Source organism: Bacillus sp. Leaf49, assembly GCF_001426125.1.
GTDB classification, from domain to species: domain Bacteria; phylum Bacillota; class Bacilli; order Bacillales; family Bacillaceae; genus Bacillus; species Bacillus altitudinis.
Genome location: NZ_LMRK01000009.1, coordinates 1 through 57,671, shown reverse-complemented (window position 1 = coordinate 57,671; position 57,671 = coordinate 1). Strand labels below are relative to the sequence as shown.

58 protein-coding genes (1 of these 58 running past the window's edge) are annotated in these 57,671 nt (G+C 42.3%); 23 read left to right on the top strand and 35 right to left on the bottom strand.

Annotated elements, in window-relative coordinates:
- The 8 genes from ASG46_RS06365 to ASG46_RS06330 all read right to left on the bottom strand — a co-directional run.
- Positions 1–978, bottom strand: partial view of a glycosyltransferase family 2 protein gene (locus tag ASG46_RS06365; protein ID WP_202394383.1) — the 5' portion only. Its footprint begins 246 nt before the window's first position; only the first 978 of its 1,224 coding nucleotides appear in the window; the start codon lies at positions 976–978; the stop codon falls past the left edge of the window.
- A gap of 37 nt (positions 979–1,015) precedes the next feature.
- A complete protein-coding gene (locus tag ASG46_RS06360) occupies positions 1,016–2,731 on the bottom strand; it encodes a DUF2334 domain-containing protein (protein WP_045035036.1) in 1,716 nt (571 codons plus the stop codon).
- Complete coding sequence (locus ASG46_RS06355) at positions 2,721–3,572, bottom strand: GGDEF domain-containing protein (protein WP_024720232.1); 852 nt, start codon at positions 3,570–3,572, stop codon at positions 2,721–2,723. The genes ASG46_RS06360 and ASG46_RS06355 overlap by 11 nt, the downstream gene beginning before the upstream one ends.
- On the bottom strand, positions 3,553–4,635 hold the full coding sequence (locus tag ASG46_RS06350; RefSeq protein ID WP_041508288.1) for a glycosyl hydrolase family 8: 1,083 nt from the start codon (positions 4,633–4,635) through the stop codon (positions 3,553–3,555). The genes ASG46_RS06355 and ASG46_RS06350 overlap by 20 nt, the downstream gene beginning before the upstream one ends.
- A 197-nt stretch (positions 4,636–4,832) precedes the next feature.
- Positions 4,833–7,019 carry a DNA topoisomerase III gene (locus ASG46_RS06345; RefSeq protein WP_056703736.1) on the bottom strand — a complete coding sequence of 729 codons (2,187 nt, stop codon included), beginning with the start codon at positions 7,017–7,019 and terminating at the stop codon, positions 4,833–4,835.
- Positions 7,020–7,091: 72 nt separating this feature from the next.
- On the bottom strand, positions 7,092–8,147 hold the full coding sequence (locus ASG46_RS06340; protein WP_056703733.1) for a tartrate dehydrogenase: 1,056 nt from the start codon (positions 8,145–8,147) through the stop codon (positions 7,092–7,094).
- 99 nt (positions 8,148–8,246) lie between these two features.
- On the bottom strand, positions 8,247–9,179 hold the full coding sequence (locus ASG46_RS06335; RefSeq protein ID WP_045035032.1) for a DMT family transporter: 933 nt from the start codon (positions 9,177–9,179) through the stop codon (positions 8,247–8,249).
- The gene (locus ASG46_RS06330) at positions 9,169–9,996 is read right to left on the bottom strand and encodes an AraC family ligand binding domain-containing protein (protein ID WP_045035044.1); all 828 of its coding nucleotides are present in this window, start codon (positions 9,994–9,996) and stop codon (positions 9,169–9,171) included. Before ASG46_RS06330 ends, ASG46_RS06335 begins: the two co-directional genes overlap by 11 nt.
- Before the next feature lie 153 nt (positions 9,997–10,149).
- Here ASG46_RS06330 and ASG46_RS06325 point away from each other — a divergent pair, with 153 nt between their 5' ends.
- The gene (locus ASG46_RS06325) at positions 10,150–10,824 is read left to right on the top strand and encodes a GntR family transcriptional regulator (protein WP_045035043.1); all 675 of its coding nucleotides are present in this window, start codon (positions 10,150–10,152) and stop codon (positions 10,822–10,824) included.
- A gap of 129 nt (positions 10,825–10,953) precedes the next feature.
- A complete protein-coding gene (locus tag ASG46_RS06320) occupies positions 10,954–11,250 on the top strand; it encodes a DUF3817 domain-containing protein (RefSeq protein WP_008347156.1) in 297 nt (98 codons plus the stop codon).
- Between the two features lie 57 nt (positions 11,251–11,307).
- Here ASG46_RS06320 and ASG46_RS06315 read toward each other — a convergent pair whose 3' ends face one another.
- On the bottom strand, positions 11,308–13,557 hold the full coding sequence (locus tag ASG46_RS06315; protein WP_235562218.1) for a hypothetical protein: 2,250 nt from the start codon (positions 13,555–13,557) through the stop codon (positions 11,308–11,310).
- A gap of 160 nt (positions 13,558–13,717) precedes the next feature.
- Here ASG46_RS06315 and ASG46_RS06310 point away from each other — a divergent pair, with 160 nt between their 5' ends.
- Both ASG46_RS06310 and ASG46_RS06305 read left to right on the top strand, forming a co-directional pair.
- Entirely contained in the window at positions 13,718–13,936 is a 219-nt protein-coding gene (locus ASG46_RS06310) for a hypothetical protein (protein ID WP_024720228.1), read from the top strand.
- Between the two features lie 13 nt (positions 13,937–13,949).
- Positions 13,950–14,132: a hypothetical protein gene (locus ASG46_RS06305; protein ID WP_008347162.1), complete on the top strand. Its 183-nt coding sequence runs from the start codon at positions 13,950–13,952 to the stop codon at positions 14,130–14,132.
- Between the two features lie 594 nt (positions 14,133–14,726).
- On the opposite strand, the gene ASG46_RS06300 is transcribed toward ASG46_RS06305, so the two are convergent.
- Complete coding sequence (locus ASG46_RS06300; protein ID WP_008347166.1) at positions 14,727–15,149, bottom strand: pyridoxamine 5'-phosphate oxidase family protein; 423 nt, start codon at positions 15,147–15,149, stop codon at positions 14,727–14,729.
- A 293-nt stretch (positions 15,150–15,442) separates the two neighbouring features.
- The gene (locus tag ASG46_RS06295) at positions 15,443–16,312 is read right to left on the bottom strand and encodes an SDR family oxidoreductase (protein WP_024720227.1); all 870 of its coding nucleotides are present in this window, start codon (positions 16,310–16,312) and stop codon (positions 15,443–15,445) included.
- A gap of 155 nt (positions 16,313–16,467) precedes the next feature.
- On the opposite strand from ASG46_RS06295, the gene ASG46_RS06290 reads away from it, so the two are divergent.
- Positions 16,468–17,079, top strand: coding sequence for a class I SAM-dependent methyltransferase (locus tag ASG46_RS06290; protein WP_056703728.1), 612 nt, complete (start codon positions 16,468–16,470; stop codon positions 17,077–17,079).
- A gap of 16 nt (positions 17,080–17,095) precedes the next feature.
- Here ASG46_RS06290 and ASG46_RS06285 read toward each other — a convergent pair whose 3' ends face one another.
- From ASG46_RS06285 to ASG46_RS06275, 3 genes are all read right to left on the bottom strand, one after another.
- Positions 17,096–19,183 carry a BglG family transcription antiterminator gene (locus ASG46_RS06285; protein WP_039166154.1) on the bottom strand — a complete coding sequence of 696 codons (2,088 nt, stop codon included), beginning with the start codon at positions 19,181–19,183 and terminating at the stop codon, positions 17,096–17,098.
- Positions 19,184–19,304: 121 nt separating this feature from the next.
- Positions 19,305–20,387, bottom strand: coding sequence for a C45 family autoproteolytic acyltransferase/hydolase (locus tag ASG46_RS06280; RefSeq protein ID WP_045035028.1), 1,083 nt, complete (start codon positions 20,385–20,387; stop codon positions 19,305–19,307).
- A 93-nt stretch (positions 20,388–20,480) separates the two neighbouring features.
- Positions 20,481–21,107, bottom strand: a complete 627-nt coding sequence (locus tag ASG46_RS06275) for a GDSL-type esterase/lipase family protein (RefSeq protein WP_045035027.1) — start codon at positions 21,105–21,107, stop codon at positions 20,481–20,483.
- Positions 21,108–21,521: 414 nt separating this feature from the next.
- On the opposite strand from ASG46_RS06275, the gene ASG46_RS06270 reads away from it, so the two are divergent.
- Positions 21,522–22,157, top strand: a complete 636-nt coding sequence (locus tag ASG46_RS06270) for an FMN-dependent NADH-azoreductase (protein WP_024720223.1) — start codon at positions 21,522–21,524, stop codon at positions 22,155–22,157.
- Between the two features lie 34 nt (positions 22,158–22,191).
- Here ASG46_RS06270 and ASG46_RS06265 read toward each other — a convergent pair whose 3' ends face one another.
- The 9 genes from ASG46_RS06265 to ASG46_RS06230 all read right to left on the bottom strand — a co-directional run bounded on the left by ASG46_RS06265 (position 22,192) and on the right by ASG46_RS06230 (position 29,996).
- Positions 22,192–22,965: an IclR family transcriptional regulator gene (locus tag ASG46_RS06265; RefSeq protein ID WP_041508280.1), complete on the bottom strand. Its 774-nt coding sequence runs from the start codon at positions 22,963–22,965 to the stop codon at positions 22,192–22,194.
- Between the two features lie 14 nt (positions 22,966–22,979).
- On the bottom strand, positions 22,980–23,984 hold the full coding sequence (locus ASG46_RS06260) for a biotin-dependent carboxyltransferase family protein (protein ID WP_045035026.1): 1,005 nt from the start codon (positions 23,982–23,984) through the stop codon (positions 22,980–22,982).
- Complete coding sequence (gene pxpB, locus ASG46_RS06255) at positions 23,981–24,727, bottom strand: 5-oxoprolinase subunit PxpB (protein WP_045035025.1); 747 nt, start codon at positions 24,725–24,727, stop codon at positions 23,981–23,983. The genes ASG46_RS06260 and pxpB overlap by 4 nt, the downstream gene beginning before the upstream one ends.
- Before the next feature lie 19 nt (positions 24,728–24,746).
- Positions 24,747–25,538, bottom strand: a complete 792-nt coding sequence (locus ASG46_RS06250; protein ID WP_056703725.1) for a putative hydro-lyase — start codon at positions 25,536–25,538, stop codon at positions 24,747–24,749.
- Positions 25,539–25,542: 4 nt separating this feature from the next.
- Positions 25,543–26,760, bottom strand: a complete 1,218-nt coding sequence (locus ASG46_RS06245) for an NRAMP family divalent metal transporter (RefSeq protein ID WP_056703722.1) — start codon at positions 26,758–26,760, stop codon at positions 25,543–25,545.
- A 24-nt stretch (positions 26,761–26,784) separates the two neighbouring features.
- Complete coding sequence (locus tag ASG46_RS06240) at positions 26,785–27,543, bottom strand: LamB/YcsF family protein (RefSeq protein ID WP_056703719.1); 759 nt, start codon at positions 27,541–27,543, stop codon at positions 26,785–26,787.
- Positions 27,544–28,189: 646 nt separating this feature from the next.
- Positions 28,190–28,321, bottom strand: coding sequence for a hypothetical protein (locus tag ASG46_RS21425; RefSeq protein ID WP_255816864.1), 132 nt, complete (start codon positions 28,319–28,321; stop codon positions 28,190–28,192).
- Entirely contained in the window at positions 28,311–29,444 is a 1,134-nt protein-coding gene (locus tag ASG46_RS06235) for a response regulator aspartate phosphatase (RefSeq protein ID WP_041508275.1), read from the bottom strand. The genes ASG46_RS21425 and ASG46_RS06235 overlap by 11 nt, the downstream gene beginning before the upstream one ends.
- 246 nt (positions 29,445–29,690) lie before the next feature.
- The gene (locus tag ASG46_RS06230) at positions 29,691–29,996 is read right to left on the bottom strand and encodes a hypothetical protein (RefSeq protein ID WP_024720216.1); all 306 of its coding nucleotides are present in this window, start codon (positions 29,994–29,996) and stop codon (positions 29,691–29,693) included.
- Positions 29,997–30,065: 69 nt separating this feature from the next.
- Between ASG46_RS06230 and ASG46_RS06225 the strand changes: the two genes are divergently transcribed.
- On the top strand, positions 30,066–30,560 hold the full coding sequence (locus tag ASG46_RS06225; protein ID WP_041508274.1) for a hypothetical protein: 495 nt from the start codon (positions 30,066–30,068) through the stop codon (positions 30,558–30,560).
- An 86-nt stretch (positions 30,561–30,646) separates the two neighbouring features.
- Here ASG46_RS06225 and ASG46_RS06220 read toward each other — a convergent pair whose 3' ends face one another.
- Entirely contained in the window at positions 30,647–31,426 is a 780-nt protein-coding gene (locus ASG46_RS06220) for a Cof-type HAD-IIB family hydrolase (protein WP_375831194.1), read from the bottom strand.
- 103 nt (positions 31,427–31,529) lie between these two features.
- Positions 31,530–31,781: an excalibur calcium-binding domain-containing protein gene (locus tag ASG46_RS06215; protein WP_370539175.1), complete on the bottom strand. Its 252-nt coding sequence runs from the start codon at positions 31,779–31,781 to the stop codon at positions 31,530–31,532.
- 199 nt (positions 31,782–31,980) lie between these two features.
- Here ASG46_RS06215 and ASG46_RS06210 point away from each other — a divergent pair, with 199 nt between their 5' ends.
- Genes ASG46_RS06210 through ASG46_RS06200 form a run of 3 tightly spaced genes read left to right on the top strand, consistent with a single transcriptional unit; the run spans position 31,981 to position 32,951 of the window.
- A complete protein-coding gene (locus tag ASG46_RS06210; RefSeq protein ID WP_041508272.1) occupies positions 31,981–32,358 on the top strand; it encodes a VOC family protein in 378 nt (125 codons plus the stop codon).
- A 25-nt stretch (positions 32,359–32,383) separates the two neighbouring features.
- Positions 32,384–32,677: a DUF5316 family protein gene (locus tag ASG46_RS06205; protein ID WP_041508271.1), complete on the top strand. Its 294-nt coding sequence runs from the start codon at positions 32,384–32,386 to the stop codon at positions 32,675–32,677.
- 31 nt (positions 32,678–32,708) lie between these two features.
- Positions 32,709–32,951: a DUF2651 family protein gene (locus ASG46_RS06200; RefSeq protein WP_017358500.1), complete on the top strand. Its 243-nt coding sequence runs from the start codon at positions 32,709–32,711 to the stop codon at positions 32,949–32,951.
- 44 nt (positions 32,952–32,995) lie between these two features.
- Here the strand turns inward: ASG46_RS06200 and ASG46_RS06195 are convergent, their stop codons facing one another.
- Positions 32,996–33,388, bottom strand: a complete 393-nt coding sequence (locus ASG46_RS06195; RefSeq protein WP_039166189.1) for a RidA family protein — start codon at positions 33,386–33,388, stop codon at positions 32,996–32,998.
- A 343-nt stretch (positions 33,389–33,731) separates the two neighbouring features.
- Between ASG46_RS06195 and ASG46_RS06190 the strand changes: the two genes are divergently transcribed.
- Genes ASG46_RS06190 through ASG46_RS06180 form a run of 3 tightly spaced genes read left to right on the top strand, consistent with a single transcriptional unit; the run spans position 33,732 to position 36,013 of the window.
- The gene (locus ASG46_RS06190) at positions 33,732–34,196 is read left to right on the top strand and encodes an FMN-binding protein (protein ID WP_041508268.1); all 465 of its coding nucleotides are present in this window, start codon (positions 33,732–33,734) and stop codon (positions 34,194–34,196) included.
- 15 nt (positions 34,197–34,211) lie between these two features.
- A complete protein-coding gene (locus ASG46_RS06185) occupies positions 34,212–35,189 on the top strand; it encodes an FAD:protein FMN transferase (RefSeq protein ID WP_041508267.1) in 978 nt (325 codons plus the stop codon).
- Entirely contained in the window at positions 35,147–36,013 is an 867-nt protein-coding gene (locus tag ASG46_RS06180) for an RnfABCDGE type electron transport complex subunit D (RefSeq protein ID WP_056703715.1), read from the top strand. The genes ASG46_RS06185 and ASG46_RS06180 overlap by 43 nt, the downstream gene beginning before the upstream one ends.
- A 45-nt stretch (positions 36,014–36,058) precedes the next feature.
- Here ASG46_RS06180 and ASG46_RS06175 read toward each other — a convergent pair whose 3' ends face one another.
- From ASG46_RS06175 to ASG46_RS06160, 4 genes are all read right to left on the bottom strand, one after another.
- Positions 36,059–37,807, bottom strand: a complete 1,749-nt coding sequence (locus tag ASG46_RS06175) for a methyl-accepting chemotaxis protein (RefSeq protein WP_041508265.1) — start codon at positions 37,805–37,807, stop codon at positions 36,059–36,061.
- 97 nt (positions 37,808–37,904) lie between these two features.
- Positions 37,905–39,026, bottom strand: coding sequence for a mannitol-1-phosphate 5-dehydrogenase (locus tag ASG46_RS06170; RefSeq protein ID WP_056703712.1), 1,122 nt, complete (start codon positions 39,024–39,026; stop codon positions 37,905–37,907).
- A 1-nt stretch (position 39,027) separates the two neighbouring features.
- On the bottom strand, positions 39,028–39,462 hold the full coding sequence (locus ASG46_RS06165) for a PTS sugar transporter subunit IIA (RefSeq protein ID WP_019743148.1): 435 nt from the start codon (positions 39,460–39,462) through the stop codon (positions 39,028–39,030).
- A 95-nt stretch (positions 39,463–39,557) separates the two neighbouring features.
- Positions 39,558–41,000: a PTS mannitol transporter subunit IICB gene (locus tag ASG46_RS06160; RefSeq protein ID WP_056703710.1), complete on the bottom strand. Its 1,443-nt coding sequence runs from the start codon at positions 40,998–41,000 to the stop codon at positions 39,558–39,560.
- 504 nt (positions 41,001–41,504) lie between these two features.
- Here ASG46_RS06160 and ASG46_RS06155 point away from each other — a divergent pair.
- The 3 genes from ASG46_RS06155 to ASG46_RS06145 all read left to right on the top strand — a co-directional run bounded on the left by ASG46_RS06155 (position 41,505) and on the right by ASG46_RS06145 (position 44,497).
- Positions 41,505–43,139, top strand: coding sequence for a copper resistance CopC/CopD family protein (locus tag ASG46_RS06155; RefSeq protein ID WP_045035020.1), 1,635 nt, complete (start codon positions 41,505–41,507; stop codon positions 43,137–43,139).
- 16 nt (positions 43,140–43,155) lie between these two features.
- Entirely contained in the window at positions 43,156–43,770 is a 615-nt protein-coding gene (locus ASG46_RS06150) for a YcnI family copper-binding membrane protein (protein WP_056703706.1), read from the top strand.
- Between the two features lie 130 nt (positions 43,771–43,900).
- Positions 43,901–44,497, top strand: coding sequence for an NAD(P)H-dependent oxidoreductase (locus ASG46_RS06145; RefSeq protein ID WP_056703704.1), 597 nt, complete (start codon positions 43,901–43,903; stop codon positions 44,495–44,497).
- Positions 44,498–44,542: 45 nt separating this feature from the next.
- On the opposite strand, the gene ASG46_RS06140 is transcribed toward ASG46_RS06145, so the two are convergent.
- From ASG46_RS06140 to gabT, 3 genes are read right to left on the bottom strand one after another with little or no spacing between them, the layout of a single operon-like run.
- Positions 44,543–45,937, bottom strand: a complete 1,395-nt coding sequence (locus ASG46_RS06140; protein WP_056703700.1) for an NAD-dependent succinate-semialdehyde dehydrogenase — start codon at positions 45,935–45,937, stop codon at positions 44,543–44,545.
- The gene (locus ASG46_RS06135) at positions 45,912–47,300 is read right to left on the bottom strand and encodes an APC family permease (RefSeq protein ID WP_039166214.1); all 1,389 of its coding nucleotides are present in this window, start codon (positions 47,298–47,300) and stop codon (positions 45,912–45,914) included. The genes ASG46_RS06140 and ASG46_RS06135 overlap by 26 nt, the downstream gene beginning before the upstream one ends.
- A gap of 21 nt (positions 47,301–47,321) precedes the next feature.
- Positions 47,322–48,638 (bottom strand): 4-aminobutyrate--2-oxoglutarate transaminase, encoded by a 1,317-nt coding sequence (gabT, locus tag ASG46_RS06130; protein WP_056703697.1) that lies wholly within the window; start codon positions 48,636–48,638, stop codon positions 47,322–47,324.
- 108 nt (positions 48,639–48,746) lie between these two features.
- Between gabT and gabR the strand changes: the two genes are divergently transcribed.
- A complete protein-coding gene (gene gabR, locus ASG46_RS06125; RefSeq protein WP_056703694.1) occupies positions 48,747–50,171 on the top strand; it encodes a MocR-like transcriptional regulator GabR in 1,425 nt (474 codons plus the stop codon).
- A gap of 174 nt (positions 50,172–50,345) precedes the next feature.
- Here gabR and ASG46_RS06120 read toward each other — a convergent pair whose 3' ends face one another.
- Positions 50,346–50,972 (bottom strand): LysR family transcriptional regulator, encoded by a 627-nt coding sequence (locus ASG46_RS06120; RefSeq protein ID WP_235562217.1) that lies wholly within the window; start codon positions 50,970–50,972, stop codon positions 50,346–50,348.
- A 96-nt stretch (positions 50,973–51,068) separates the two neighbouring features.
- Here ASG46_RS06120 and ASG46_RS06115 point away from each other — a divergent pair, with 96 nt between their 5' ends.
- Complete coding sequence (locus ASG46_RS06115; protein WP_024720198.1) at positions 51,069–51,620, top strand: DUF4865 family protein; 552 nt, start codon at positions 51,069–51,071, stop codon at positions 51,618–51,620.
- An 81-nt stretch (positions 51,621–51,701) separates the two neighbouring features.
- Here ASG46_RS06115 and ASG46_RS06110 read toward each other — a convergent pair whose 3' ends face one another.
- Positions 51,702–52,013, bottom strand: coding sequence for an ArsR/SmtB family transcription factor (locus tag ASG46_RS06110; protein ID WP_007498144.1), 312 nt, complete (start codon positions 52,011–52,013; stop codon positions 51,702–51,704).
- A gap of 123 nt (positions 52,014–52,136) precedes the next feature.
- Here ASG46_RS06110 and ASG46_RS06105 point away from each other — a divergent pair, with 123 nt between their 5' ends.
- The 5 genes from ASG46_RS06105 (at position 52,137) to ASG46_RS06085 (ending at position 57,515) form a co-directional block, all read left to right on the top strand.
- A complete protein-coding gene (locus ASG46_RS06105) occupies positions 52,137–52,511 on the top strand; it encodes a hypothetical protein (protein ID WP_056703693.1) in 375 nt (124 codons plus the stop codon).
- A 138-nt stretch (positions 52,512–52,649) separates the two neighbouring features.
- Positions 52,650–53,516 (top strand): TetR/AcrR family transcriptional regulator, encoded by an 867-nt coding sequence (locus tag ASG46_RS06100; protein ID WP_224559208.1) that lies wholly within the window; start codon positions 52,650–52,652, stop codon positions 53,514–53,516.
- Positions 53,517–53,532: 16 nt separating this feature from the next.
- Positions 53,533–54,966 (top strand): MDR family MFS transporter, encoded by a 1,434-nt coding sequence (locus tag ASG46_RS06095; protein ID WP_007498149.1) that lies wholly within the window; start codon positions 53,533–53,535, stop codon positions 54,964–54,966.
- Between the two features lie 174 nt (positions 54,967–55,140).
- Positions 55,141–56,517 (top strand): aspartate kinase, encoded by a 1,377-nt coding sequence (locus ASG46_RS06090; RefSeq protein WP_019743158.1) that lies wholly within the window; start codon positions 55,141–55,143, stop codon positions 56,515–56,517.
- A 152-nt stretch (positions 56,518–56,669) separates the two neighbouring features.
- Positions 56,670–57,515, top strand: a complete 846-nt coding sequence (locus ASG46_RS06085; protein ID WP_008347249.1) for a GAF domain-containing protein — start codon at positions 56,670–56,672, stop codon at positions 57,513–57,515.
- Positions 57,516–57,671: the final 156 nt, after the last annotated feature.

The window sequence follows — 57,671 nt, the reverse complement described above, 5'->3', positions numbered from 1 at the left end:
GAGTGCGACAGCTCCCACAGATAAGTGAAGATCAACGAATAAGTTTACGATAAAAATGCCGTTGGAGAGCAGTACACCAAAGAAAAATAAGAAATACGTAAAGAAAAAATAAAATAAATCGAAAATCATTCGTTTTCTTTTTAATTTCATAAACTGCCTTAAAAATTTGAGCACAACATATTGGTTGCCTCTAGCCCAGCGTGTTCGTTGCCGCCACCAGACTTTCCATGTTTCAGGCTCTTGTTCCCATGTAATCGCAGCAGGAAAGAACCGAATCACATAGCCCAGATTATACACACGAATTGTTAATTCAGTGTCTTCAGCTAGTGCATGGACATCCCAGCCGCCAAGCTCTTCTAAAATGTGCCGACGGATCGCAAAGTTGGTGCCTGGTATTGTCGCAATGCCAAACCATTTCCATCTCCCGCCTTGCGCCATCCACTGGAAGCAGATCGTTTCTATGTTAATGAATTTTGTCAGGAGGTTTTTGGCTGCATTGATGACCCTGAATTTCCCGACAACAGCACCTGCTTTAGGATCATTCAATAATCCAAGAACCAAATGGTAGACGGCTTTCTTTTCAGGCATATTATCTGCATCGTATACACAAATAACGTCTCCTGTCGAAGCCTTCAAGCCTTCATTCAGTGCAGTAGATTTCCCCTTCCCTGCAAATGGCGGCTTTGTTTCAATCATATGGACATGATCGTATTGCTCACTAAATGATTGCACAATCTCCCCTGTACGATCAGAGGAATTGTCATTAATCACAATGATTTCAAGAAGGTGTTTGGGATAGGATAACTGGACCATGGCTTTTAGCGTCTGCCGAATGACCACTTCTTCATTATGTGCTGGAATGAGAATGCTGACGGTCGGCAGATCTTTCCCTTGTTTCGTCCATTTAGGCAGCACTTTTTCGTAAGTTAAATAGTGCTGAAAGCCTCCCTGCATCAGAAACATATGATATAGGAGCATGATCCAAATCAGTATTAATGATAGGTAAAATAAGATATCAGCCACCTGATTTTCTCTCCTTAAAGATCCGTTTTTTCATCGTCAGCCTTAAATACAATGTGTAAAAAGCAAATGCCACAATAAAGAGCAGCACCACCATTGTGAGTATTCGAAGCATATTTTCCATCCCGCTTCGTTTGTTTGTTTTTGGTTCAGCTATATTGGATTGCTCTATTTGAATATGTCCATTTCCTGCTGTTTTGATCTGGACATTCTGAGTTTGAACAGTCTGTTTTGTTTTCTTTAAATCTAGCCATTCACTAGAAGGGATCGCATCCATTTGTGTGATTACATCTTGCAGCCCATCTATCTCCGCTTCCACATCATAGGACAGCCCAATGGCGGCGGATTGGATATGCTGCATGGATTGAATTGTTTGCTCAGTCAGTATGTTTGCACCTTCTTGGTCAGACGCTGTATCTATAGACTGTTCAGGATATAAAGTCATGCCATGAAGCATGGCGGGTGTCGACAAAAATGGTGATTCACTACTTGATTTCCATGTACGGTCTGAGAGCTGCACCTGCCCAAATAGACTGGACATATGGCGGGAAATCACTTCATAGCCTTGCAGGGAAATGGCATCATTCGGCACTTCAAATGCAAGCGGATATAACCCCTGCTGCGCGAGCAGTTCAATGCCTTTTGTCAGCTTTTCTTCTGTATAGATGGCTTCTTGATGTTGATTGGATGTGATATACGCATTAAAATCTTTTTCATTCGGAAAAAAGCTTTTGTTCAGCTGCTGATCAGCTTTCTCTGGTTCATTTGACGTAACGGGCTGATCGTACTTTACATCCCAGAATTCAAAGCCTTTACCCGACTCCTCCGTTCGATACGTACGGCTAAACCCATGAAGAACGACACTAGCTCCATTGCTTTGCAATTGTGTTAACACGTGGACAAGTTTAGGCCGGTCACTGAGCGTCACTTCATCCCCTGTTGCTGGATCAATCCATATAGGGGTCACCGCCAGCAGAAAAGGGATATGGCGAGCTGTTACGTATCGTCCAAGTTCAAGTAACTTCTTCTCATCCGTGACGGGGTTAATCTTCCCAATCTGTAAGTACTTTGTCGTCGTTTGATTAGAAGACGGCAGGAGACTTTCCAGCACCTCTGCAAGCAGCTTGTCGTGCTGAAGGATATTTAGCATTCCGACATATGCCGCACCTTCTTTTGTTTGAATCACAAATGGCTGTTCAGCTTGATTTTTCTTCAATAAGAATTTACGTTGCAGATCTGTCCCTTGAACCGTCTGAGCTGTGATTCCTCTCTCTAGCTGACGGTATTCTTGATCATCAGTATCTTTGATTTGACTGATGTGATCTTGTTTGTGAAAAGTAAGCTTGGAGAATGGACGAAGCTGTTCCGCATTGTATCCTATTGCGATTAAGCGTTTTGATTCGTTTATGAGACGAATGGTTTGTGATTTCAACGTTCTCTTTTCTTCACCTATATAGATAACTAGCTGAGAGTCATTGAGGTTCTTTTCAGTGATTTGTTCATCAGATAAAATGGTCGTTCGTGTGGAAAAATGCCCCACAAGTACATCAAGCATATGAACAGTTGGCGTTGTCTCACCTGATTGTGTGGAATAGACGATGAGGGTCCTGGACTCTTTCTCAAGTGCACTGGCTGATGTACTGTCATTGATCGAAAGCATAGAGAAAAGAACGATTAACAAACAACATTTCGTCAAAACATTAAAGTTCATTCATCATCATCTCGTTTTCTAGTTCTTCTAAAAATTGCTCTGGTGTCCGATAATCCGAGCTGCTTGTTAAATGACAGACATGAAAGGTTAAGGTCACTTCACGGCCATTTAGCAGGACATGCGTTTGCAGTTTGTCCTTTAGCTTATCAAGAACGATCGAGACATTTTCTTCAGGTGTGTGAGTGAGCAAGAGACCCATTCGTTCTTCGGATAATCGAAATTTCTTATCGGTTTCTCTCACACTTTCGCGAATCTTCATACTAAGTTGCTGGAAAAGATGTTGCATTTCTTTTTCTCCATATAATGTTTTGAATTCCGCTGAGTAGTGCATATGAAGAAGGATAAAGACGAATGGCTGTTTGTATCGTTCTGCTCGTTTCATTTCCTCAGACAACTCGAGTCTCATCCGCTCTGCATTGTCAAATCCTGTGGTTGAGTCAATCGCTACAAATTGTTTGATGGCCCTCTTTTGTTGGTCAATGGTGTAACGCATCGTTTTTATTCGCTCATGCACGTTTCCAGCAGAAATAGCAAAAAAGAGAAGCGCCACGCCCCATATCACGACATCTTGCAACGTTTGATGAGAAAAGAGTGAATTTGTGTGACCAAGCTCTGTAAAGAACATCCCGCTTCCTATAAAGAACAAAATCAACAAAGTAAAAACCAATGCTGGCAAAATACCAAATAAAATGCCGCATCCTATCACGACAAATGTGAGTGTGATGATCATGACACTCTCCGCATCACGTCCATTCAAGTAGCCCATAAATAAAATGAGTCCCGCAAACGTGAGGAGCACCGTATAATACGTGCGATAGGTGTTACTGAATAACCTTTTCATTTAGAAGCTCCCTTTCTGCAATTAGAGGCAATAAATTATCAAATGAGTGTGTATCTTTTTCGTTCATATAGCCTCCGTAATAAGGCTTGAGAGGATCTTGGATTTGCAGCTCTTTCATTCGGTGATAGACGTCTGTTGCAAAATCATCTTCTCCTTGTTTGAGTGCATATAAAATCACCAATGCATAGACTGAAGGCGATTCATACGTCACTGCTGGCTGTAATGTGCTCAGTTTATATCGTCCATACAGTTTTCCTTCCTTTTGGAAGTTGGTTTTCAGCCATTTCATGATGACTGTTGTATCAACCTGTGCACGTTCAGCATAAAGAGCCGTATAAAGTTGGTCGATCAAGTTGATTTCCTGATCAAATGAGTAGACCTTTTTCGCTATGTCATAGGATTTTGGAAAAAATCCTTTTTGTCTCGGTGCATTTTTTAGAATGGCCAATTGGTTGTTCATCATTTGTTCTGTGAATAGGTGGAGGGATACTAGTTCTTTGATTGCTTTTGGGTCAAGATATGAAAGTGTGATTGTATGTGAAGTTTGCTTTGTCGATGCATCATAATAGTCGGTCAACATACCCTTGAACATGTTTTTGTCTTTTAACGCTTTGGCGATTTTTTTGGCTGTGGTTTGATACACTGACTTCTGCCACAATTGATCTGCTTTTTGAAGCGCTGTTACTACACGTAAGTCATCAACTAAAGCATTGACTTTGCTTTTTTGATGAGATTCGATTTGCCAGCTAAGAAGATCATGTTCCAGTAAGAATTGAGTGCGCAGGAGGTCTACCTGTTGATCAAAAGATGTTTGATCTTTTTTTCTAACAAGATAATCCATCCAAAGTCCGAGCGATTCCGATAAGTAGGTAGGCTGCTCCGCAAGCGAGGTCCGGATCATGCCTTGATCTGTCATTAAGTGGTGAGTCATAAAGTACTCTCCTGACAATACTGGCTTTGCAGGTTCTGGTTGAGCTGAATGTTGCTGCTGTTTCCAGGTACATCCGCCTAGTAAAATGACAATAAGTATAGCGATAGCTGTACGATGTATGGGTGTATCCATTCGTGTCCCCTTTCAATCCTTGTTCTCTCTAAGCATCTAACGATTTATTATAGAGCGTTTCTGTTTAAATGAAAATAAATATTTTATACCAAATTACGAGTCTTTTCGCTTACATATTCCCATTTACAGAAAAACAACATGTCAAAATACTCTAACAAACAAAAAACCCATGCGAATTCACATGGGTTTTTACACAACTATTGATCTAATTTTAATTTCTTCAATTGTTCTGCAAGTGCGTTATTGATTGGTTCTTCCACTTTCTTTTGTTTCTTCATATATTTAGACACATCGTGCTTACTGGCTCGTTTTTGATTGGATTGTGATTTGCGTTTTTCGAAAACAGACAGTTTCTCTCTATGACCACAAACACAGGCAAATATTTTGCCATCGCCTTCCCCGCGCAGCTCAAGCTTTTTATGACAGTTCGGGCAGCGTGCATTTGTTTTCTTTGCCACATTTTTTCGATGTCCGCATTCTCTATCCTGACAAACAAGCATGGTGCCGTTTTTCCCGTTCACTTTTAACATGAGTTTTCCGCAGTCAGGGCAATGTGTGCCTGTCATGTTGTCATGCTTAAAGGTTTGGTTCGTTTGTTTGATTTCAGATACGGCTTGTTTTGCATATGACTTCATTTCACTCATGAATTGAGAAGCTTTCAATTGACCTTTCGCAATTTTAGAAAGCTTTTGTTCCCATTCCGCTGTTAACGCAGGTGACTTTAAATCTTCAGGTACTAAAGAAAGAAGCTGCTTCCCTTTCGATGTGATGAAGATGTCTTTGCCTTTTTTCTCAATTAAGAAGCTGTTAAACAGTTTCTCAATGATATCAGCTCTAGTTGCCACTGTCCCCAATCCACCCGTTTCACCAAGGGTTTTCACTAAGTCTTTTTCCTTGTTCTCCATAAATGCAGACGGGTTCTCCATGGCAGATAAAAGGGTCGCTTCGTTAAAACGAGCAGGAGGTTTCGTTTCGCCTTTTGTCTCTTTTAATTGGCGTACGTCAAGTGACTGCCCCTCTGTTAATGCCGGCAAGTGCTGATCTGCTTCGGCTGATTCCTCGTCTTCATAGGAATCATCGTACACGGCTTTCCAGCCGGCTGATTGCACAATTTTTCCTTTCGCTGTGAATGTCTCACTGCCGATCTTGGCGATCACTGTTGTTTCCTCATATTCAAAAGGGGTCATCAGTACAGCGAGGAATCGCTTGGCAATCAGGTCATATAATTTACGCTCTTTATCGCTTAATGCACCTGGATACAGCTCTTCCTCGGTTGGAATGATCGCATGGTGATCTGACACTTTGGCATCGTTGACAAAACCTTTATGTGCTTTAATGCCTGATTGTAGAATGCGATTCACATGCTGCGCGTAAGGTCTAACGTTCATTCCTTTGAGTCGATCTTTTAATGTAGGCACGATATCTGCCGAAATGAAACGTGAATCCGTACGCGGGTATGTGACGAGCTTATGCTGTTCATACAGACGCTGAAGTGTAGACAGTGTTTCTTTTGCTGAAAAACCGTAGCGTTTATGGGCATCACGCTGCAATTCTGTCAGGTCATACAACCCTGGAGCAAAGGATTTTTTCGCTGTTTTTTTCAGTGCATCAATCACTGCAGGTTTTCCTTTACAGGCTGCCAAACGCTCCTTCACTACATCCTCTTGGAATGTACGGTTTTGTTTTGTCTTTGCATCCTGCCAAGTCAGCGTCAGTCCGTCTACTTGTGCAGTCAGCCCAAAGAACAGCTTCGGCTGGAATTGCTGAATGTCTTCCTCTCGCTTGGCGATCATAGCAATCGTTGGCGTTTGCACACGTCCACAGGATAACTGCGCATTGAACTTCGTTGTCAGCGCTCTTGTTGCGTTGATCCCTACAATCCAGTCTGCCTCTGCACGCGCTACCGCAGAGCGGTACAAGTTGTCATACTCTCTGCCATCTTTTAATCGTTTGAACCCTTCTTGAATGGCTTTGTCTGTAACAGACGAAATCCATAAACGTTTTAGAGGCTTTTTCACATGTGCTTTTTCAAGAATCCACCTTGCCACAAGCTCCCCTTCACGTCCAGCATCTGTTGCGATGACAATGTCTTTTACATCTTTTCTCGCCAGCTGCGCTTTGACCGCTTGGAACTGCTTCCCTGTCTTTTTCATCACGACAAGCTTGAGTGGTTCTGGAATAATGGGTAAATCCTCTAGGCGCCAGGATTGAAATTCTTTCCCGTAGCCTTCTGGATCAGCCAGTGTCACCAAGTGGCCAAGCGCCCACGTGACAATGTATTGATCTCCTTCTAAGAAACCATTTCCTTTTTTATGACACTTCAGTACGCGTGCAAGGTCACGTCCTACTGAAGGTTTCTCTGCTAATACAACTGTTTTTGACACGAAATTTCACATCTCTTTCTTCTATCCATCCTTTTATTATAGCAGACGTGGAGATGCGGTTCTAATGACGGATTATTTCTTCAATCGTTTAATGATTTCGTTTGTGACCTCTTGTGTTTGATAGGCTCCGCCGATATCTGCCGTTAAAAAGCCGTCTGCTGTGACAGATTCAATCGTATCGAGAAGGTGTGTGCCTAATTCTTCCTCTCCGAAATGATCAAGCATGAGTTTAGCGGTCCAGATTTGTCCAATAGGGTTCGCGATGCCTTTTCCAGCGATATCTGGTGCTGATCCATGTACTGGCTCAAACATAGATGGATATTTACCATTTACATTGATATTGGCTGCTGGTGCGACGCCAATACTACCCATTATGGCGGCACCAAGATCCGTCAAAATGTCACCAAATAAATTGCTGGCGACGATGACATCGAATTTCTCTGGTCTTGTGACAAAGAAGGCTGAGAGCGCATCAATGTGCTGAGAATCTGCCTCCACCTTAGGGTAGTCCTTTGAGACATCTTGAAACACTTCATCCCAAAATGGCATGGTATGCACGATGCCGTTTGACTTTGTTGCACTTGTTACATGCTTTCGTCTCTTTTCTGCTAATTGAAAAGCAAAATGCATCGCACGTTCTGTCCCTTTTCTAGAGAAGACGGCATTTTGAATCGCAAGCTGATCCTCCCCTTGATAAATCCGGCCCCCAATTTCACTATATTCGCCTTCTCCATTTTCTCTTACAACTAGTAGATCGAAATCTTTTGGCTGAGCAAGCGGAGAACGGATGCCCTTTAGCTGTTTTGCCGGTCTAACGTTGATCACCTGCTCAAATTCACGTCTAATTTTAATGAGCAATCCCCAAAGTGATACATGATCCGGCACTAAATTGGCATCTCCGACTGCTCCTAAGAAAATGCTGTCAAAGGCTTTTAGTTGTTCCAATCCATCCTTTGGCATCATTTCGCCATGCTCTAAATAATACTCACAGCTCCACGGAAAGTCCTGAAAGGTGAAAGACAGACCGCCATGCACATCTGATACCGCTTTCAAAACTCGAATAGCTTCAGGCACAACTTCCTTTCCAACCCCGTCACCTGGTATCGCTGCAATTGAAACATGCTTCATTGATTTTTCCCCCTTTGTTATCGGTCGACCGTCGACCGTTTCATTTGAGTTTACTAAAGAGTGCGTGTTCTTACAATGGACAAAAGACGCTTTTTTTGATCAAAGCGCCTTTTTATCTTGCATCAGCACATGGGGCTTCTGTTTCTTTCTTCCCGCACTTTTTTTATCTGAAAGCAGCAAACCTCCTAAGGTCAGTGCTGTTCCAAGCCCAGACATGAAGGTCAAGCTCTCGTGAAGAACGATCATTGAAATGATCATCGTGATAATAGGCACTCCATAAATATACACACTTGATTTCACCACACCGATCGTCTTCACGGAAAAGCTCCATGTCAGAAAACAAATAGCAGATGCAAAGACGCCTAAAAACAGCAAGTGGAAGGCAAACGATGGATTGGTCAACCGCTCCCAGTCTAAACGAACCTTAAAATGCCAGATCAGTGGAATCATCCATAGCAGTCCGTAAAAGAAGACACGCCTTGTTACCTGAATGATATGGTAGCCATATTGGTTGATCATCTTCGATAAAATGGAATAGAATGCCCAGACGATGGTTGCTGTTAATGCTAAGGCATCACCGAGTGGATTCAATTGAAACGTCGTCATTCCATTCATGCTAATCAGCACGATTCCCGTCATCGCGATGAAAAAGCCTATGAAAAACCGGCTGTGCAGCGGCTCATCTTTTAATAAAAAATAAGTCAATAAAAAAGAGAAGCATGGGACAACGGAGCTGATGACACCTGCATTCGAAGCGAACGTATAAGTAAGTGCGACATTTTCTAAAAAGTAATATAAGACCACACCGCATAAACCTGCCAGCGCAAACATCCCTTCATGCTTTTTACTTTGCACCTTCATCGTAAACGGATAGATGATCATCAGAGCCAAGTACCCTATAAAAAAACGGAAAAATAAAATCTCTGTTGGAGAAAAAGCCGTTAATAATATTTTGGTAGAGATAAAGGTAGATCCCCATAAAAAAATGGTGAACATGGCCGCTAAATGACCGAGCAGCTGTTTATTTTTCATCAGCTGTTACCTGCTTTACAAAAATTTGCTGATACTGCCCTGGCGTGAGCCCAATAAATTCTGAAAAGAAATGACTCAAATGACTTTGATCAGAAAATCCAGCGGAGGCAGCCGCATCTACAGGCTTCACTCCTTGGGCGAGAAGCTCCTTCGCAAAGTTCACTCTGACTGTCTGTAAATAACGATACGGCGTGATGCCTCTAAACTTTGTAAAAGCACGCAGCAATGAATATTTGTTCATGGACACAAGCTCGCCTAAGTCTTCTAACGATATATTTTCCGTGAGGTGTGTTTCGATATATTGCTGTACGTCTCGGACTTTTTGTTCGTTGGCACGTGTGGCTGATGCTTTTTCCTCTGAGGTATCAGCATAGGCTTCAATCAATTGTTTCATAAAGAAATAGAAGGTTTCCTGTTTATTCAAAGCAGGAGCTTCTTCTGTGATCATTTGATGTAGATCATATAATGGCTTTGTTAGTTCACTTTGTGAAAACACAGGGGCTTTAAAATGCGGTTTGTGCTGAAAGACCTTCTCTAGCAAACCTGCTTCAATATTTAAGCAGCGATAATCGAGTGTCCTGTGATCAATTTGTTCACATGCGTGATTATCATACGGATTAAAAAGAAGGATATCACCTTTTTCAATGATGTATTCTTGATTTTGGCAGACCAAACGTCTTTGACCGTCTTCAATAAATCCAATCACATAATATGTATGAAAATGATTCGGGAACTTTTGCATGATGCCATGAAAGCGATATGCCTCTATTTGTAAGTCTTGATCAAAATGTACAGTTCGTTCCTCTTGTGTGTTCATGTCGATCCCTCTTTTCGCTGAACTGATCATAAGTGTAGCACACCCCTTTTCTCTTGGATTGTACGATATTGACTTTTTGATGCAGGCTTGCCTAGAGGGAAAAACTTGGATAACATGAGACAAAAGATGATGTATAAAAGAGGGAATGATGGCATGAATTCATTCGAGATGGAAAGACCAACACCGTATCACATGCAATTTTATGAACAGCTGAAGCAAATGATTTTTGATGGCCAGTTTCAGCCAGGAGAGCGCATCAATGAAACACAGCTTGCCAAACAATTTGGCGTAAGCCGATCACCGGTAAGAGAGGCGATGAGGCTGTTAGAAAAAGACGAGCTCTTAATCGCGGATCATCGATCAGGCTATTCCGTCTATACGTTAACAGAAAAAGATGTCGAGGAGCTTTATCAAATTCGGGTAGCTTTAGAAACACTTGCTGTTGAGCTTGCCTGTAAGGAAGCCGTGCAAAGAGAAATGGATGAAATTGAGCAGGTTCTCACGCAGGCGGACGAAGCGATCAAGCAGCAGCTGCCCTCTAAAGAGATCGTCCAGTTACATGAAGCCTTTCACCAAAAAATCATTTTGGCGAGTCACAATGACCGCTTATCCAAACAATTGAATCACGTAAATGCACTCATTCACTATTGCCGCATCTTTCATTTTAGCGGCGGGGCTCGTGCTGAAACCATTCAAAGAGAGCATGCAGCCATCTATTCTAAAATAAAAAAGCGCCGCTCCACAGAAGCCGTTCAAGCAATGACGGAGCATTTATTGCATGATGTGATGCACTTAAAGCAAGTACTCTCTGAAACAAACAAGGAGTAAAGGACTTTTCCCATTTTTTAAGCATTCCATGAACATATTTTGAATTTTTCGTAGATTTCCGCATGTCCAGACGATCTTTCGTTTATATTAGAAGATGAGAAACTAGCTTTTATACAGGAGGATTTGTATATGCATACAAGTATTAGCCGTCTGAGACAGGCGGGTTTTATTGAGGGTATGTCTCTTTTAACCCTTCTTTTAATTGCCATGCCTCTAAAATATTTTGCGGATATTCCGATGGCGGTCACCATTGTGGGCTCTCTTCATGGCGCATTGTTTGTGATCTATATGCTCATTTTGGCATATGTGACATTTAAAGTTCGCTGGCATTTGAAATGGTCCATCGCCGGATTCTTTGCGGCATTCATTCCTTTCGGCAACTTCGCCTATGATAAGGTGCTTCGCCAGTATGATACAAAAGCTTAATCAAAAGGGCTAAAACGAAATTCGTTTTAGCCCTTTTTCTACACGCTGAAGTATTTTTTAAATCGATGCATATTTCACAATGGCTGCTTGACGTGTCATTTCGTGATATGCCACCCATAATTCATCACCTGGCAGTACGCTAGTGATCGGATCGATTGGCTGTTTCACTTCATACATCACGCCATCTCTCTCAATCTGAATGATCGCTAACGGCTGGTTGCCGATGACACCGGAAAATGTGACATGGGTCACTTTTGCACTTCCTTGTTTCTCTTGCATAAGACCCATTTCTCTATCCAGCTCTTCTTTCTTTGTCTGGATCGTGATTTGAGTGCCGGCTGCGACCTGCATATGATCAGGGATGAATTGGCTGACCGTTTTTGTGATAGACTCATCTCCGTTTGAAACCGACACATCAAGCTGAATTGGCTTTTGTTCATGGATGGCCATTGGATATTGCTTCACACGCTGGATCGTTCCTGTTAACGTCACATCTTTCCCCGCACGATTCCGCACTTCATGCCCATAGGCTGCCATTTTCAACTGACCGCTGATGTCAACGAGATCGGCTTTTTCTCCTGTTCTAAACTCAAAACCAGCAGCTTGAATCATCGGAATGGTATACCTTTTCTGATCTGCTTCAAATGTAAGCGATAAGACGGTGCCTCGTCCTACGGTTCCATATGATTCTATGTTTCTTAAAATAGCGCCTTTGATGAACTTTGGCTCACTCGGCTGCGAGAAGTCACCCTCTTTTAAGAGCATCGCTTTTTTCTTTTTCGGATTGTAGAGAATGGCGATACGCTGACCCGGTTGCGGTATCTGAGTATAGGATACAACCGTTTTAACCGCCTTCTCGATATTTTCCCCATCATATTGAAATTGAAGCTGCATGTTGACCAGCGGCTGTTCATTGATGTAGGTACCCGTTTCTTTGACAGATACAATATTGGCTTCTAATGTGACACTGTCTTTTATCTTGTTCTTTCTCACCAGTCTCAAAATCGGCGGCAGGAAGATCGCTAGCACAAATAACAGCAGTGGGATCAAGAGCCATATCGCCCAGTTGAGAATGAGTGGTCCGCCCTTCATGACATATTGCATAAAGGTGTCAACAGACGTTTGGTGGGCTGGACTGGCATTTTCGATTGAGATGACCTTTTGCAAAGGGAATTCCTTTAGCTGTTTGCTTTTCGCCTCAAATGCCCCCGTTAATTGGTTGCCAAGTGAATAATAGAGCCAATTGCTCTTCACATTTTTATGAAAAGAGAGATCTTCTTTTTGTAAAGATTCATATGACAACGACTGAGACAGCTTGCTGGCAGACGTCGCCTTATTCGTGCGATGATTATAAATATAACCAGTCAGCTTGCCTTTTGCTTCGTCCTTTGCTGTAGAGCCTGCAAGAAGAACTTCTTCTTCATTCAGCTGGTAGATAAAGGTTTGGTAAATCGGTTTTGGTGTTGGGACGACTTCCCCAAGCCTTCCCTCTGCATCCACTTTCCTTGGTCTTTTTGGATAGTTGGATTCGACAGCGACAGCAACGTTTTGTGATGATCCGATCGTTTTTTGCAGCTGCTGCACAACTTTATCTTCAATGAGGCTAAACGGTTCAGCACTTTTGGAGACATAGACCCCAAGCTGATGCTTCTCGTTTGAGATTCCGCTGACATATGCCTTCTGGTCATTTTTCAAAGTCAATTCAAACATAGGGAATGGGGTCTGCCCTCTAAAAGAATTCATGACGACATCGATGGAAACAGGTCTTGCTGGCAGTTTTAGCTCGTTGAGATTGTGCACATGAAACTGACCATTCTTTAGCTCACCAAGGACCGCAGAGGCACCTTCCCTCTCTCCTGTAAACAAGAGTCGTCCATTCCATTGATATGTACTCGTTTTTAAAAACGAGGGAATCTGTAGATTTTGCTTAACGAGCTCTTTCTTTTCCCCGCTCGGCGTTAGTTTCTCGATCAACAGCTGCCCCTCTTTATTTTTTAAAGCAAGTAAGAGGTTGTTCCCTTGAATAGATGGCAGCATTTCATTAAACGTATCGCTTTCCGTGGTCCATTCACTGATTCTTTTTCCTGATTGAGGATCATACATTGCAAAATGGAGCTGCTGGTTTTTTGATACAGCACTCACCACTCGTTTTCCTTCATCGAATGTAAATATTTGTTTGACGTCATATTGCGTCGCTTTCCCTGCTGACAAATCATCTTGGTAATGGTTCCACACCAAGACACTAAGAATGATTGCTGGAATAAAGAAGACAATATACCTGAGGAAAATCACTGGTATTCTTTTCACTTGATCGCTTCCTTTCATGGAGTTCCTTTTTCTTATACGTCAGTGCAGCGAGAATGTTTCATGCTAGCAGAATACCATTCCAACTTTCTAAATCCATATTTTACATATTTGATTGTTTACGATAAAATCCAATCAGATTCAAAAAAAGGATGTTATCTCAATGGATAAGCTATCATCAATCATTCTAGCGGCTTGGCTGCGTGTTCCTCGTTGGTTCAAGCAAGGGGTGCTCGTATCTATTACCATTTTCTTTTTTTATATGTGCTTTGTAAAGGGGCTGACTAGCTGGTACACCTTGCCGCCTGTCACTTTGCTCGCATGCGCCATTTGTTCCTTTTTCATCTGGATGGTATGGCTAAACAGTCAAAAAAACAAGTAAAAAGGAGAATTTCATGAAAGAATCCATCTTTTATTTTGCTATCTCTTTTGTTCTTCAATGGGTTTGGTTTGGGGTTGTGCATCCAGATAGAGGCGTGACACTGCTGGACATGTTGATCTTCTCTATTTTGTTTACGGTGATGTTCTTTTTTATTGGCCGGATTTGGAGGTATCAGAAGAAAGGGCGAAGTGAGTAATGATGAAGCATTTCCTCTTTCTGTCGATGAGTGTTCGTTGTTCTATTGTTGGCGGCGGATCTTTTTGAAGGAGATATCATGCGGACGGTGTCCGCTTTTATCTTCCTTTTTCCTATTTTATTGTTTAAAACGTAAAAAGGCTGCCAAATAGATGGCAGCCCGTTTCTTACTCTTTTCATGCAAATAAATAATCAATGTTTAATCTCCGTCACGGAGTGTATGAATTAAGATTCGATCATATCAGTGTGTCATATGTGTTCCGAGTGAACCTACGTTTGAAAGTAAACGCCATGGAAGTTCTGGATAACAAGACAACGAAAGCCCTACCTCTCATTCGTCCTTACGGCTCCGAAGCCGTGCCAGTGTGAATTGTAAATCAAAACGTCTTTTTTCCATTCTTCCGCTTTTATAGGGGGGCGGTTGCAGAAGGAAAAGAATAAGTTTGTTCGCTTTGACAGCGTCTCGTTCTTATCAAGTAGAAGCTCTATTGCTTCTCATTATGTCATAGAAAAAAGAAAGTTTACTTTCTTTATTTATTTGCTATTTCAACACTTAATATAAAACTATAACACGTTCCCCCAACTTACGCAAGTGTTAAAGTGATAATTCTGCTGGTGTCCGGTTTCCTTCGTTCATATAACGAATAGAGGTTGGGTCAATCTTAAGGATCACTAGGTTTGGATCATCTTTTCCTTTAAACCATTTCTCCATCTCATCTGACCAAAGGCGGTCGATCAGTTCTGGATCATCAGTTAATGTGGCTTTACCTGCGATTTCTGCATATGTGTCCCCAAATCCTTCACCTGAATAACCAATGAGAATATGAACATTCGGATTTTTTTCAATCTCATCCGCTTTATGTGTTTCTTTGCTTGTTGGTGTATATAATGTCAGCCCTTCATGAAAAAAAGTCATATAGCGGGTATGCGGCTTATCTTGTTCAACAGTCGCCAATGTTCCCACTTTTTGTTCGTCTAATAAGTTCATTACCTTTTGCTTTAACTCTTCTTGTGACATGTATCTTCACTCCTTCAAAATGTCATCCGTACTCTTAGGTTTCCACGACAATCCATTCATTAAACAAAGAAATGTGTTTTTCATAAAAAGACATCTTCTAGCTGATGCTATAAAAAACGGATACATTGAAAGGGGAAGTTGAATATGCATCATGAAACGATGTTCCATTTGAGTTCACTTGTTATTGCAGCGGTTGTTGTGGGCATTATCATATGGTCTGTCTCATCTGTACAGAAGAATCGGAAGAAATACTAAATACACCGCCCAATCAAATCTGGGCGGCGTGCTATTGATCATGTATTCATAAAGGAACCGCCGTTGACATGAAGTGTCTGTCCCGTCATATAAGACGATTCGTCCGAAGCAAGCAGTACATAGCAGCCTACATGCTCCACAGGCTGTCCTGGTCTTCCCATTGGCGTCTCGGCCCCGAAGCTTTCGACACTGTCTTCATCAAATGTAGATGGGATGAGTGGCGTCCAAATTGGACCGGGTGCTACACCGTTTACTCGAATTCCATCTTTCACAAGCGACTGTGCCATAGAACGAGTAAAGCCGTTGATGGCCCCTTTTGTCGCCGTATAATCAATCAGTACCTTGTTGCCTCGATACGGGTTAATAGATGTTGTATTAATAATGGAACTTCCCGGTTTTAAGTAATCGAGTGCCTTCTTCGTAAAATAAAAATAAGAATAGAAATTGGTTCTAAAGGTTTGGTGAAGCTGTTCACTAGAAATATCTTGAATACGTTCTTTCGGATGCTGTTCGGCCGCATTATTGACTAAGATGTCCAGCTGTCCAAAGGCTTCAACTGTCTTTTCTACCGCTTTCTCGCAAAAGGCTTCGTCCCCGACATCCCCTGCAATTGTTAAACATTTGACGCCTTCCTGTTCTACACGTTTTTGCGTATCCTCTGCATCCTCATGTTCATTTAAGTATACGATCGCGACATGAGCTCCTTCTTTGGCATACGCGACAGAAACGGCACGTCCAATTCCGCTGTCTCCACCTGTAATCAGCGCTACTTTTCCTTTTAGCTTACCAGACCCTTTATACGATTCATCCTCATAGATCGGCGCAGGATTCATTTCTCTTTCACTGCCTGGCTGCTGATCCTGCGTTTGGCGCGGAATGCCATTTGTTAAGTATTCACGTAAATCCATGTGTAAGCTCCTCCTTGATTTGTTGATGTATCCTTTCATTACCACTTCATTTTTCCACTCAAACATCCCTATGCGTCATCGATGCGTTTTGAAAACTGACAGGTTTCAGGATGGGGAAAATCGGTTACATAAACATAAAAAAGGAGCGTTCTCACATGCTGTCAACCATTTCTAAAACCTTCAGCAGACCAAAAGGCTGGCTCGGAAGCATCGCAGGTTTTATTATGGCAAATGAAAATAAGGCACTGAACCAATGGGCGATCCAGCATTTAGATTTATCAGAAGGTGAAAACATATTGGAAATAGGCTATGGCCCCGGCTATAGCATCAAACATATGCTCAAGCATTATGACGATCTTCACATTGATGGACTAGATGCTTCTTTAACTATGAAGGAACAGGCGCATTCGCGTATAAAGAAACGATCCAAAGAGAAGCAGGTCAGGCTGTATGTCGGGAAAATTGAAAGAACGCGCCTGCCGGCGGATCAGTATGACAAAGTACTTTCTGTTAACAATTATACGATTTGGGATGACCCAAAGGCTGGCGCACTCAACCTTTATCACACCTTGAAGCCGGGCGGAACACTCGTCATTGTGATGCAACCAAGAGAAAAAGGAGCGGACGCCAATCGGACAAAAGAAATGGGCGAAAGCATCCTCAATGATTTAGAATTTGCTGGATTTGATCAGTTTTCTGTTGAATATGAAGAGATTCGTCCCACCCTCGCTGTCTGTGTCACAGCAAAAAAGCCGAGAAGCGAATAAGCTCTCGGCTTTTTTCTTACCATTTTGCCTCTTTGACAAATTGATAAAAAAGTTGATGTAATTTCTGTTCAATCTCTTCCTTTGTTCCTTGTCCATAAAGCGCCATGCTTTCTTCGCTTTCAATGATAGATGAACTGATCAGGCTAAACATTTCAGACCCTTCTTTGCCAAGCTCTAGCGGCGCTAGCATGAGGAGCATTCTGGACATAAGCTGCTGCCCGCCATCCATGCTTTTGATCTCGTATGCCTCATCAAGATCATAGATATGAAAGACCGGTTTTTTAATGAGATCATGCTTTAAGTGAAAAAGAGCAAACTCGGTTCCTGGAATGCCTAAACCACCTTGCTGCTCACGCTCAAGCAAACCGGCTGTCACTTCGTCTGCACGTTCTAAATAGCCTTGACTTTCAACCTGACGCATCAGCTCTCTCATTGTTGACTCATGCTGCTCCGTCGTCTTCTTTTTTTCGATTGTAAAATGGGACAAGATGCTGCGAATCACTGACATATAATTCGTGATTTGCTCTGCCATCCCTATCATATCAACCGTTTCCTCCACCGATTCTTTTGCAGATTCCTGCGCTCTTTTTTTCTCAATCAGATAAGGAATTTTTCGTTTAATATGAGACTTGACCCGCACCGCGTCATCCTCGTTTAAGAGCGGGCTGACCATAATGTAATCAATATGCTCGTAGGGGATCGGCACGGTTGATACGATCATGTCATAGCTTGTAGCGTCGATTTCCTTTAGCTCCATTAAGGAAGATAGATCGAATTTGGCGATCTCAGGCAATTCTTTTTTTAATCGTGATGCGAGCATTTTTGACGAACCGATACCGCTTGAGCAAACGACCAATGCATGAATCTTGGTTTCTTCTTTTTTAATTTCAAGCACCGAACCAAAATGAAGCACGATAAAGGCAATTTCATCCTCAGGAAATTCGATCTCAGGAAAGAAGCGTTCCACACCTTCTTCAATCGCCATGAACAGCAAGAAGTAGTCTTTTTTTATTTGTTGTGTGAGCGGATTGTAAATCCGCATCTTTTCTTTTAATCGGTTCATAGCTGGTTCAAGATGAGACACGAGTCCCTCATACAATGAATCGTTTTCATTTAAATGATAGCCTGTTTTATGAGAAATAAAGTCAATGAGTTTCTTCGTTCTCAGCGCGATATCTAACTCAATCTCATCAATGCGGTATTCTGCCGTAAAGCTTCGATTTGCACTGCGCAAATGGATGGTCATGTATCCAACTTCAGCTTCAGGAATCTCTACATTAAACATGCGTTCTAATGCTCGCGCGATTCTGAGTGAAGATTCAAATTCCTTCGTCCGCTTTAATTCAAGCAATTCTTCCTCTTCCATCCGAATGGTTTCACCGATTTGAATGCGTTCAATGGCATAGGTCAAGTGAACGACAAGTGCAATATAGGCACTATCTGACAACGAGAGAGAGAGTCTGTTTTTCAAATGAAAGAGCAGCCTTTCTACCTTGAGCAGCTGTCCTCGACTGACTACCCCAAACACCTTTTCAGTCGCTTTCGTTCGATGTTTAATATTCATCTCAATCGTTTCGAGAAATAATTGAATGTCGAGACGGTCAACGATCAGGTTCCCGACAATTTTTCGTTTGGCTTCCTCCGGTCCTTTTAATTCAATGCCGTACCCACGCTTGCGGATAAGCAGTAAACCGTAAGGAGCGATCCAGTCCGTCAGTTCATCTAAGTCGTAGCTGATGGTCGCATTTGTGACCTGCAAGTCGGCTGCAAGTGTATATAATTTCACCGGTTCTTTTGCTTCAAGTAGGGCACACAGGATTAAGAGCTTCCGTTCATCAGAACTATATTCAATTTGGTCTTCATTTGAAATATGAGACAGAAGCCGCTGTTTGTCTTCCTGTTCACCGACCGCCTTCAAGCCCTTCCCCGGCTGTTTATCAAGTGATAGGTTGTAATTCTTTAAAATAGGTTTAATGGATTTAAGTTCTCTATGAATGGTTCTTGTACTTACCTGAACAGAATCGGCGATCTCACGAATGGTGACATAACGATTTTGCTGAATCATATATTTGATCACTTTCTGTTCTCGTGCCGTTATGTACATGAAATGCCTCCTTCTGCTTAAATAGGTCTATTGTCACACTTTAATATAAAACGCTTTCACTGATCGATGCAACCTGAAGTTGATCTAAATTTGGCACACAGGCTGTGACAAAATGAAAGACTCACACGTTTCTCCAAAAGGAAGGTCCATAATCCTTTTGATGAAATTGAATCGTTTGTTCATGAAATGGCAGTGTGCCCCCGACCTTTAATGAATAGGTAGGATTATAGACGGGAGAGCCAAAGCAATACTCCATCGTCCCTTCCTCCGGCCGAAACATGACGGTTCGCATCGTCCCAAACAGCTCTTCATAATTGTGCACAGTCAGACCAGCAGGGTATTCTGTCTGAAATAGTTCCGTAAGAGACTCGCTTGACGGCTGTTCTTCTAAAGCTTGAATTAACATGTCGTACCTGACAACAGAATGATGTTTCGTCAACCCTTTTGCCGTGTGATCAGCGAGCGGATGGTTCGTAGCCGCAATAAATCCACGCTCCGGCCTTCTCACCTTTTTTTGCCCATCAATCATTTCAATCACAGCCGCCTCTCCCTTCCGGTCAGCAAGCATGAGGTGAACATTTGACGCGACGGGCATTTCCTGTACCAAACGGACGGCATCCTCCACCGTTTTACAGGACTCTAGCACAGCACGAATGACATGATATACTTGCAAGCCAGCAACAGCCGGCGGCTTTAAGCCTGGTTCGTTGCCAACAGGCGGACCGCATGCAGAAAATGTTACCGATAGACCATGCTCATTCATCCCATCCGATCGACCAAATAAGATTAATGATGAGCCTGTATGGACTGCTGAGCCCTTCACATGTGTAGATACAAGACGCATATCATCAAACAGCGGAGAAAAATCATAGTTGCGAAGCATCACCGTCTGTTGATTGGCAGCCTCATTCCCCTGCATCACACAATGGGAACAGCCTGGCTGAAGATGCGAAGAATAGAAAAAGGTCAAATCGCTTTCATCTATTTGCATTTCATCACAAAATCCCGAGAGCTCTTCTTCTAACTGAGGAAGAAACGGTCGAATCAGCTGCTTTGTTTCCTTCACAGCCTCTTTTGATAACGGTTCTGATTGAATGTATTGTTTCTTAAGCAAAAGGCGTTCCTTCAGCCAAATAGCCTGCTGCTTTCCTACCTCATAAGCTGTTCCTTTCAATTCATGAAAATACGCACTCATCTCCTGCATGCATACACCTCTTTTGTCTTAGTTTCTTTTATCATATCGAAACAGCCCTTCATTTAAAAGAATGAAAAAAACTGTAATCCCGCGGGATCACAGTTACTTAAAGGATTGTTGAAACAGCGCTTCTGCCATTGCTTCATATCCTTTGTGGTTCGGATGAAATTGATCAATCGATAAGTATGCGCTTTGATGACCTTCAAATACACCGTAAATATCCACCACTTCTACATGTGGATTCGTAGCAAGCTGGCGAAGGTGATGGTTGTATTGCTTCAGCCATCTCTCGGCGATCGGAATCTCAGGAAAAGGATTATATAAATTCAATAAATATACGCAGTATGGTTGATGCTGCCCTCTTTTTATCAGGGCGATTTCTTGAACCATTTTGCTAAAATTCGCCTGACAATGCATAGACGCTTGCAGCAGTGTCTTTTCATCTTCACCTTTTTCATACTGCAGAACAGCTTGAACAAGATCATTCCCGCAGCCTGTGATGGTGATGATGTCAGCATGAGCAATCGCCCGCCTTACATCAGACCGCTGAAAAAGCTGCAAGATCTCTTCCGTTGTTAACCCTGATTTCGCAAATACGGACAGTTTCACCGGTATATGCAGCTTCTTTTCAAGCTTCGCCGCATATCGCTCCGTAAAACCGCCGCCAAATAAACGTGCCCCCACCCCAACCGTTAAGGAATCTCCAATCGCAACATAGGATCGTCCCACTCTTATCCCTCACTCTCTCCTGCCTTCTCTTATATATACGAAAAAGAAGAAGAAATGCTTGTAGCAGATGGCTTAAAGGCATCCACCTTTTTTTTCAAAGACGCAGGATGAGCGCATTTACAAACACTTTACTTGCGATATCGATCCATTTTTTGTTCAATGGAAGTAGGGTTTTTTGCTTAAATCGCGGACTTGAAGCGTTTCAGAAAAATTTACAAACTTTTTATCTTGATTTCAAGACTTTATACCTTGACTTCAAACTATATAGTGATTACAATGAAAATATCAGTTTTTATGTAACTGTGCTTGTTACATCTTTTTCGTAGCATTCCAATATGATTAAAGATGCCACATATTCAGTGTATCTTTGGGATACGCTAAAAAAATCATTGAAACAGGAAGGATTGAATGAACATGGCAAAAGTTTTATACATCACTGCACATCCGCATGATGAAACAGTTTCTTACAGTATGGCTACTGCTAAAGCATTTATCGAATCTTATAAGGAAGCAAATCCAAGTGACGAGGTTGTACATATCGATTTGTACAAAGAAAACATTCCTCACATTGATGCAGATGTATTCGCTGGATGGGGCAAGCTTCAATCTGGTGCTGGCTTCGATACACTTTCAGCTGAAGAGCAAGCGAAAGTTGCTCGCCTAAACGAATTAAGCGATCAATTCGTTTCTGCTGACAAATACGTATTTGTTTCACCACTTTGGAACTTCTCATTCCCACCAGTTCTTAAAGCATACATCGACTCTGTTGCTGTAGCTGGTAAAACATTCAAATACACTGAGCAAGGTCCTGTTGGATTACTAACAGACAAAAAAGCGCTGCACATCCAAGCACGTGGCGGATACTACACTGAAGGTCCTGCTGCTGAACTAGAAGCAGGTCACCGTTACCTTGGAACAATTGCAAACTTCTTCGGTATTCCTTCTTTCGAAGGTCTTATTGTTGAAGGTCACAATGCTGAGCCTGCAAAAGCAGAACAAATTAAAGCAGATGCGATCGAACGTGCAAAAGCTTTAGGTAAAACTTTCTAATCATGAACACGCAAAGAGCCAATGATCTTAACGGTCATTGGCTTTTTATTTGTTCAGTTGCAAAACCTAATTCTTTTGAAATGCCGCTGGCCGCTTTTTTGACCTGCTCAATTAAATAAGGAAGCCGTTCCTTTTGATAGCCAGCCTCAAACCCTGCAATACTAATGCCTGCTGCCACTTCTCCGTGATGATTGAAAATGGGCGCTCCAATAGCCGCAGTATAGTTTTCAAGCTCTGAATAGCTTAAGGTATATCCACGCCTGTTTGATTCTTCGATCATGTTTCGCAGGACATCTTTATCGGTAATGGTTCCGATCCCGATTTTCCCGAGCTCTACCGAATCAATATAGGAAAGTCTCTCTTCCTCTGGCAAAAAGGAAAGAATACTTCTCGCACAAGCTCCCGCATATAATGGGGATCTTCTTCCGACAGCGGTATAGAGCCGGACAGGCTGCGTTCCTTCCATTTTCTCCACATAAATGGCTTCATCTCCTTCACGAATAATGAGCTGAACAGCCTCACCTACCTCATCACGCAAGTTTTCCATAAAGGGCCTTGCAATTCTACGGATATCAAGGCGGTCTGCGACAAGCTGACCGTATTCAAGGAACATCAATCCTAATCGGTAAACACCTGAAGGATGCTTTTCTAATAACCCCATATCGGCTAACGAGTTGGCCATTCGGTGTACAGATGTTTTGGGCATGTTCGAGAGCTCAATCATGTCATTTAACGTTAATTGTTCGCGAGTGATAAAAAGCCGTAATATCTCCATTGATTTCACAACGGTTTTATTTGTGTTCTGCATGTTTCTCACCTTTTCTAAAACGAAAATGCTTCGAGTTTTAATCTTGCCGTCAGGTCCTTCATCTCTGCTTCTTGTGTGAATAAGGCTTGCTCTGCTTCTTGGCGGTCAATTTGTTGAAACGTGAGATTCGCACCAGGCATCGCCTGAGCAATGAGCGGCAAATCGACTGTTGCCACCTCACCAATTCGGGGATATCCACCTGTCGTTTGACGATCTGCGAGCAGAATAATCGGCTGGCCGTCAGGAGGAATTTGAATAGAGCCAAAAGCAACCGCTTCTGAAATCAATTCAAGCTTTTGCTTTAAACGTATCGGTTCTCCTTTCAATCTGCATCCCATACGATCAGATTGGGGAGTGACCTGATAAGACCGTTCGAAAAAAGCTTGCTGCGATTCTTCCTGAAAATGAGATAAATGTCTGCCTGCCAGCACCCGAATGACTGGTGATTTTCCGAGAGGCAAAAAATGCGCATGATTGACTGTCCAGTCTGGCGCACGTTCCCCTCTGCTTTTTAACATGTGAACGAGGCGCTCCGCCAGTGGTGATGGTTCTCCCATTGGCAGGACGTCTCCTTTTTCTAGCGGACGCCCTTCTATCCCGCCTATCTTCGCTCTGACATACGTACTTTTACTTTTCATCACCGGCTCAACATCAAATCCACCGGCTACAGCGAGGTAGGAGCGGCATCCCCTCTTACAAGGGCCAAAGGTGATCGTGCTTCCTGCTCGAATGAAGAGTGGTTTCCATAGAGGCGCTTGTTCCCCGTCAATCTCAATCTCCACATCAGCACCAGTCACAGCGATCAGCTGATCCTTCTGACATGTCAACACTGGGCCGGGCCCCATTAAAGTGATTTCCAGCACCGCTTCGTTTTCTTGATTCCCGGTGAGGATGTTGGCGATTCGGAGCGAGAGCAGGTCCATGCCGCCGCTCGTTAAAACACCGTACTTCTGATAGCCTATTCTCCCTTTATCTTGAATGGTGGTGAACATTCCTGGCTTGATGACATGAATACTCAACGATCTTCCTCCTTCATGCTGAAAAATTCCTTTTCAGACAGTTGAACAAATCGAACCTCGTCCCCTGCCTTTAGTAGACTAGGTCTCTCAGCATTCGGCCGAAATAAGGACAAAGGGGTTTGTCCAATGAGCTGCCAGCCTCCGGGTGTAGATATCGGATAAACCCCTGTCTGCTTCCCCGCAATACCCACAGACCCTTTCGGAATCGACATTCTTGGTGTTTCTCTACGCGGAGCTGCAATTTTTTCAGAAAGTCCGCCTAAAAACGGGAACCCAGGAGCAAACCCAATCATATAGACAAGATACGTCCCGGATGTGTGAATGCGTACAACTTCTTCAGGCGTCAAACCATTGATACGGGCGACTTCTTCTAAGTCAGGACCGAGCTCTCCTCCATAACATACAGGAATGTCGACGATCCGGCGCTTTGCCTGATTCCCCTCCTGCCAGTTGTCTTCAAGGAGGTTTTCAATATAGTCTTTGACCCATTCATACGGAGAGATTGCACGTTGCTTAAGCTGAGCAGATTGATACACCTTGTAGGGCTCATAAAAGACGGTCACGTTTGTAAAGGCTTGAACAGCTTCCACATATCCGTCAAATGGATGCTGTTCAATACATGAAAACAGCTGCTTCACACGCTCATGAATGTCTTCACTTATGTCAGTCCCGGCTTGGATGACAATGGCTGCGTCTCCTAGCGGGTGGAACGTGATCGTATCTTTTATCGTTGAAAATGTCACTTTTATGACACCTCTCTTTCTACAGGACACCGAGCTTTTGATCTCTTACATCTGTGATAAACATATGACCGGGTGCATGGGTAATCGCAATGTCTGGCTTAGTGTGCATGACAATGGCTTGCGGCGTCACACCACATGCCCAAAACACCGGAACTTCCCCTTCTTTGATCACAGATGGTTCTCCAAAGTCTGGTTGATCTACATGTTCAATGCCAATCACAGCTGGATCACCTATATGGATAGGACCGCCATGTACCGATGGGAATCTAGATGTCACCTGAACACTTCTTGTGACTTGATGCGCTGGGATCGGCCTCATACTGACAACCATCGGACCATGGAATACACCTGCCCTTTCACACGGAATGTTCGTTTGATACATTGGTACATTATGACCGTCTTCAATATGGCGGACAGGAATGTCATTCAGCATCAGTGCATGCTCAAACGTAAAGCTGCATCCGATGAGAAAGCCCACCATATCATCCTCCCAATAGGAAGAAATATCTGTTACCTCTTCTTGAAGAACCCCTTTTTTGTAAACACGGTATTTAGGGAAATCCGTTCGAATATCGGCATCAGGTGCTGAACGCATTGGCACTGGATCACCTGGGTCGAGCACATCAAGCAAAGGGCACGAAGCCGGATTCCGCTGACAAAATAAAAGAAAATCGAAGGCCAGCTCTTTTTTGACGATCATTAAGTTGGCTTGCGCAAATCCCTCTGCAAAGCCAGCCGTTGGTCCTGTGATCTTCTGCTTACGAATCAATTCCCTTATTTGTGACGGTTCATAGATTTGATATGCATTCATATGATCAGCTCCATAGTTTTGGAATTTCATTTATGATGGTATATCCGCCCATGATTGCCATGATGACAACGACAAACGCACCTGTTGCGGTCAAAAAGAATGGATGGCGATAATCACCGACAATCTCTTTTTTATAGGCGGCGATCAGCAATGTTCCGAGTGCAAGCGGCAAGATCAATGCATTGATGGCCCCAACCAAAACCAATATGTTCACAGGTCTTCCAATCGTGATAAAACAAATGGTCGAGAGCGCAATGAATCCAACGATAATGCCTCGTTGATTTTTCTCGATTTTTGGTGAGAAGGTTTTAAAGAAGGAAACAGAAGTATATGCCGCTCCAATGACTGAGGTAATGGCGGCGGCCCACATAATAATCCCGAACATTTTATACCCAATATTTCCAGATGCTAATTGAAAAACAGACGCAGGAGGGTTCGATGGATCAATCTGTAAGCCTTTTGAGACAACTCCTAGAACGGCTAAAAATAAAGCCACACGCATCACGGATGTGATCAAAATACCGAAAACGGAACTTTTCGTCACTTGCGGCAGTGCTTCCTTCCCTTTAATGCCAGCATCCAGCAGACGATGACCACCAGCGAAGACGATATAGCCGCCAACCGTTCCGCCGACAAGTGTGACAATTGATAACATGTCAATTTTCTCTGGCACGAAAGTTCTCATAACTGCTTCTCCAACTGGCGGTGCTGTGGAAATTGCCACATACAGCATCAGACCAATCATGACAAAACCAGCGATTTGTGTGAATCGGTCCATCGCTTTCCCTGCCTCTTTAATGACAAAAATGAGAATGGCAATGACTGCACTGACCCCAGCCCCTATGCGGGGATCGACGCCGAATATGACCTGAAAACCGAGACCCGCACCAGCGATATTTCCAATATTAAAGGCAAGACCCCCAATGACAATCAAACAGGCTAACACATATCCGAGCCCCGGCAGAACCATATTGGCAATGTCTTGTCCTCTTTTTTCCGAGACGGCAATGATACGCCATACATTTGTTTGCGCAAAAATGTCTAGCAAAATGGAAATCAAAATGACAAACCCAAAACTAGCTGCGAGCTGCTGTGTGAACACCGTTGTTTGTGTTAAAAATCCCGGTCCAATGGCGGACGTTGCCATTAAAAAGGCTGCGCCCATCAGCATAGAACGGTTCCCTTTTGGAGCTTTCATCTGTTTGGCTTTCTCTCTTTTCATGCTGTTTCCCCCTTTGATGACGATTTATCGAAAGGCCTTGAGTTGAATAGTGGCTTCTTTTAGCTTCGCTGTAATGGTTTTTGCAAATTGAAGCGCGTGACTGCCATCCCCGTGGATGCACACCGTATCTGCTTTGAGCTGAACATCTTCCCCTTGCACTGTCCGCACTTTCCCCTCTCTTACCATACGGATGACCTGCTGAACCGCCCTTTCATCCTCTTCAATGAGTGCATGAGGTTCACGGCGGGATGTCAGTGTCCCGTCTGGTTGATACGTCCGATCAGAAAAAACTTCATGTGCCACTTGAAGACCGATTCTTTCCCCTGCTGACGCAAGTTCACTGCCTGACAGCGCAAATAACACAAGGTTAGGATCAATATCATACACAGCCTTCGCAATTGATTCAGATAATTCAGTATTTTTAGCCGCCATGTTGTAAAGGGCGCCATGTGGTTTGACGTGCTGCATCATGCCGCCTTCTGCTTTTAGAAAAGCTGATAGTGCACCAATTTGATAGATCACAAGATCATAGGCTTCCTCTGCTGAGATAGCGATTGAACGTCTGCCAAAACCGACTAAATCTTGCAGACCTGGATGTGCACCAATTTGAACCCCTTTATCCAGTGCCATTTTAACCGTCTTTCTCATCACAGTTGGATCTCCCGCATGAAAACCGCATGCAATATTGGCTGAGGTAACATATTCAAGAATTTGTTCATCTGAACCGATGGTGTATTGACCAAAACTTTCTCCCAAATCACAGTTAATATCCACTTGATACATAGGACCCCTCCTTGTCGTTCCGAATTGCGGAATAGAAAGTCCGAATATTCGAATTTATATTGATTATACCAACTTTGGATAGACTGCACATGAAATTGTCAGAAAATATAACAATAGAACTAGGAGATTGTGTCTCTTTCATACTTTCGGTCTCATTCCAAAAAGGTTATTCTATCAACCTTTTTGAACATTAAAAAAAGAACAAACATTCGTAAATAAATGCAGACAAAAGCATTCATTTGGGGGAGTATTGGGGGAGTTTTTTAATAATTGACAGACGTAAAAGGAGCACAATGAACATAAACAATATAAGATCATTCTTTTATAAGACATCAAAATACCTGGGTGACGTCAATGCCGTTCAAAAGGGTACTATCGGAAAACGTATCATGCGACGTGCTGCGGGTAAAACAACCGGCAAGCTAATGAAAAAGATATTCAAATAAAATAGTTCACGGTAGTGATTTCATGAATGATCTTGAGAGGGAGCTATACAGGATCATATATAATATGATCAGGAAAAGACGAACAGTCCATTAGAAAAGCCGTTAGAAACCTTATGTCTAGAAATGAACTGGCGTGGGATAAGGAGAAGCAGGAATGGAGATTCAAATAAAAAAAGAAGCCCCGAAAAGGGCTTTTTTAATTAAGCAAAATAACCGATACTTGTTGTATGTCCCCGTTGGGCTTCATTATGGATATCGTTAGATGAAACATAACTAAAAGCACCTAACACACTGACAATAATTAATACGGCTGCTACTGACTTAAATTTCATAAAGACAATCCCCTCTCTTAATTTGGAGTTGGAAATAAAGAATCTTCTCATAAAATTCGTTTGCACGCTCTTTATCTCCTGCCTTATTATAATGCTTCGCCGCATCTTTCGATAAATCTTCAAGATTCGCATAAAGAAATTTTGACTCCAAATAAGCCATTGCTTCTTTTAAACGACTAACATTGTTTTCTAAATACAATGATCTCAAGAGAGTGAATGTATTTAAAAATATGTCGTCTTTCAATTTTCCAGCCAATTCTATTCCCTCGTTTAAAGCGTATAACCCTAAATCATTTTGATCAGTTTTAAAGTATGACTTTGTCAACATAACCATCGGATCAAGAATTTTATTTAAATGTTCGTATCCTTGTTCTTTAAATGAATGGATTGATTCGTTAAAGTATTTGATAGCCATTAGTAGTTCATCATTGTGGAAATAACTTAATCCTATATTATAAAGCGCCGATCCTTTTAATCTTTTTGTTGAGTTGTCAGAAGCTTTTTTTAGTGCGTATTCAAAATGAGGCATTGCTTTTTCGGGGCACCCCATATCAATATAATTTAATCCAATAACAAAAGAACACTGTATCTGCCTAACAGTATAAGTGTTTTTTTCTTTGTAACAATCTATTGCTTGGGCTATATGGTGCATAGACATGTGGTTTTGTTTCATGTGGTAATAGATTTCCGCTATCTTGAAATTAAACTCGGCACGTTCAATATCATCACTTACAAGAGATAGCTTTTTTTCTGCTCGTTTGTAGAAGGTAATAGCGTTGAGGTATTCATAGTTTTCAAATTCGTACATGCCGTAGAAAAAGTTAAAATAATAATCTAGCAAGCCTGTTAATTTCTCTTGATCCTTTTTTATTTTCATTGCTAACTCTCTAAAGTTGGCGCGCTCTTTCCCATTTTCCAATGGGTTCAAATAATCCAACATTAATTTATGTCGGAACTCCATGAGTGAGAAATACAATAATAAATCTTGATTTTCTTCCATATCATCGAGCAAAGATTTTATTTCTTCTTTATATGCTTCGGCGTCCGGTACGTTAAATCTTTGAATATGATAATACCATTCATTGATTTTCATACCGACATGAGAAGATAGAACTATCTCCATAAGACCCTACCCCTTCCTTGCTATTCCCTATAATGACATATATTATCATTTTCCGAATAATTCCACACCGAAAACAAACCGCAATTTATGTCTACATATGAAAATGAAAAAAAGTGGAATCATGGTTAACTTGAAGGGGAATTGTCTAAATTAAGGGAATTTTAAGGTAACTCATCTTGTTTTGAATTCCTTTTATATGTACATTTGTAATTAAATAGAATGTAATTAGATGGTAAACGAGCAGCTCTATGACCACTTTTCGGGCATTTCCTCTAAAAAATTTAGCAGCTTGGGCTCATGAATTTCTGATATTGCAAATTGAATAAAATCTATATCATCAGTGCCGGGGAAATTAAATAACTGGATACTATAATTTGATGTGTTTTCACCAAGTAAACTGGCTATTTTTAAAGCAATATCGACATTTTTATAATCAACTCGGAAAATAATTTTCCCCCCGGAAGTGTGGAAGTCTTGAATTGCATTTTCAGTTTTTTCAGGGTTTACCATTAAGTCTAGAAAAGTCTTCAATTTATTCGCATGTTTAATCATCTTTGTTTATTACCTCCTAGATTTTCTATGAATTATAACTCAAAAATAATTTGTAAGGAAGTGTAAATAGTGGTTAAAAAAATGATTAGCCTTGCTTTAGTTTCTGTTCTAGCTTTAACTGTTTTTTCGAGTTCCGTTTCAGCAAGTGAGTCAGAAGTCGTTTTTGGTGGGAAATATGATTCTGTTATAAAAACATTGCCTAACACCTCAATAAGCGAACTTGCTTTACAAAAGAAAGCCGGGGAAGTTTCCACTAACACAACACAATGGGGACCGGGTGGAACGGCTTCATTAAGTGTAACTGGCGATCGTAGGCATATTTATTGGAGTGTTAAGCCAGCCGCAAAAGGTCCGTGGGTTTTTCATGGAAAATTAAAGTTAAGATATAAAAGTGGTTTTAAAAGAGATGTTCCTATTAGAGGCTTTGGCGTTTCCGGGGTTGGTTTTTCAAGTGTTGTAGATATTAATAAAAACAAAGGTGGAAAGGTTTTTCTATCAGGAAGTGCAGAAGATTCCTTTGGGGATAGATTCCCTGTATTACCTGGTTTCTTTGTAAGTTTTTAATAAGGTTTTCTATCACGTAAAAGAAGACAAAGGGCTAAAATCAAGTTCGTTTTAGCCCTTTGTCAACAATCTGTTTTTCTACTCATTTATTTAGACAGCACCCAATGTTGGATGGCTTTTGCTACCCCGTGCTCTGTATTAGGAGCCGTAATCCAATCTGCCGCTTCTTTCACAACTTCTTGTGCATTGCCCATTGCAATGCCTAATCCGGCTTCTTGAATCATCGCCATATCATTCAGACTGTCGCCAAGTGACATGACGTTGTCCATTGTGCAGCCAATGCGTTCTGCTACTTTTGCAAGAGCTGCCGCTTTGTTAATGCCTGCTGCATTGACTTCAATATTGGTTGGACTGGAATTTGTGATTTCTAGCTGTCCATTTGTTTTCAATGTATGGAGGACTTCCTCACGAACAGCATCGTCATGAATATCAAAACCAAATTTCAACCATTCGTGGTCATGAATGCGTTCTGGGAATTCTCCTCTCCACACTTTATCCACAGTAGATGCCCAGTAATCAGTTTCGTATCTGTTTTTTAGATCCCACATCATCTGAACGTGATCGGGATGCAGCAGTTCCCGTTCGATCAACTGGAAGTTTGAATCCCAAATTTCACTTCCGTTTGCTGTGACAAGATAAGAAGAGAGTTTCAGCGGCTCGACCAGCTCTTTGCATGTCATCAGCGTACGTCCTGTACTAATCACCACATGGACCCCTTTGGCTTCTGCTTCTTTAATGGCTTGTTTATTTTCCTCAGGAATGACGTGCTCACTGTTTAACAGCGTGCCATCCATATCAATGGCAATCAATCGGATGTCTTTCTTATCAGCTTGTGTTGACAAATTGAGTACCCCACTTTGTATCATTTTTTGAATCTATCTTTATTTTAATATAAAGATGAAGATGGCACAAAGGGACGAGTTTGATCCCAAAGAAAAAAGACCTTGTGACAGGTCTTTTTTCTTCTTCTTAACGTTCACATGCAATGCCGTCTTTATCACGGTCAAGGTGTTTATTTTTTAAGTAAAGTGCTTTTGATACATAAGGCTTGTACTTCGTTTTTCCACCTTTGTTTTTCGTATTTTTGCTTTTTGCCACGCCGCCTTTATACACTTTGTTGAGTGCTTTGCAGTTTTTGTACTTGACTGTTTTTGCATCCGCTGTGTGAGTGTCAACTTGTGTAAAGCTAAGTAAAAGACCGAAAGATATGACAGCCACCATGATTTTTTTCAACATGTAAGTCCCCCCTATTTTTTCTGATTTTACATTTTTATCATATGTCACCACATTTTGTTTTTCAAGACGATTGAGGTAGAAATATTGGTTTTTTTGGAATTAAATGAATCTTATTGCCTATGTGGTAAAATGAGTGGGAAACCTTTCCGGTTTTGACACGTATATGAAGAGAGGAACTTTCCACATGAAAATGAAATATACCATTCTATATGTAAACGATGTTGAAGCAAGTATTCAGTTCTACCATCATATCCTCGGTTTCCCGATTAAATTAAGAGTTGAATCCTATGTTGAGTTTGATACAGGAGAAGTGACCTTATCGATTAATTCACGCCAAGATGTGAAAGAGTCACTTGGTCTGCCTGTTCCAGAGGCAGTTAGCTCGTCACAAACGTTTGAGATTGGCTTTGTTGTGGATGATGTGAATGAAACAATTGCGTCCTTGAAGGAAAAAGGAGTACATGTCATCAAGGAACCTGCCAAGAAGCCGTGGGGACAAACGGTCAGTTATGTGTCTGATCCTGATGGACATTTCATTGAAATATGTGATGCGGTCTCCTAATAGCTGTCTGAAGGAGTGAAGCATAATGAGAAAGAAACATGCTTTTTTTGCTGGTGTTTGCTCCATGCTGGTGATTTGCAGTGCGGCGCTCATATTACAGCACCATGAATGGATTGGATTCGTCAGTGGTGGAATCTCTATTATTGCGTTCGTTGCATCTGGATTTCTTATGGGTGCATGGACCAACGGGGAAGAGGCACGAGCGGCCTATCACTCTGAAACAAAAGAACACCGGATGTTTCGTCTTGATACGGCTTTTCTTTTCATCATCTTTGCCCTTCCGCATATGGGTGTAGCACTGTTATATGTTTTTATGTAAATAGTTAATTTGGTTCAAAGGAGTAATTAACATGGCTGTTTTTGTCTTATTCGTTGTATTTGGTTTCCCTATGATCTCTGTGCTGATTGGTATTTTCGGCACATTGTTTTTAAAGAACATTTGGTTTCCTACATTGATTGTGCTGGTTGCGAGTGTGATTCTGATGTTCACCTCTATTGGTGGAAATGAATCTTTTCTCATTTGGGTCATCATTTACACAGTCTGTGCATTTCTCGGTGCATTCATTACAAAGCGATTCAAAGCTGTTTCATAAATACTCACCAAAAAAAAGAACAGTTTGCACTGTTCTTTTTTTGATTAAATATCGGCACACCATAGCTCTATTTCGATTTTCAGCTCTGGCCACCCTAATGCAGTCACATAGGCAACGGTCATTGATGGATATGCCGTTTTGAAGATTGCATCCCACTGTGGGTATAGATGATCCCAATCAATTTCTTCTGTTGCCCAAATATTGACTTTGATGACGTGTTCTTCATTCAACCCTTCTGATGCAAGGATTCTCTTTATATTTTCAAACGTATTGGTGACTTGGTCGTTTAAGCTTGATGGGATCTGTCCATCCGCTCCTGTCCCTACTTGACCTGATGTCACAAATAACCCCGCACCCTTTGGCACCCTAGTAATATGACTGTAGTTGCCAACGGGTTTCGGCATACTTTCTGGGTTTTTTCTCGTGATTTGTTCCATGTAAATCCCTCACTCACTATGATTTTTCTGCGTGTTTTTCTTCCTGTAGACAGACTTCACCAATTTTTGTCTATCCTAAAAGAAAACAGCAGTGGAGTATCCGTAGCCACAAGGTAAGAACATCAATATTTTCTTTTTCATGGACGAAACACTCCTTTTTGATTGCGTGAGCAAGGTTTAGATTCATTTCATCCTACCTGATAAATGAACCACAGTCAAAAATAAACGATAACGTGTAATATCTTGATTCTTATTGCCTATTATCTAAAATCGTTCTTTTCTTGTTCATGGTTTGTTCAAATTTCTTCTATATAGTAGATCGTAATAGGAGGTAGGATACATCATGGCAAAAATAAATAAGAAAATGATTAGTCTTTGCACCGCAGCTATCAGCAGCTTATACATCACTGGTTATGCAACTACCCATCACGCACAAGCCGTTCAGACAGCACAATCAAATACACAAGCAGACGCTTCTTCAAATCATACATCTCTCACATCAGATACTACCGCCACTCAAACAGAAGATACCACTTCAGAAACTGAACTCACGGATGGTACTTTCTCTGGTACTGGATCAAATGAGATTGGCTCTATTAGTGTATCTGTTACCATCAAACAAGGAAATATCACTTCTGTCGAGATTACGAGTGATAACACTAGATACGGACAAAGCTCCATTTCATCATTACCCAATGAAGTGGTCATCAGACAAAGTGCTGATGTAGATACGGTGAGCGGCGCAACATTAAGTACTCAGGATTTTGAAACAGCCGTTGCTCAGGCTTTAGAGCAGGCAAAGGCATAGAGAGGAGACACCAAGATGAAATGGTTAGGACAACAAAAACTCATTACTTTTCAAAAATCCATGCTGGCTATGGGAACTGTTATCAATATTCAAGTGGTTGCCTATGAAGAAGATCGACGGGCTGTTTTAGAGGACATCAACCGTGCCTTTTCCATTTTTTACGATATCGAGCATCGTTTTAGCCGTTTCCGCTCTGATTCTGAAGTCATGAAGTTAGCCAATCTTTCAAAGCAAGAGGTATTAGTCAGTGAAATGCTTTTCGATTTAACAGCCTATGCGCTAGAGTTAGCCGAGTTAACAAATGGCAAGTATGATCCAACCATCGGAAAAATCATGGAACAAAAAGGATTCGATCGTTTATATACGACAGGACAAACTTTTTCATCACATGACGTACCACATACAGCTGTTCATTACCGTGACGTCCAGTTAAACGAGAAGAATCGGACAATTTATTTGAACAAACCGCTGATTTTGGATTTCGGTTCTATTGCAAAGGGATTTGCGTGCGATCTTGCCGCAAAAGAGCTTGAAGCATGGGAAGGCTTTATGATGAATGCTGGTGGGGATGTGTTGGTATCTGGATTTAACGAACAACAAGAAGAGTGGACAATCGGGATTCGGCATCCCATTCACAAACAGACCAACATCTCGGTCATTCAAACGACTAATTGTGCGATTTGTACATCTGGAAGCTATGAACGGATCAGTCGTTATGATCCTCATACGCACCATTTGATACACCCTCAAACGAAACAGTCTGAACAAAGTTTGTTAAGCTGTACCGTCATTGCACCACTCGGTATGCTCGCCGATAGTCTATCCACAGCTGCTTTTTTATTAGGTAGAGAAGGAGGTTATTCTTTTTTAGCCGAACATGAAATACCTGCCGTGATGGTAGATCAAACCGCTGATATGATCGTAACACCGGAGATGAAGGAGGTTCACTCATGGAATCACAACCAGCACCTATCACAAACCAAACATTTTTGAAACCATCACCCTCACTAAAAGCCTACATTCGGACACCAAAACGGTATGTCATTGCCATTCTTTTGGTTCTTTTAGCCGCCGGGAGTCTGCACGCTGGTTTTCTTAGTGGTCTCGCTACAGTTGCTACCAGCATCGGGACAGCACTAATTCTTGACTCTTTCATCTCAAGAGTGATTTGGAAAAACAATAAACACACATTCCCTGATGGAGCTCTTCTCACAGGGCTGATTATTGGCATTGTTCTAAGTCCAGCTACTTCTTTTGCTGTTTCTGTTTTCACAGCCGTAGCAGCCATTTTATCTAAGCATGTCATCACTTATCAAAAGAAACCGATTTTGAATCCAGCTGCGTTTGGTTTATGGCTCTCAGTCATTTTATTTTCTTCCAATCAAAGCTGGTGGGGCGGTATGTCTCTTCTACCTTGGTGGACCCTATTCCTTGTGGTGGTCGGCGGTTATTTGGTGACCAGCCGCGTACAAAAATTCCCGCAAGTTTTCGCCTTTCTAGCAGCATACGGCCTGATCCACCTCATATTGGGATTCATTGGCTTAACGGATGCTTCATCTGCTTTTATGACGCCCTACTTGAATGCTGTCTTGTTTCTTGCGTTCTTTATGTTGACTGATCCACCTACTTCACCAGCAAAGAATCGTGATCAAATCATCTTTGGTATCCTCTGTGCTGTCGTTTCGTGTGTGGACTTCTATTTATTTAACAGCTTATCTTACTTACTCACAGGGCTTTTATGTGCCAATGCTTGGAAAGCCTATCGAACGTACCAAACAAATCAAAAGCGACGGGCAACACGGACGAAAGTCGTCTAAATAAAAAAACGGACATCGACTTCTCGACGTCCGTTTGACCATACATTATAAACGATAACGTGCAATATCTTGATTCAATCGCATGCTTAGCTCATTGAGCCTTTCTGCTGCCTTCGCCACATTGGAGATGGCGGTGACTTGTTCGTCTGTAGATGCAGTGATTTCTTCAATCGCTGCGGCATTTTCTTGAGAAATATGGGCTGCACCATGCATCGCTTTTGTGATGAGGTCGTTTTGTTCTAGTAAGGTGTTCAGCTCTTTTGCCATCGCATTTGTTTCAACGATGGTTTGTGAAATCGATGTAGAGATGGAATTGAATTCTTGTTCTGTTGCGTGAACCGCTTCATCAAGCTCGGCAAAACGATCCATTGTTTTGGACATCATGCCAGCTGTAGCCGTCGTTTCTTCTTTAATGCCTTGAATCATCTGCTGGATTTGAACAGCTGATTGCTTTGTCTGTTCAGCTAAATTCCGCACTTCACTCGCCACAACCGAGAATCCTTTGCCATGCTCTCCTGCACGAGCTGCTTCAATGCTCGCATTCAGGGCCAGTAAGTTCGTTTCATTTGAAATGCTTTCAATGGTATCTGTGATTTGAGAAATATCTTGTACTTTTGTACTTAACTGCTCAATCCCTGATCGAATGCCTTGAGATGCCTGAATGGATTGTTCATTTGATTGTTTTAATTGCTGGACAATTTGCTGACCCTGCTGGGAAGATTGGTTCGACTGGTCTGAAATTCGTTTGATCTGGTCGCTTTGTTCTTTGACGTTTTCAATGGATTGATTGAACTGAGTCATTTGTTGATTGGCTACCTCAAGGTCTGATGCTTGATGAAGGGTCCCAGTTGAGATATCTCCAATCGCTCGGCCAATTTCTTCACTGCTAGCGGATGTTTCTTCAGAGATGGCGGATAGATCTGTCGCAGATTCGACGAGCTGGCTGCTCGTTTCCTGCAAACCGCTCACAAGTGCTCTAAGCTCTCCTGACATATGATTAAAGCCTTTTGCCAACTGCCCAATTTCATCCGAGGTTTCTTTTAAGCTGGTGCGTTCAATATTGCCCGCCGCAATTTCTTTTGAAGCAGCCGTAACTTGCTTGAGCAGTCTCACTTTTCCTCGGGCTGCCAAATAAAAGACACCCATACTTAAAAGAGCGACACCTGCTGTAATGAGAATAATATAGAGCTTCATCTGCTCTAGTTCTTTATAAAATTCATCCTGAAATACGGCGATCCCTATACTCCAATTCCACGGTGTAAACTGGTTCATATAAGCGAGTTTTTGCTTTTCTTCCCCCGTGGCATCGTCTTTATCCATATAGGTGATATAGTGTGCATCCTCGCCTTTTGCTGTGGCTCCAGCGACCATTTTTTGACGATTTGTCGTGTTATCTGGGATGACGCCGATGTCGTTAATCGGATGAACCTGTGATGAATAATCGGCTCCATATGCGACAAGGTAGCCTTTATTTTTATAGATGAAATCTGATTTTTGAAATTGATACCCTTTGCCGTTGTCATTTTTAGGCCCGCTCAAGTAAATACGGGCTTGTTCCTGCGCCTGTTCAAGCGTCAGTTCTTTGTTCTCCACACGGTCGTTCAATTGTTCAAGAGTGGCCATCGCTCCATTTACGATGTGTTTTAAATCTGCTTTCCCCGCATCAATTAAGACATTTTTCGCTAAAAAATACCCCGTTGTTCCTACAAGTCCGCCTGTTAAAATTGTAATAACGATAATGGCTGACATCAATTGAAAAAAGACACTCCTTGAAGCAAACGCTTTCTTTTTCATGTTCTAATTCCCCCTTACTACATATATCGTCATGCAGGGGAAAGTATTAAAAAAGTCATAGAAAAAATCCCTTTCACGTTAGAAAGGGATCTTTTGATTATCGCTCGGTTTCTTTGAGGATGGCTTGATAGAGATCGTCTTCAGGTTGGAGTCCACATACCTCTTGAAGCACACCTTCAATGCCTTTTTCTTTCCTTAATGCCTGCAAGCGAACCGCTTCTTCGTCTTCTGCAAAGTCGTAAGCCAAAGCAGCAGCGATCCCTTTGATTAAGTACACTGGCTGCTTGATCTTTTTCGCTGGACCGATTAAACGGTCATCTGCTCCCAGCTTTCTAAGAGGAGAGCGTGCGACACGAGTCACTTCATCGGAAATAAACGCATTTTCAAATCGCTTGATGATTTTTTGAATGTACGCATCATGTTCTTCTTTTTGGAAGCCATACGCGTCAATTAAATAACTGCCCGTTTCATGAAGGGCACCTTCGACAACTTGACGAATGTCTGGTGTATCAACAGCTTCTTTAATGGTTTTTACGCCTTGCTGATACCCGACATAAGCCGCTAGTGCATGTCCTGTATTGACGGTGAAAAGCTTCCGTTCAATATACGGCGTCAAATCTTGGACAAAGGTCGCTCCGTCAATTTGCGGAACATCTCCAATAAAGCCCGTCTCATCAATGACCCACTCGAAAAATGGTTCAACTGACACTTTGAGAATGTCCTCATGGTGCTGAATCGGAACAATGCGATCAACCGCAGCGTTTGGAAAGCCAACGGTTTGTGATATCGCTGCTTGCTCATCTGCTGTTAAATGAGAGAACACCGCTTCTTTTAAATGAGCACTTCCCCCAATCATATTTTCACATGCCACGATGTTGATGATATGGTCTGGCTTTTTTTGTTTTAATCCTTCAGCAATCGATGAGGCAATGATCTTCAATACGGCTGGTCCAACAGCTGTTGTAATCAAATTGGCTGTGGCAACGGCCTCTGTTAATGCTGCTGGATTTTGCGAAGAATTGATCGCTGATACGGGCCCGACTACTTCTTGCTTCTGCCCTGGTGCTGCCAGTTCAACCGTGTATTCTCCTCTTTCATTCAGCTCATTGATGACCGCTTCATTCACATCGGTAAAGACAAGCTCAAAGCCTGATGTCTTTAACAAAGATCCGATAAACCCTCTGCCGATATTCCCTGCTCCAAAATGAAGTGCCTTCATATTAGTTCACCTCGTTAAAGATGGCGATCAGTTCATCCTGATCCTTTGCATGAATGATCCGTTCTACATTTTCTTCTTCTGAACAGACAATCGCAATTTGAGACAGAATATCAAGATGCTCGTTGTTTTTCCCAGCGATCCCAAAGACGACTTTCGCCACATTTCCTTCACCATATTCAACACCATCTGGAATTTGGATAATCGAAATCCCTGAATGAAGGACAGCCGCTTTCGCATCCTCTGTTCCATGAGGGATTGCAATGCCGTTCCCCATAAATGTAGAAGAGATCTCTTCTCTTTCAAACATTTTGTCGACATAATCACTTGTGACATAGCCGTTTGCTACGAGGACTTCGCCTGCTTTTTTGATGGCCTCTTCTTTAGAACCTGCTTGTTCGTTTAGAAAGATATTGTCTTTAGAAAGTACTTGTTTCATACATGATCACACACCTTTTTTAGAATAAAAATCAGGAAAACAACCAAAACGGGGAGTTCAATTAGGAAAAATTGGACTCAACCCGTTTCGTCATGTTATTTTTTCAATTTCTCAATCAGCTCATCATATTTCGGGCTGTTTAAGAAATTATCCACTGAGATATGCACAGCGCCTGGCAGCTTTGCCTTGGCTCTGTCTGTTAAATCTTTATGAGTAAAGACCACATCCGCATCGTCTGGGATGTTGCTGATCGATGTGTTTGTCACATCGATATCAAGCTCTGCCTTTTTCACTTTGTTTTTCAGAATGGACGCACCCATTGCACTTGAGCCCATCCCTGCATCGCAGGCAAAGATGATTTTATTCACGTCATCTGGATTGACGTCACTTGGAGATGTTGCTTGCTCGTTTGCTTCAGCGTTTTCATTTTGTGCTGTAAGAGCAGCGGCCGCTGCACTTTTCTTGCCTTTCATGTCCTGCATCTTTTCTGTTGCTGCTGTTAAGTCTTCGTCAACTTCTTTAGACGCTTTCAAAATGACAGATGCAACAAGGAACGATACGATAGCTGCTACGACAACCCCTGCTAAAACGGCAAGGTGACCGCCTTTTGGAGACATCAGCATAAGCGCAATAATACTTCCTGGTGACGGCACAGCTTTTAATCCTGCATTTAATAATGTGAACGTCAGGACACCACTTGCTCCCCCTGCAATGACAGCCAAAATAAGTTTTGGTTTCATTAAGATGTACGGGAAGTAAATTTCATGGATTCCTCCTAAGAACTGAATGACAATGGCACCTGGTGCAGACTGTTTCGCATTTCCTTTTCCAAAGAACATATACGCAAGAAGAACCCCTAAGCCTGGCCCTGGGTTTGTTTCAAGCAAGAACAAAACAGATTGCCCTGTCTTCGCTGCTTGCTCGACCCCTAATGGACCTAAAATACCTTGGTTAATCGCGTTGTTTAAGAATAATACTTTTGCAGGTTCAATGAAGATACTTGCTAGTGGCAGTAAATGAGCATTGACAATGATATCTACACCTGCCGCAAGGGCTTTATTCAGACCTAGTACCACTGGGCCGATAGCATAGAATGCAATGGCAACAAGAATGGCACCGAGGATACCTGCCGTAAAGTTATTCACAAGCATTTCAAAACCTGATCTGATTCGATCTTTAAACAGCTGGTCGATTTTCTTAATAAGATAACCGCCCAGCGGCCCCATGATCATGGCACCTAAAAACATTGGAATGTCTGAGCCAACAATGACCCCAATCGTAGCTGTAGCACCAAGCACTCCGCCTCGATGGTCATAGACGAGTTTACCGCCTGTGTAACCAATTAAGAGCGGCAGTAAGTAGTTAATCATCGGTCCAACGAGTGTAGCTAATTGCTCATTCGGAAGATAACCACTTGGAATGAACAAAGCTGTAATGAGTCCCCATGCAATAAATGCACCAATATTCGGCATAATCATGCCGCTTAAATAGCTTCCAAAGCGCTGTACTTTCACGCGTAATCCGCTTTTTTCCTGCATCTGTGAAAACCCCTTTCTTCTCTCCCTTTATTTCGGGCTTTATAGGTCAAAAGATATAAGAACAAGAGTCAGTGAAGCCCTTATACCTATCGTAAAACGCTTTCACTTTCCCTTCAATTGAAACTAAATGTCACTTTGTCACTTAGTGTGTGACAAAATTGAAAAATGATGTGAATTCTCTTTCAGATCATAGAAGATAGTGGCTGAAAAGGTGAATCAGCCGGCATTTTCTCGAAAATTCATTGGAATTTCACAACTTTCAAATGGTCACTTCTTGTTTCCTCTACTTAAATCGAATAGGCTTATATTGATCAAACATTCAAGAAACGTCTGCGCAGACAAGACATGACACAGAAAAAGTGAACCATCTTGCTATTTGTTTCGTTTACCTTTTAGAGTGGGCGGTACAATAGAAAGAGCGGTTTTTTCTGTGACTCACAGTTTACTGCCGCTTTCTTTCTTATACATGAGACATTTTCATAGGTAGAAAGGCGGTTATTCACATTGTTGAAATATCGTAAGTGGCTTCTGCTGCTTCTCTTCATGTTCTCATTTTTCATTCCAAAAGAAGCATTTGCTCATGCATATGTGGTGAGCTCAAATCCAGTAGCAAATGAAGAGCTGGATCAGCAGCCTCCTGCAGTCTCGATCACCTTTAGTGAAGGAATCGAAAGCGGATTTCATGCCATTAAGGTGTTCAATGCAAAAGGGGATCGTGTGGATCAAGGAGATACGGTCATCAAAGAGCAAAAGATCATGGAAGCAGCTTTAAAAAAGAATTTACCAAAAGGCATTTACACCATTCAGTGGAATGCAGTATCAGCCGATGGGCACTCTGTGTCTGGCATGATTCCGTTTAGTATCGGAAAAGCGGATGGAGGATTTGATCAATTAGATCAAGGACAATCAAGTGAATCCATTGATATGGCTTCAACCATTGACAAAGCCTTTCTGTATACGTCATTTAGCTTATTTCTTGGAACCATTTTATTTGGGCTTCTATGGTTTAAAGCGCCCATAACCGACGTTTTAGCTCGGCGAATGAAGCGACTCTTAACTGTTTCATTGATCATGATGGGCGGAGCACTCTTGTTCCAGCTGCCGATTCAAACTAAGTCAGCGGCAGACGTGTCCTTTTTAGGGGCATTTCAACCATCGCTTTTACAAGAAACCATTGCGTCGACTTCGGGTGGGAGTCTGTGGATGATGCTGATGGCGTCCTTTGTTCTTCTGATGATTTGGACGATTGTGGCGATGAAAAAAGGAATGTTCACTTCCTTTCGAGTATGGCTGTTCCCGCTGCTCATTTTCACTGTGCTCCTTTGGCTGAAAGCACAAATCGGTCATCCAGCCGCTACAGATAATAAAATACTGACAACGTCACTTGATTTCATTCATCTCGTTTCTGCATCTATTTGGGTCGGCGGCTTAACAGCCATTGTCCTTCTTTTGATGAAGAAACTGCCGAATGAAGATCAGCCGCTCATACGCAGCACCCTGACAGCTTTTCATCCGTGGGCACTGCTCTCAGTTGGACTGATTGTGTTTTCTGGGTTTGTGAATGCGATTTTTATTCTGCAATCATTTGATGCCCTTTTCCAATCAGCTTATGGACGCACCTTCTTAATCAAACTTGGTTTATTTATCATCATGGGTCTCCTTGGGCTCGTCCATTATTTGATGCTGAGATGGGAAAAGAAGCAGAAACGAAACGTATCTTTACGAGCAGAGTGGATCATTGGGATCGCTATTTTACTATTAACAGCCGTATTCACCAATATCCCAAGCCCTCCGCCGCCTGCACCAGAGCCATTCTTTGGAGCCAATCAGGTGGAGCATCGTGACCTTGTGTCTTTGAGCATTACCCCGAATGCTCCAGGTAAAAACACGTTCGAGGTGGCATTTACGAAGAAGGATGGACAAACGATCACAGACATTCAATCTGTGACAGCTAAGATCCACAAAGTCTCCTTGTTCGGTGATGAAACGCCAAACGAATTTCAGCTGAAACGATTAAAGAATGGACACTTCTCGGCTGAAAACCTCTTACTAAATGAAAAAGGCACTTGGAAAATTAACATTCATGCGTTAACTGGTTCTTTTGACAACATCGATACGACATTCATTAGAAGAAACTAAAAGGAGTTTATATGATATGAAAAAATACGTTAAAGCTTTATTACCAATGCTTCTCGCTTCATTTTTACTGGCGATTCCTGTAAGTGCACACGTGACAGTCAAACCTGATACATCTGCAACGAATGCTTGGGAAACCTATACGTTAAAAGTACCTTCTGAAAGCGACAGTCCGACAACAAAGGTTGTCATCACGATGCCTAAAGGCGTAGAATTCCAGCAATACGAGCCAGTGCCTGGCTGGAAAACAACAACTGAAGAGAAAAACGGAAAAGTCACAAGAGTCACTTGGGAAGCAACTGGCGATGGTGTTCTTGCTGGGCAGTTCCAGCAATTCGTGTTTGTCGCAAAAAACCCTGAAAAAGCCGGCGAAGCGGCATGGGATGCGTATCAATATTATAAGGATGGAACAGTAGTTGAATGGACTGGCGACAAGGACGCTGATAAGCCTCATTCGATCACAAACATTGTTGCGTCTAATACCGTAACGGATTCACATGGTCAAGAAAAACCAAAAGAAGAAAAGGCATCTGAAACAGCCTCTGCTTCTTCTTCACCACTTGTTCTTGGTCTGTCCATTGCAGCCTTAGTTGTGGCATTGATTGCACTTGGACTTACTTTTAGAAAGAAATAAACCTTACATGAGCGATCGTTTTTTCAAGCGGTCGCTTTTTATTTTCCCAACCTATCATTTCCAATATAGGATTGAATAGGATACTCGTGCATGCCATAATGAGACACATGACCACCTAGGAGGCTATGAGATGAACCATCTAATCATATTTGCTCATCCCCAGCAAAGCTTAAATCAAACCCTATTAGATCTTGTTGTAAGCACTCTTTTGAACAATGGTCATGATGTGACAGTTCGTGATGTGTATGCCATTGGCTTTCCGCCAGAGCTGACAACAGCAGAAAAGGCTGCCATGAAAAATGGGTATGTGCCGGTACCGGTTCAAAGAGAGCAGAAGCTGATTCAACAAGCTGATGTCCTCACGTTTATCTTTCCAATATGGTGGACAGGCTTGCCGGCGATGCTAAAGGGTTATGTAGAGCGCGTTTTTTCAGAGGGGTTTGCGTATGAGATCAATGAAAACGGAGTGGTGAAAAATCTGCTTCGAGACAAAAAAGGGGTCATTATTAATACGCATGATGCACCGAGGACCTTTCTTGATTCAAATATGATCATCACCCCCAGCCATCAGATGACGACAGATACAGCCGCCTTCGATCTGATCGGCGTTGAGCCAGTCGAACGGCTCTTGTTCAGCAGCATGGAACAAGCATCTGCAGACGACATCCACGAGATTCTCAAAGAAACAAAAGAAACGGTGGATCAACTTTTCCCACCGGCTGTTTAACATAAAAAAGACTGCCGAGACTTCTCGGACAGTCTTTTTCACATGTTATTCATCTAAACCAATTGACACATACTTCGTTTCTAAATAAGGTTCGATGCCTTCGATGCCGCCTTCACGGCCAATACCGCTCTCTTTCATACCGCCGAAAGGTGCCTGCACGGCGGATGGTCCCCCGTCATTCCAGCCAATAATCCCGTAATCTAGATTCTCAGATATATAGAGACCATTGCGGTAATTCTCTGTAAAGAAATAAGCCGCAAGTCCAAAAGGTGTATCATTTGCTAATTCAATGGCTTCATCTAAAGTGCTAAATGTCGTAATTGGTGCAACTGGACCAAACGTCTCTTCATGCATAATGTTCATGGAAGGGTCGACATGAGTTAGCACCGTCGGCTGAACAAAATAATACGACTTCTCCTCGTCAAAATGTGTATCGCCGCCGACAAGAACTTTCGCCCCTTTATCCACAGCATCTTGAATTTGGTCGACAATTTTATTAAAGCCTCGCTTATTAATAATTGGTCCGATGGACGTTCCTTCCTCAAACCCATTTCCTACTTTCAGCTTTTCCACTTCTTTGCTAAAGCTTTGCGCAAATGCTTCATGAATTTCTTCATGGACGATTAATCGGTTGGCACAAACACAGGTCTGGCCTGCATTACGGAATTTAGATGCCACTGCTTGTTTCACAGCCAATTCAAGGTTGGCGTCCTTATCGACGATCAGCGGGGCATGACCGCCAAGTTCCATAGAAACGTGTTTCACTGTGCTCGCACTGTTTTTGATGAGATGTTTTCCAACTGGTGTTGAGCCAGTAAACGTGATCTTGCGGATCAATGGACTATCTGTGAAGATTTCCCCCACTTCTTTTCCATCTCCAATCACCCATTGCAAGGCATCCTCTGGAATTCCGGCTTCATGGCCTAATTTCACAAGCTCAATGGCCGTAAGCGGCGTGTCTTCAGCAGGTTTCACGATAAACGTACAGCCCGCCGCAAGCGCTGGTGCCGCCTTCCTTGTAATCATCGCCGCAGGGAAATTCCACGGTGTAATGGCCGCAACAGGACCGACTGGCTGCTTTGTGACAAATAGGCGTTTGTTTGTCGTATGAGACGGGATCGTTCTGCCGTAAATCCGCTTTGCTTCCTCTGCGTACCACTCAATATATCCAGCGGCATAGACGATTTCCCCTAATGCTTCTTGATACGGCTTCCCGTTTTCTTCTGTGATGATTTTTGCAAGCCTTTCTTTATGCTCGATCATGAGATCAAACCACTTGCGAATGATATTTGCACGTTCATGAGCTGACGTTTTTGCCCATGTTTTGAATGCTTTGTGTGAGCGAGTGATCGCATCTTCAATCTGTTCTTTTGTATGCTGAGCAACTGAGGCAATTTCTTCTCCGGTTGCAGGATTATACACTTTGAGTTCGTTTGTCATGCTCTATCTTCTCCTTCGTTCTTGGATTCATTACATATAGTATATACCCAATGAGTGCCCAACCTAAAAGCAAAATCCATTCAGCTGGCCATGACAAGGAAGCCGGCATCCCTGGAAAATAAAATGAAAGAAAAAGGAGACTGAGTCCAATGGCAAAAACGCCGGTCGTCCGCCAATATTTAATGCGGTATGGACGCTCAAGCTCAGGTTCTGTCTTGCGAAGTCTCATAAAGGCAATGGACACAATCAAATACCCAACGATGATGCCCACACCGCCTGCATTGACAATCCACACGAGGGCAGGTCGGCCTAGTAATGGTGCAAAAAAGGCCAATGCACCTAAGAACAAAATGGCATTTGTCGGAGTTTTATACTTCGGATGAATATACGCAAACCATTTGGAAATCATGCCTCTTTCCGCCATTGCGTAGAGGATACGGCTTGCACCAATGATAAAAGCATTCCAGCTCGTTACGATACCTGCTACACCGCCAATGACAAGCACAGTCCCAAACGCCTGATGACCAAGAAGCTGTACCATGGCATCTGCTGTTGCTAGTGATGAAGCCTCAAGTTGACCTTTTGACAATCCTGCCGCTACTCCAAAGACAATGAGTAGATAAAATACAACCGCACTCACAATGGAGATAATCAAAATTCTCCCGATGATTTTCTTCGGTGCGTTAATCTCCGCCGCTACCTGCGGGATGACATCAAACCCAACGAATAAAAAGGGAATCATCACTAACACAGCCATCAGACCGCCAACCCCGCCTTGAAACATCGGCTCAAGGTTTGCAAAATCTCCATTAAATGTAGCTCCGCCTAATAGAAGAAAACCTGTCAGGATAATGGCCACTGTGAACACCGATTGAAAAATGGCAGCAGGCTTTGCGCCAATGTAGTTCAGAGCTGTTAAAAACAGCGCACCACCTGATCCAATCAATACCCATGTAAAGTAAACATCCCATCCTCCTATATTCCATAGGAAACCAACATGCTGTGTTGGAATGACATAGTCAATGACTGTCGGAAGTGCGACCGCTTCAAACGTAATCACGGACACATAACCGAACAATACGCCCCATGCGGAGACAAACGCTGATTTGATCCCAAATGCCCGCTGGACAAAGACGAGTCCTCCGCCTGTTTCTGGAATCGCAGAGGAAAGCTCTGCATACGTTAGTCCAATAAAGATGACGAGAATGCCCCCTATGACAAAGGCAATCACACTTCCTAAAAATCCAGCTGTTAAAATCCAATCTCCCGAAAGTACAACCCAGCCCCAGCCAAGCATTGCACCAATGGATAAAAACAGTACGTCTGACTGCGACATGGTTTTAGCCATTTGTTGTTTTTGCATACAACCATCCCCCTTTGTTGTTTAGCGTGCTGTGAAGGCGTCTTCGATCATCCCTAGTCCTTCTTGCAGCAGCTCATCTGTGATGACAAGTGGTGTTAAAAAGCGAATAATATTCCCATTGATCCCTGCCGTTAATAAGAGTAGTCCGTGCTTGTTTGCATAGGCTGCAATCGCTGCGGCTGTCTTCTTATCTGGTGTACGCGTTTTTTGATCTTCCACAATTTCAATGGCCGCCATTGCCCCTAATCGCCGGACTTCCCCGATGAATGAATACTGACTTCTCCACTCATTCGCTTTGTCCTCAATGACTTGTCCAATGTGTTCAGATCGTTCATTCAGTTGTTCTGTTTCAATAATATCAAGTACAGCCAAAGCCGCCACACAGCCTAATGGACTGCCAGCATACGTCCCCCCTAGCTCCCCTGGGTCCGCTGCATCAAGTAATTCTTTTCTGCCAACAACACCGCTCAGCGGCAGGCCAGCTGCAAGTGATTTTGACACAGTGATTAAGTCTGGCACCACATCGAAGTGTTCAATCGCAAAGTATTTCCCTGTTCTTGCGAATCCTGTTTGGATCTCATCTGCCACGAATACGATTCCATGCTGCTGACAGAATGAAGCGACGTGCTGGACAAAACGCTTCGATGGTACAATGAATCCGCCCTCCCCTTGGACTGGCTCCATCACCACACAAGCGACTGTTTCTGGTGCAACGGTTGCGACAAAGAATTGATTGAACTGATCAATGATGTATTCGTCGTAGGCTGCATCGCTTAATCCTTCAGGTTTTTGATAGTAATAAGGATACGGCGCTTGATACACCTCTGACGCAAATGGTCCGAATCCAAATTTATAAGGCTTGACCTTGCTTGTCATGCTCATCGTCATATTCGTTCTTCCGTGGAACCCTCTTGTAAAAGAGACAACCGCTTGTCTTTTCGTATATTTACGGGCAATTTTCACTGCGTTTTCAACTGCTTCTGCACCTGAATTTAAGAAAATGGCTTTTTTGTCGTGGTCGCCTGGTGTGAGGTGGCATAGTTTTTCTGCCAATTCGATATAGGATTCGTACATCATGACATTAAATCCTGGGTGAATCAGGCTCTCTGCCTGTGCTTTGACTGCTTCCACAACCTTTGGATGGGAGTGTCCTACATTTAATGTACCGATGGCGCCTGCAAAATCGATAAAACGATTGCCATCAATATCGAAAAGCTCGGCTCCCTTCCCTTTCGCTGCAAGATGACGGTTGCCATTACTTACGCCTCTTGCGACGTATTGATCTCTTTTCCCCTGCCATTCCTCTGTTGAAAAACGGTTTGTTGTCGTTTGACTCATTGTCATCCATCCCCTTTATGTCTTTTTTATTATTCTGAATATTTTTTGGTATGATAGAAAGTACCAATATCATTTTTTTCATGGTACCAGAGAGGATGGAATGACGAGATGCTGACAATTCAACTAGATCAAACAGGGGAAAACGGGTTTATTTATCATCAAATTTATACAAAAATTAAAGAGGAAATTTTAAACCGCAACCTGCAACCACACGATCAATTACCGTCTAAACGAGAGTTAGCAGATAATTTAAACGTCAGCGTCAATTCAGTGAATGGCGCCTATCAGCAGCTGCTTGCCGAGGGATATTTATATTCAGTTGAACGGAAAGGCTTTTTTGTGGAATCACTGGAAACATTTCATGAATCAGGTCAACTGAAACCCTCTTCCCTTCCAGCGGATTTAAAAGAGAATCCGATTGAGCGAGATGACTGGTATTCCTTTTCACATATTTCTGTTGATACAGCCAATTTTCCTTTTAAAAGCTGGCTGAAAAGTGAGCAAAAAGCGATTCATCTCCACCAAGAAGCCTTTGGTGAGCTGCCGCACCCACAAGGCGTCTATGAACTACGGGAAACGATTGCCCGGCTGATTGGACTTGCACGAGGGGTCAAATGCTACCCTGAACAGCTCATTTTAAGTGCGGGTACACAGTCACTCATTCATTCATTATCTAGCATCCTTCCAGCTGATCAAATATATGGATTAGAAAACCCCGGCTATCGCAGACTGTATCAAATGCTGAAAAACAATCATCACCGGATTGAAACGATTGGCATTGATCGAAAAGGGGTGCGGATGAGCGATATTCAGAAGAAAGAGCCAAATGTCTTGATCATTACGCCTTCTCATCAGTTCCCAACAGGGGTGATCATGCCGATTTCCCGGCGGATACAGCTGTTAAACTGGGCGGCTGATCAGCCAGACCGCTATATCATTGAGGACGATTATGACAGTGAATTTAAGTACGGTACAGACAGCATACCGGCGCTGCAGAGCCTTGACCGCTATGACAAAGTCATTTATATGGGGACCTTTTCGAAATCATTGCTGCCCGGCTTGAGGATCAGCTACATGGTGCTGCCACAGCATTTATTAAGACGCTATAAAGAAGAACAGCACTTTTTTATTCAAACGGCCAATCTCTTTACACAATACACCCTTCTTTATTTTATAAAAGATGGCGCCTATCAGCGGCATATTAAAAGAATGAATGGGCTATATGAGGAAAAACGAAAACAACTCATTGGAGAGCTCGATACTGTCTTTCGTGACAATGTAAGGATTATCGGGGAAAATGCAGGGCTGCATTTTATCGCAGAGTTCCGTTCAAACCGCACGCAGCATGAGATTTTACAACGTGCCAAAGATCGAAAGCTGAAAATGTACGGGATGGACCGTTTTACCCTTGATGAGCATGTGCCTGGTCACAAAGAAGGTTTTGTCCCACTCGTCCTCGGTTTCTCTCATATGCGGCCAGAGGATATTAAGCCAGCGGTGAAACGCCTGTATGACTCGATTTATGGGAAATAAAACAGCTCATGTAGATGAATCGTGGCGCTCCTTTGACGGGACTAAACCCACAGAGGAGTGTTACGATCACATTCTTTCATAAACGTAATAGTTGATGTGAATATTTTTTTCTAGCAATTTCACGAGTGTTTGAAGGCTTTTTAAGTTGGGTGGAAGTAACGCAATACCATCTCCCTATTCAACGATTTTGATCATTCCTTCAAACGAATCTAACTCAAATAGGGTTCGATCACCCAGCATACGTCTGGCCTCATGTCTTAATGGGCAAAGCTGATCACGATTCACGACCAATGAAATATCATCATCGTATATCTCTTTAGATTTTCCATATACGTTCAATGCCAAGCTCTTTACCTCTTTTAATTGATATTCCGCTTTTTCCATTTGATTAAAAGAAATAATTTGATCATACACATCCTCTGTTAATTTTTTGTTGATCGTACTTGATGAAGCAATGATAAAATCAGTGGCTTGAATATCCTCTAAAATATGCTGCTCGTATAAAACGGTAAATAGAAGCTCAGAGCATAAAACGGTCTTTTTCTTTGAAGTCAATTTTTGTTGAATGTCCTTCGTTTCTTTTACGATTTTTTGAGCGTATTGATAAAATAAATCCCCCTGTCCTGTTGAACTGATTCCATGATGATGCCGGATAAAAAATGTTGCATCATATAAAGTTTCAAGCGCTTTGATTCTTTGAGAAATATTGGATTGCGCATACCCTAAAGCTTTAGCCGCTTGATTAATCGATTCTTTTTGATACACCTCTATAAAAATAATCAAATCATTTATATTCAACATGATCACCTATCACTTTTTGTGATAACAATAACACAAATATGTATTATTCAACTGGTTTGAAGTCGATTATGATGGCTATTGAAAGGGAGTGTTTCTATGCATGCCATGCAATATCATGTGGATCTGCCTGCAGATTATGATATGAATATCATTAGAAAAAGAGTACGAAACAATGGATGGAAAACAGATGGATATCAGGATTTATTATTTAAAGCTTATTTGATCACTGAAAAAGACAAACATAGGAGTTTACACAATGGCTATTGCCCATTGTATATTTGGAAACAATCTGAGGGCATGACGGATTTTGTGTTTAAGGGGTCATTTGATCATATTTTACGTTCTTTTGGCTGGAAACAAATCAATATTGGCATCACGTATTCCGTTCATTTAACAGATGATTTTCATCGTAGCACATTCGTTCTTGAAGAGTATGTGACGATTCATCCTACTGATTGCCTGGAAAACCTAGATATCGCTCATCTCTTTTCCCATTTTAACGACAATAAGGGGGAAGTCATCGTATATAACCCCGATAAATGGAAATGCGTCAAATATTCTTTTCTAGACTCATTGCCAGTGAATATAGAGAAGCAAATTCACACTTATGAGATTATCCATCTGTCTATGGATCATTCAATGGCCTAATTCCGTTTTACACGAGACGCATCACAAATCCCCAAGGTTACAATGCCTTGGGGATTTGTCATTTATTGATGCAAAATTCTCTTACCACCGCTCCTTGTCTACAGCTAATACGGATGACAAGAGGCCTGGAAAAGCGGTATCAATGTCATCCTTTCTGAGAGAGTAGTAACGGTGCTTCCCGTCAATTCTCACTTTCACGATGCCTGCCTCTCTTAGTACTTTAAAGTGATGCGACAGCGTGGATTTGGCAATGTTCATATGATACGTACCACATGTCCTCTCACCCGCTTCTGCTAAGCAGCGGACAATTTCCAGCCGAACAGGGTCAGCCAATGCTTGCAGCACAGAAATGAGTCTCATGTTTTCTTGGGTTGGATGATTTGGATTATTCATACGATAAATGTATCGTATTTTGTTCTAACATACAATCTCGTTACTCGCCTATGACATTGTAACGCGACAACCTTTGGAAACGACTATGACTCATAGACACTATTTTGAAGGGAAGAACCTTATTTGACACGTATAATATGGACTTGCTTATTCATGCTCTTATTGGCAACGAGCTTATGCGCCTGCCAATCTGTTCAGCAATTTGAGTCAAAACCACCTAGTGCAGAAGAGTTATTAGCTCTCGATCCACAGGCAGATTTATTTCAATGGGAAGAAACGATCTATGAAACAAACATAGATTGGACAAAATCATTAAATGTAACAAAACATCAGCAAGTAGGTGTCATTCAGAAAACAGCTGCCACACATTTTGAACATGGAACAGCTTCTCGGTTGAAAAAAGGAACACCTATTTACTCTGTCAAGGAGCGGGAAGACCTTTTGATCATCGAACGTAACGGACAGATCCACATATATGCCGCACATGCGGAAGGATAAATACCTGTCATTGGGACAGGTATTTTTTTAAGTTCATTTTCTTGTCATGTGCCATTGGTTTTGTTATCATAGCAAAAGTGACCACTCGGTTTCCATTGTGACCATATGGTTTTGCCGATTCGGAAAGGACTTATGAAGATGAACGAAAAGCAAGAAGAGATTTTGCGGGTGTCGAAGAAATTATTTTCTCAAAAAGGCTATATGAGTGTCTCCATGCAGTCAATTGCTGATGCCTGTAAAATATCAAAAGCGTCTATTTATAAACTGTTTGATTCAAAGGAAGCTCTTCTATTGGAACTGATTAAATACAATCAGCGCAAAATGAGAGAGATTTCTCAGATCATTCATTCCGAAACGACGCTGTCCAAAAAGGAAAAATTCACAAAAAAGATTAAGCTTGAGCTTGAAGAGTTTAAAGAGAATCATAAATTTTTGAATATGCTGTCCTTTGAAGCTTTTTCACAGCATTCGCCCATCGTCATTAAGCATTTACGTGAGACACGCTCCATTATCATGCAGCGGCACAGAGACATCATTTTAAGCACATATGGTGAATCTGTTGCGCCTTATGTGTGGGATCTTGTGATTGTCCTCAACGGATTAATGAGAGAATTCATCTTGATGTTGGCGATTGAGCACAAGAACATCCAATTAGAAAATGCCGCCGAAATGATCATCGGTGTGATGGACCGTGTATCAATAAAGCCTTGCTCCATTGAGCCTGTGTTAACAGATCAGCTGATGGACTCTTATTTGCTTTCCACACAGGAAGAATATGATGAAGAAAAGCTTGTCATCTCGTACTTAACAAAGATGAAACAAGAGCTTCACACACTCTCAAATGGAGAAGAAAAGGACGATCTCCTCTCTGCGTTTGAACTGCTGAGTCAAGAACTGTCAAAGGACCAACCGAGAACCTTTTTAATCAGCTCATTGCTTGATTATTTAGGCAAACACAGCGTTTTATCTCAAAACGTGTCACAGCTGAAAAGCATTATTTTATAGATAAAGAAGGGATAATATGAACCAATCAACAACATCGTATAACCGGTCTGTGATTGTTGGGATTTTCCTCGTTGGGGCGTTCGTTGCGATCTTAAACCAAACGCTTCTCATTCCAGCGATCCCGCATATCATGGAGGAATTCAATATCGATGTCAGTAAAGGCCAATGGCTGACCACAGCCTTTATGCTGACAAACGGGATTCTCATCCCAATTACGGCCTTTTTAATTGAGAAATTTTCAAGCCGTTCCTTAGTCTTAACGGCTCTTAGCATTTTTACAGCAGGTACCATTCTTGCTTCGTTCGCCACGAATTTCCCGGTGCTACTTGCAGCACGTATCGTGCAGGCAGCTGGCGCAGGGATTTTGATGCCGCTCATGCAAACGATCTTTTTAACCATTTTCCCAAAAGAAAAACGCGGGCAAGCCATGGGTATGGTCGGACTAGTGATTTCATTCGCACCGGCGCTTGGACCAACACTTGGCGGCTGGATTGTCGATTCCTTTAGCTGGAAGTTCTTATTCTATATTGTTCTTCCAATCGGTATTATTGATCTCATTCTTGCTTTCTTCTTAATGAAAAATGTCACACAGCAAAGAGACACTCGTATCGATGTCTTATCGGTGATCCTGTCTTCCTTCGGATTCGGCGGACTGCTGTACGGATTTTCAAGTGTCGGAACGTATGGCTGGACGAGTGCGACCGTTCTGATTTCACTCATTGTCGGCGCTGTGAGCTTGTTCTTCTTTATCCTGCGTCAGTCGAATTTGAAAAGACCGATGCTTGAGTTTGGCGTCTTTAAGTTTGCAATCTTTAGCTTAACGACCTTCCTCGGTATGCTCGTCTTTGCTTTACTGATTGGAACAGAGACGATTCTGCCGCTCTATACGCAGAATGTCAGAGGGTTATCTGCCCTTGATACAGGACTGATCTTATTGCCAGGGGCTCTCTTTATGGGATTCCTATCACCGATTATCGGACGAATTTTTGACAAAGTAGGCGGTAAAGGGCTGGCTCTAGGCGGGTTTACGATATTAGCTGTCACTTCCCTGCCATTTATGATGCTGAGCCTTGATTCATCGATTACCCTCATTACAGTGGCCTACACGCTTCGCTTAATCGGGGTTGGGATGATCATGATGCCGCTGACAACAGCCGGTATTAACTCGTTACCACCGCATTTGATTCCGCACGGGACAGCAATGAATAATACGATGAGACAAATGGGCGGCTCTATCGGGACGGCTGTGCTTGTCTCCATTATGAGCAGCTCTGCTGCCAATGCAGCATTATCCGATCCAATGAAGTCAGCCGTTCATGGCATGAATACGTCATTTATCGTGTCTGGTGCTATTGCGGTCATTGGACTCGTCCTTTCATTCTTCTTAAAAGAAAAACGTAAAAACAAAGTGATGAAGCAGGAGCTATCTTCTTCGTCCTCTTCTTCATAAAGACAAAGAGCTCGGCATATCGCCGGCTCTTTTTTCATCTATTCACACATAACGTCCTCCCCAAAAATACATTTGTTCATTCAGAGAAGAAAAACCTTGATAATTTGAAGAAAAGAGTTGATAATAGAAACTATTCAATTTGTGAGAAAATTTTTACTATAGGAGATGTATGCATTGAAGGTCGTTAAATTTGGTGGCAGTTCTCTTGCTTCTGGCAAGCAGCTGCAAAAGGTATTTGACATTGTCACAGCAGATCCAGCTCGAAAAGCAGTCGTTGTTTCCGCACCAGGAAAACGGCATTCAACGGATACGAAGGTCACCGATCTATTAATTAGCTGCGGTGAACAATATTTACGTTTAGGTGAAGCACACGACTTACAAGAAGCTGTCATCGAGCGATATGCCTCGATTGCGGATGAGCTGGGGTTAGGTGATGACATTATTGACACCATCCGGCAAGATGTAAACACGTTATTACAGGCTGATTCTTCTCATCCTGAGCGTTATCTTGATGCGATTAAAGCAAGCGGTGAAGATAATAACGCAAAGCTGATTGCAGCCTACTTTCAGCATCAAGGCGTCGAAGCGCACTATGTGAATCCAAAAGAAGCCGGTCTATTTGTCAGCGACGAGCCTGGTCAAGCGCAAGTCCTTCCAGAATCGTATGATCATTTGTACAAATTAAGAGAACGCTCTGGCATCATTGTGTTCCCTGGCTTTTTCGGTTTTAGTCTAGCGGGTGATATCGTCACTTTTTCCCGCAGTGGATCAGACATTACCGGCTCCATTTTGGCAAATGGACTGAAGGCAGATGTGTATGAAAACTTTACGGATGTGGATGCAGTCTACGCCGTCAATCCAACGATCGTTCATGAACCAAAGGAAATCACAGAGCTGACGTATCGTGAAATGCGTGAACTGTCCTATGCGGGTTTTTCTGTATTTCATGATGAGGCACTTATTCCAGCCTTTCGGGCAGGCATTCCTGTTCAGATTAAGAACACCAATAATCCAGCGGCCAAAGGCACGAAAATTGTAAATCAACGGGATCATACGAATGGCCCTGTTGTGGGAATCGCATCAGACAATGGATTTTGCAGTATTTATATCAGTAAGTATTTGATGAACCGAGAAGTGGGCTTTGGACGTAAGGTGTTGCAAACGTTAGAGGAATATGGACTTACGTATGAACACGTGCCTTCTGGCATTGATGATATGACCATTATTTTAAGGCAGGATCAGCTGGAGGAGCAGCAGATTGAACAAGAGCTTTTAGACCGATTAAAGCTTGTGCTTGATGCAGATGAAGTGGTTCTAGAACGGAACCTCTCGCTTATTATGGTCGTAGGAGAAGCGATGCGTCATAATGTTGGTACAACAGCAAGAGCGGCAAAAGCGCTGTCAAAAGCCAAAGTGAATATTGAAATGATCAACCAAGGCTCTTCAGAGGTGAGCATGATGTTTGGCGTCAAAGCGGCTCAAGAAAAAGAAGCCGTTCAAGCCTTATATGAGGAATTTTTCTCTATGTCCACGGTGCCTGTCTCCATTTAATCAGCAGACTGTCAGATCTCCGGATCGGCAGTCTTTTTGATCTCGCACGATTTGCGCATTAAAGTATATCTATTTCTCGTTTGATTTTGTATGATAGAGACAAATCAACTATTGTTCCGGCCATTGATCGGAGCTACAAGGAGTCCTAATCCATGCCTCGTCAACAACTATTAAAACAGTTTCGCAATTTTCATGATGCTTCTACAAGTATTTTAAACATGATGAGTCAATTCATTCATGTGAATACACTGTTTATTGCTAAAAATGATCAAAACACCAATCAGATTGTGAAGGTGCTAAATCATGACGAGCAGCTTCTTGAAGAAGGGGAAGAAAATCCTTACGAGAAGACATTTTGCAAGCTGGCGGTCGATCATCGCGATACGCTGTTGATCCCTGATATCCGCTTGGACGAGCGTTCAAAAAACTTAGACGTCACGAAACAGCTGCAAGGCGGCTCATTTATTGGGGTTCCCATCGATTTTACTGATGGTACGAACTATGGAACAATTTGTGGACTTGATCTAAGGCCGCAGCAATTTACAGAAGAGCATGTTCATATGTTTGAAACGATGGCATCTTTGTTGAGTTACGTCTTAGAACTCGACCAGGCCAATCGGCAGATTCAGCAATTATCTGTACCGATCGTACCTGTTGTTGACGGTGTCGCCGTGCTCCCTCTTCTTGGTGATATCGAAGAGACACGTGCGCAGCATATTTTAGAAACCATTTTACAGGAAAGCTACAGGCTGTCGCTCTCTCATTTGGTCATTGATGTTTCAGGGACAAAACGACTCAATGAACAAAGCATTCAATACTTGGTCAGCTATGCGCAAACGTTAAGACTTTTAGGCATTTCAGCTGTTTTAACAGGAATTAAGCAAGACCTTGCGCTGAGTGCGATTCAATCGAATATTTCATTTAAAGACATTACCATTCGTAAGGATTTACCGCAGGCACTTGCTCATATCGGCTTAACGTTCTCCAAAACAGAATAAATGATGATACACCAAAAAGGGCTAAACCGAGTTTAGCCCTCAGATTGTAGAGAAACTCATGTTTTTCTACAATCTTTTTTATTTTCACCATCATTATGATAGATGAGATTGAAGGAAAAACATGAAAAAGGCCTCCCACACACCTATCCTAGCTTT

What these genes read in the sequence shown, in the direction of transcription:
- ASG46_RS06200 (WP_017358500.1), top strand. Translation starts at nt 32,709, where the DNA reads ATGGCTGTTTTTGTCTTATTCGTTGTATTTGGTTTCCCTATGATCTCT.
- ASG46_RS06280 (WP_045035028.1), bottom strand. Translation starts at nt 20,387, where the DNA reads ATGCAGGAGATGAGTGCGTATTTTCATGAATTGAAAGGAACAGCTTAT.
- ASG46_RS06190 (WP_041508268.1), top strand. Translation starts at nt 33,732, where the DNA reads ATGGCAAAAATAAATAAGAAAATGATTAGTCTTTGCACCGCAGCTATC.
- ASG46_RS06150 (WP_056703706.1), top strand. Translation starts at nt 43,156, where the DNA reads ATGAAAAAATACGTTAAAGCTTTATTACCAATGCTTCTCGCTTCATTT.
- ASG46_RS06230 (WP_024720216.1), bottom strand. Translation starts at nt 29,996, where the DNA reads ATGATTAAACATGCGAATAAATTGAAGACTTTTCTAGACTTAATGGTA.
- ASG46_RS06085 (WP_008347249.1), top strand. Translation starts at nt 56,670, where the DNA reads ATGCCTCGTCAACAACTATTAAAACAGTTTCGCAATTTTCATGATGCT.
- ASG46_RS06135 (WP_039166214.1), bottom strand. Translation starts at nt 47,300, where the DNA reads ATGCAAAAACAACAAATGGCTAAAACCATGTCGCAGTCAGACGTACTG.
- ASG46_RS06360 (WP_045035036.1), bottom strand. Translation starts at nt 2,731, where the DNA reads ATGAACTTTAATGTTTTGACGAAATGTTGTTTGTTAATCGTTCTTTTC.
- ASG46_RS06330 (WP_045035044.1), bottom strand. Translation starts at nt 9,996, where the DNA reads ATGAACACACAAGAGGAACGAACTGTACATTTTGATCAAGACTTACAA.
- ASG46_RS06285 (WP_039166154.1), bottom strand. Translation starts at nt 19,183, where the DNA reads ATGTACATAACGGCACGAGAACAGAAAGTGATCAAATATATGATTCAG.
- ASG46_RS06270 (WP_024720223.1), top strand. Translation starts at nt 21,522, where the DNA reads ATGGCAAAAGTTTTATACATCACTGCACATCCGCATGATGAAACAGTT.
- ASG46_RS06350 (WP_041508288.1), bottom strand. Translation starts at nt 4,635, where the DNA reads ATGGATACACCCATACATCGTACAGCTATCGCTATACTTATTGTCATT.
- ASG46_RS06120 (WP_235562217.1), bottom strand. Translation starts at nt 50,972, where the DNA reads ATGTTGAATATAAATGATTTGATTATTTTTATAGAGGTGTATCAAAAA.
- ASG46_RS06180 (WP_056703715.1), top strand. Translation starts at nt 35,147, where the DNA reads ATGGAATCACAACCAGCACCTATCACAAACCAAACATTTTTGAAACCA.
- ASG46_RS06205 (WP_041508271.1), top strand. Translation starts at nt 32,384, where the DNA reads ATGAGAAAGAAACATGCTTTTTTTGCTGGTGTTTGCTCCATGCTGGTG.
- ASG46_RS06110 (WP_007498144.1), bottom strand. Translation starts at nt 52,013, where the DNA reads ATGAATAATCCAAATCATCCAACCCAAGAAAACATGAGACTCATTTCT.
- ASG46_RS06295 (WP_024720227.1), bottom strand. Translation starts at nt 16,312, where the DNA reads ATGGATTTACGTGAATACTTAACAAATGGCATTCCGCGCCAAACGCAG.
- ASG46_RS06250 (WP_056703725.1), bottom strand. Translation starts at nt 25,538, where the DNA reads ATGAATGCATATCAAATCTATGAACCGTCACAAATAAGGGAATTGATT.
- ASG46_RS06100 (WP_224559208.1), top strand. Translation starts at nt 52,650, where the DNA reads ATGAACGAAAAGCAAGAAGAGATTTTGCGGGTGTCGAAGAAATTATTT.
- ASG46_RS06290 (WP_056703728.1), top strand. Translation starts at nt 16,468, where the DNA reads ATGCTGTCAACCATTTCTAAAACCTTCAGCAGACCAAAAGGCTGGCTC.
- ASG46_RS06170 (WP_056703712.1), bottom strand. Translation starts at nt 39,026, where the DNA reads ATGAAGGCACTTCATTTTGGAGCAGGGAATATCGGCAGAGGGTTTATC.
- ASG46_RS06310 (WP_024720228.1), top strand. Translation starts at nt 13,718, where the DNA reads ATGGATAAGCTATCATCAATCATTCTAGCGGCTTGGCTGCGTGTTCCT.
- ASG46_RS06210 (WP_041508272.1), top strand. Translation starts at nt 31,981, where the DNA reads ATGAAAATGAAATATACCATTCTATATGTAAACGATGTTGAAGCAAGT.
- ASG46_RS06195 (WP_039166189.1), bottom strand. Translation starts at nt 33,388, where the DNA reads ATGGAACAAATCACGAGAAAAAACCCAGAAAGTATGCCGAAACCCGTT.
- ASG46_RS06300 (WP_008347166.1), bottom strand. Translation starts at nt 15,149, where the DNA reads ATGTCACAAGAAGAGTTAAAGCAAAAGGTAATGAACTTATTAGACGAA.
- ASG46_RS06160 (WP_056703710.1), bottom strand. Translation starts at nt 41,000, where the DNA reads ATGCAGGAAAAAAGCGGATTACGCGTGAAAGTACAGCGCTTTGGAAGC.
- ASG46_RS06235 (WP_041508275.1), bottom strand. Translation starts at nt 29,444, where the DNA reads ATGGAGATAGTTCTATCTTCTCATGTCGGTATGAAAATCAATGAATGG.
- ASG46_RS06215 (WP_370539175.1), bottom strand. Translation starts at nt 31,781, where the DNA reads ATGGTGGCTGTCATATCTTTCGGTCTTTTACTTAGCTTTACACAAGTT.
- ASG46_RS06145 (WP_056703704.1), top strand. Translation starts at nt 43,901, where the DNA reads ATGAACCATCTAATCATATTTGCTCATCCCCAGCAAAGCTTAAATCAA.
- gabR (WP_056703694.1), top strand. Translation starts at nt 48,747, where the DNA reads ATGCTGACAATTCAACTAGATCAAACAGGGGAAAACGGGTTTATTTAT.
- ASG46_RS06265 (WP_041508280.1), bottom strand. Translation starts at nt 22,965, where the DNA reads ATGCAGAACACAAATAAAACCGTTGTGAAATCAATGGAGATATTACGG.
- ASG46_RS06340 (WP_056703733.1), bottom strand. Translation starts at nt 8,147, where the DNA reads ATGAAGCATGTTTCAATTGCAGCGATACCAGGTGACGGGGTTGGAAAG.
- ASG46_RS06115 (WP_024720198.1), top strand. Translation starts at nt 51,069, where the DNA reads ATGCATGCCATGCAATATCATGTGGATCTGCCTGCAGATTATGATATG.
- ASG46_RS06095 (WP_007498149.1), top strand. Translation starts at nt 53,533, where the DNA reads ATGAACCAATCAACAACATCGTATAACCGGTCTGTGATTGTTGGGATT.
- ASG46_RS06245 (WP_056703722.1), bottom strand. Translation starts at nt 26,760, where the DNA reads ATGAAAAGAGAGAAAGCCAAACAGATGAAAGCTCCAAAAGGGAACCGT.
- ASG46_RS06175 (WP_041508265.1), bottom strand. Translation starts at nt 37,807, where the DNA reads ATGAAAAAGAAAGCGTTTGCTTCAAGGAGTGTCTTTTTTCAATTGATG.
- ASG46_RS06140 (WP_056703700.1), bottom strand. Translation starts at nt 45,937, where the DNA reads ATGACAAACGAACTCAAAGTGTATAATCCTGCAACCGGAGAAGAAATT.
- ASG46_RS06355 (WP_024720232.1), bottom strand. Translation starts at nt 3,572, where the DNA reads ATGAAAAGGTTATTCAGTAACACCTATCGCACGTATTATACGGTGCTC.
- ASG46_RS06185 (WP_041508267.1), top strand. Translation starts at nt 34,212, where the DNA reads ATGAAATGGTTAGGACAACAAAAACTCATTACTTTTCAAAAATCCATG.
- ASG46_RS06320 (WP_008347156.1), top strand. Translation starts at nt 10,954, where the DNA reads ATGCATACAAGTATTAGCCGTCTGAGACAGGCGGGTTTTATTGAGGGT.
- ASG46_RS06305 (WP_008347162.1), top strand. Translation starts at nt 13,950, where the DNA reads ATGAAAGAATCCATCTTTTATTTTGCTATCTCTTTTGTTCTTCAATGG.
- ASG46_RS06325 (WP_045035043.1), top strand. Translation starts at nt 10,150, where the DNA reads ATGAATTCATTCGAGATGGAAAGACCAACACCGTATCACATGCAATTT.
- ASG46_RS06240 (WP_056703719.1), bottom strand. Translation starts at nt 27,543, where the DNA reads ATGTATCAAGTGGATATTAACTGTGATTTGGGAGAAAGTTTTGGTCAA.
- ASG46_RS06220 (WP_375831194.1), bottom strand. Translation starts at nt 31,426, where the DNA reads ATGATACAAAGTGGGGTACTCAATTTGTCAACACAAGCTGATAAGAAA.
- ASG46_RS06165 (WP_019743148.1), bottom strand. Translation starts at nt 39,462, where the DNA reads ATGAAACAAGTACTTTCTAAAGACAATATCTTTCTAAACGAACAAGCA.
- ASG46_RS21425 (WP_255816864.1), bottom strand. Translation starts at nt 28,321, where the DNA reads ATGAAATTTAAGTCAGTAGCAGCCGTATTAATTATTGTCAGTGTGTTA.
- ASG46_RS06335 (WP_045035032.1), bottom strand. Translation starts at nt 9,179, where the DNA reads ATGAAAAATAAACAGCTGCTCGGTCATTTAGCGGCCATGTTCACCATT.
- gabT (WP_056703697.1), bottom strand. Translation starts at nt 48,638, where the DNA reads ATGAGTCAAACGACAACAAACCGTTTTTCAACAGAGGAATGGCAGGGG.